The organism is Lysobacter sp. K5869 (genome assembly GCF_018847975.1).
Taxonomy (GTDB): Bacteria; Pseudomonadota; Gammaproteobacteria; order Xanthomonadales; family Xanthomonadaceae; genus Lysobacter.
Genome location: NZ_CP072597.1, coordinates 454173 through 511843 on the forward strand (window position 1 = coordinate 454173; position 57671 = coordinate 511843).

General features: G+C 64.7%; 47 protein-coding genes and 1 tRNA gene (1 of these 48 only partly in view). 23 read left to right on the forward strand and 25 right to left on the reverse strand.

The features are described from left to right. Positions 1-299 precede the first annotated feature (299 nt). Both J5226_RS01955 and J5226_RS01960 read right to left on the reverse strand, forming a co-directional pair. Entirely contained in the window at positions 300-938 is a 639-nt protein-coding gene (locus J5226_RS01955) for a DUF3106 domain-containing protein (RefSeq protein WP_215838187.1), read from the reverse strand. Further along, positions 935-1942 (reverse strand): hypothetical protein, encoded by a 1008-nt coding sequence (locus J5226_RS01960; RefSeq protein ID WP_215838188.1) that lies wholly within the window; start codon positions 1940-1942, stop codon positions 935-937. Before J5226_RS01960 ends, J5226_RS01955 begins: the two co-directional genes overlap by 4 nt. Before the next feature lie 454 nt (positions 1943-2396). Here J5226_RS01960 and J5226_RS01965 point away from each other — a divergent pair, with 454 nt between their 5' ends. Next, a complete protein-coding gene (locus J5226_RS01965) occupies positions 2397-4649 on the forward strand; it encodes a primosomal protein N' (RefSeq protein WP_215838189.1) in 2253 nt (750 codons plus the stop codon). 496 nt (positions 4650-5145) lie between these two features. On the opposite strand, the gene J5226_RS01970 is transcribed toward J5226_RS01965, so the two are convergent. Together J5226_RS01970 and J5226_RS01975 are read right to left on the reverse strand one after the other, a co-directional pair. Then, positions 5146-5574 carry a g-type lysozyme inhibitor gene (locus J5226_RS01970; protein WP_215838190.1) on the reverse strand — a complete coding sequence of 143 codons (429 nt, stop codon included), beginning with the start codon at positions 5572-5574 and terminating at the stop codon, positions 5146-5148. Positions 5575-5725: 151 nt separating this feature from the next. Further along, complete coding sequence (locus tag J5226_RS01975) at positions 5726-6523, reverse strand: NYN domain-containing protein (RefSeq protein WP_215838191.1); 798 nt, start codon at positions 6521-6523, stop codon at positions 5726-5728. A gap of 168 nt (positions 6524-6691) precedes the next feature. Here J5226_RS01975 and tal point away from each other — a divergent pair, with 168 nt between their 5' ends. Both tal and J5226_RS01985 read left to right on the forward strand, forming a co-directional pair. Then, on the forward strand, positions 6692-7645 hold the full coding sequence (tal, locus tag J5226_RS01980) for a transaldolase (protein ID WP_215838192.1): 954 nt from the start codon (positions 6692-6694) through the stop codon (positions 7643-7645). 10 nt (positions 7646-7655) lie between these two features. Beyond that, on the forward strand, positions 7656-8936 hold the full coding sequence (locus J5226_RS01985) for an NAD(P)/FAD-dependent oxidoreductase (protein ID WP_215838193.1): 1281 nt from the start codon (positions 7656-7658) through the stop codon (positions 8934-8936). 71 nt (positions 8937-9007) lie between these two features. Here J5226_RS01985 and J5226_RS01990 read toward each other — a convergent pair whose 3' ends face one another. The 3 genes from J5226_RS01990 to J5226_RS02000 all read right to left on the reverse strand — a co-directional run bounded on the left by J5226_RS01990 (position 9008) and on the right by J5226_RS02000 (position 10749). Then, positions 9008-9436, reverse strand: coding sequence for a hypothetical protein (locus J5226_RS01990; RefSeq protein WP_215838194.1), 429 nt, complete (start codon positions 9434-9436; stop codon positions 9008-9010). Between the two features lie 115 nt (positions 9437-9551). Beyond that, positions 9552-9983 carry a hypothetical protein gene (locus J5226_RS01995; RefSeq protein WP_215838195.1) on the reverse strand — a complete coding sequence of 144 codons (432 nt, stop codon included), beginning with the start codon at positions 9981-9983 and terminating at the stop codon, positions 9552-9554. A gap of 295 nt (positions 9984-10278) precedes the next feature. After that, positions 10279-10749 carry a DUF1203 domain-containing protein gene (locus J5226_RS02000; RefSeq protein WP_215838196.1) on the reverse strand — a complete coding sequence of 157 codons (471 nt, stop codon included), beginning with the start codon at positions 10747-10749 and terminating at the stop codon, positions 10279-10281. Between the two features lie 138 nt (positions 10750-10887). Between J5226_RS02000 and J5226_RS02005 the strand changes: the two genes are divergently transcribed. Next, positions 10888-12387: a hypothetical protein gene (locus J5226_RS02005; RefSeq protein ID WP_215838197.1), complete on the forward strand. Its 1500-nt coding sequence runs from the start codon at positions 10888-10890 to the stop codon at positions 12385-12387. Positions 12388-12454: 67 nt separating this feature from the next. Here J5226_RS02005 and rpoH read toward each other — a convergent pair whose 3' ends face one another. Further along, the gene (gene rpoH, locus J5226_RS02010; RefSeq protein WP_215838198.1) at positions 12455-13333 is read right to left on the reverse strand and encodes an RNA polymerase sigma factor RpoH; all 879 of its coding nucleotides are present in this window, start codon (positions 13331-13333) and stop codon (positions 12455-12457) included. A gap of 649 nt (positions 13334-13982) precedes the next feature. On the opposite strand from rpoH, the gene J5226_RS02015 reads away from it, so the two are divergent. The 3 genes from J5226_RS02015 to J5226_RS02025 are packed head-to-tail and all read left to right on the forward strand — an operon-like array spanning position 13983 to position 16002. Further along, complete coding sequence (locus J5226_RS02015; RefSeq protein WP_215838199.1) at positions 13983-14567, forward strand: ATP-binding protein; 585 nt, start codon at positions 13983-13985, stop codon at positions 14565-14567. Between the two features lie 27 nt (positions 14568-14594). After that, positions 14595-15425: a bis-aminopropyl spermidine synthase family protein gene (locus tag J5226_RS02020; RefSeq protein ID WP_215838200.1), complete on the forward strand. Its 831-nt coding sequence runs from the start codon at positions 14595-14597 to the stop codon at positions 15423-15425. 1 nt (position 15426) lies between these two features. Then, positions 15427-16002 carry a hypothetical protein gene (locus J5226_RS02025; RefSeq protein WP_215838201.1) on the forward strand — a complete coding sequence of 192 codons (576 nt, stop codon included), beginning with the start codon at positions 15427-15429 and terminating at the stop codon, positions 16000-16002. Between the two features lies 1 nt (position 16003). Here the strand turns inward: J5226_RS02025 and J5226_RS02030 are convergent, their stop codons facing one another. From J5226_RS02030 to J5226_RS02040, 3 genes are read right to left on the reverse strand one after another with little or no spacing between them, the layout of a single operon-like run. Further along, positions 16004-16651 carry a hypothetical protein gene (locus J5226_RS02030; protein WP_215838202.1) on the reverse strand — a complete coding sequence of 216 codons (648 nt, stop codon included), beginning with the start codon at positions 16649-16651 and terminating at the stop codon, positions 16004-16006. Further along, positions 16644-17648 carry an ImmA/IrrE family metallo-endopeptidase gene (locus J5226_RS02035; protein WP_215838203.1) on the reverse strand — a complete coding sequence of 335 codons (1005 nt, stop codon included), beginning with the start codon at positions 17646-17648 and terminating at the stop codon, positions 16644-16646. Before J5226_RS02035 ends, J5226_RS02030 begins: the two co-directional genes overlap by 8 nt. A 22-nt stretch (positions 17649-17670) precedes the next feature. Continuing rightward, positions 17671-18006, reverse strand: coding sequence for a hypothetical protein (locus tag J5226_RS02040; protein WP_215838204.1), 336 nt, complete (start codon positions 18004-18006; stop codon positions 17671-17673). Positions 18007-18156: 150 nt separating this feature from the next. Between J5226_RS02040 and J5226_RS02045 the strand changes: the two genes are divergently transcribed. Further along, the gene (locus tag J5226_RS02045) at positions 18157-18828 is read left to right on the forward strand and encodes a hypothetical protein (RefSeq protein WP_215838205.1); all 672 of its coding nucleotides are present in this window, start codon (positions 18157-18159) and stop codon (positions 18826-18828) included. Positions 18829-20041: 1213 nt separating this feature from the next. Here J5226_RS02045 and J5226_RS02055 read toward each other — a convergent pair. Both J5226_RS02055 and J5226_RS02060 read right to left on the reverse strand, forming a co-directional pair. After that, positions 20042-20605, reverse strand: a complete 564-nt coding sequence (locus tag J5226_RS02055; RefSeq protein ID WP_215838207.1) for an Imm57 family immunity protein — start codon at positions 20603-20605, stop codon at positions 20042-20044. 4 nt (positions 20606-20609) lie between these two features. Beyond that, positions 20610-25127 (reverse strand): RHS repeat-associated core domain-containing protein, encoded by a 4518-nt coding sequence (locus J5226_RS02060; RefSeq protein ID WP_215838208.1) that lies wholly within the window; start codon positions 25125-25127, stop codon positions 20610-20612. Positions 25128-26063: 936 nt separating this feature from the next. On the opposite strand from J5226_RS02060, the gene J5226_RS02065 reads away from it, so the two are divergent. Together J5226_RS02065 and J5226_RS02070 are read left to right on the forward strand one after the other, a co-directional pair. Next, a tRNA-Ile gene (locus J5226_RS02065) sits at positions 26064-26166 on the forward strand. Between the two features lie 210 nt (positions 26167-26376). Further along, a complete protein-coding gene (locus J5226_RS02070; protein WP_215838209.1) occupies positions 26377-26904 on the forward strand; it encodes a hypothetical protein in 528 nt (175 codons plus the stop codon). Between the two features lie 1029 nt (positions 26905-27933). On the opposite strand, the gene J5226_RS02080 is transcribed toward J5226_RS02070, so the two are convergent. The 5 genes from J5226_RS02080 to J5226_RS02100 form a co-directional block, all read right to left on the reverse strand. Continuing rightward, positions 27934-28884, reverse strand: coding sequence for a TniB family NTP-binding protein (locus tag J5226_RS02080; RefSeq protein ID WP_215838211.1), 951 nt, complete (start codon positions 28882-28884; stop codon positions 27934-27936). After that, a complete protein-coding gene (locus J5226_RS02085; RefSeq protein WP_215838212.1) occupies positions 28877-29428 on the reverse strand; it encodes a Mu transposase C-terminal domain-containing protein in 552 nt (183 codons plus the stop codon). The genes J5226_RS02080 and J5226_RS02085 overlap by 8 nt, the downstream gene beginning before the upstream one ends. Beyond that, positions 29418-30704, reverse strand: a complete 1287-nt coding sequence (locus J5226_RS02090) for a DDE-type integrase/transposase/recombinase (RefSeq protein WP_215838213.1) — start codon at positions 30702-30704, stop codon at positions 29418-29420. Before J5226_RS02090 ends, J5226_RS02085 begins: the two co-directional genes overlap by 11 nt. Next, positions 30694-31203: a hypothetical protein gene (locus J5226_RS02095; RefSeq protein ID WP_215838214.1), complete on the reverse strand. Its 510-nt coding sequence runs from the start codon at positions 31201-31203 to the stop codon at positions 30694-30696. Before J5226_RS02095 ends, J5226_RS02090 begins: the two co-directional genes overlap by 11 nt. 229 nt (positions 31204-31432) lie before the next feature. Next, positions 31433-31729 carry a hypothetical protein gene (locus J5226_RS02100; RefSeq protein ID WP_255322968.1) on the reverse strand — a complete coding sequence of 99 codons (297 nt, stop codon included), beginning with the start codon at positions 31727-31729 and terminating at the stop codon, positions 31433-31435. Positions 31730-31827: 98 nt separating this feature from the next. Here J5226_RS02100 and J5226_RS02105 point away from each other — a divergent pair, with 98 nt between their 5' ends. Further along, positions 31828-32814 carry a hypothetical protein gene (locus J5226_RS02105; RefSeq protein WP_215838215.1) on the forward strand — a complete coding sequence of 329 codons (987 nt, stop codon included), beginning with the start codon at positions 31828-31830 and terminating at the stop codon, positions 32812-32814. A gap of 90 nt (positions 32815-32904) precedes the next feature. Here the strand turns inward: J5226_RS02105 and J5226_RS02110 are convergent, their stop codons facing one another. Then, positions 32905-33729 carry a hypothetical protein gene (locus tag J5226_RS02110; RefSeq protein WP_215838216.1) on the reverse strand — a complete coding sequence of 275 codons (825 nt, stop codon included), beginning with the start codon at positions 33727-33729 and terminating at the stop codon, positions 32905-32907. 193 nt (positions 33730-33922) lie between these two features. On the opposite strand from J5226_RS02110, the gene J5226_RS02115 reads away from it, so the two are divergent. From J5226_RS02115 to J5226_RS02125, 3 genes are all read left to right on the forward strand, one after another. After that, a complete protein-coding gene (locus J5226_RS02115) occupies positions 33923-34672 on the forward strand; it encodes a hypothetical protein (protein ID WP_215838217.1) in 750 nt (249 codons plus the stop codon). 105 nt (positions 34673-34777) lie between these two features. Continuing rightward, entirely contained in the window at positions 34778-39427 is a 4650-nt protein-coding gene (locus J5226_RS02120) for a hypothetical protein (RefSeq protein ID WP_215838218.1), read from the forward strand. 7 nt (positions 39428-39434) lie between these two features. Beyond that, positions 39435-40250: a hypothetical protein gene (locus J5226_RS02125; RefSeq protein WP_215838219.1), complete on the forward strand. Its 816-nt coding sequence runs from the start codon at positions 39435-39437 to the stop codon at positions 40248-40250. A gap of 88 nt (positions 40251-40338) precedes the next feature. Here the strand turns inward: J5226_RS02125 and J5226_RS02130 are convergent, their stop codons facing one another. Further along, positions 40339-41151, reverse strand: coding sequence for a hypothetical protein (locus J5226_RS02130; RefSeq protein WP_215838220.1), 813 nt, complete (start codon positions 41149-41151; stop codon positions 40339-40341). Between the two features lie 746 nt (positions 41152-41897). On the opposite strand from J5226_RS02130, the gene J5226_RS02135 reads away from it, so the two are divergent. Both J5226_RS02135 and J5226_RS02140 read left to right on the forward strand, forming a co-directional pair. Further along, positions 41898-45026, forward strand: a complete 3129-nt coding sequence (locus J5226_RS02135; protein WP_215838221.1) for a TonB-dependent receptor — start codon at positions 41898-41900, stop codon at positions 45024-45026. A 145-nt stretch (positions 45027-45171) separates the two neighbouring features. Then, positions 45172-45642: a hypothetical protein gene (locus J5226_RS02140; RefSeq protein WP_215838222.1), complete on the forward strand. Its 471-nt coding sequence runs from the start codon at positions 45172-45174 to the stop codon at positions 45640-45642. 114 nt (positions 45643-45756) lie between these two features. Here J5226_RS02140 and J5226_RS02145 read toward each other — a convergent pair whose 3' ends face one another. Further along, on the reverse strand, positions 45757-47232 hold the full coding sequence (locus J5226_RS02145) for a PLP-dependent aminotransferase family protein (protein ID WP_215838223.1): 1476 nt from the start codon (positions 47230-47232) through the stop codon (positions 45757-45759). A gap of 91 nt (positions 47233-47323) precedes the next feature. On the opposite strand from J5226_RS02145, the gene J5226_RS02150 reads away from it, so the two are divergent. The 3 genes from J5226_RS02150 to J5226_RS02160 all read left to right on the forward strand — a co-directional run bounded on the left by J5226_RS02150 (position 47324) and on the right by J5226_RS02160 (position 49492). Continuing rightward, positions 47324-48019, forward strand: coding sequence for a glutathione binding-like protein (locus tag J5226_RS02150; protein WP_215838224.1), 696 nt, complete (start codon positions 47324-47326; stop codon positions 48017-48019). A 160-nt stretch (positions 48020-48179) separates the two neighbouring features. Beyond that, positions 48180-48986 carry an MBL fold metallo-hydrolase gene (locus J5226_RS02155; RefSeq protein WP_215838225.1) on the forward strand — a complete coding sequence of 269 codons (807 nt, stop codon included), beginning with the start codon at positions 48180-48182 and terminating at the stop codon, positions 48984-48986. A gap of 32 nt (positions 48987-49018) precedes the next feature. Further along, on the forward strand, positions 49019-49492 hold the full coding sequence (locus J5226_RS02160; protein WP_215838226.1) for a cupin domain-containing protein: 474 nt from the start codon (positions 49019-49021) through the stop codon (positions 49490-49492). A 15-nt stretch (positions 49493-49507) separates the two neighbouring features. Here the strand turns inward: J5226_RS02160 and J5226_RS02165 are convergent, their stop codons facing one another. From J5226_RS02165 to J5226_RS02175, 3 genes are all read right to left on the reverse strand, one after another. Continuing rightward, the gene (locus tag J5226_RS02165; RefSeq protein WP_215838227.1) at positions 49508-49858 is read right to left on the reverse strand and encodes a metalloregulator ArsR/SmtB family transcription factor; all 351 of its coding nucleotides are present in this window, start codon (positions 49856-49858) and stop codon (positions 49508-49510) included. Further along, positions 49848-50303 carry an SRPBCC family protein gene (locus J5226_RS02170; RefSeq protein WP_215838228.1) on the reverse strand — a complete coding sequence of 152 codons (456 nt, stop codon included), beginning with the start codon at positions 50301-50303 and terminating at the stop codon, positions 49848-49850. Before J5226_RS02170 ends, J5226_RS02165 begins: the two co-directional genes overlap by 11 nt. A gap of 83 nt (positions 50304-50386) precedes the next feature. Continuing rightward, on the reverse strand, positions 50387-50863 hold the full coding sequence (locus J5226_RS02175; protein WP_215838229.1) for a hypothetical protein: 477 nt from the start codon (positions 50861-50863) through the stop codon (positions 50387-50389). Between the two features lie 225 nt (positions 50864-51088). On the opposite strand from J5226_RS02175, the gene J5226_RS02180 reads away from it, so the two are divergent. From J5226_RS02180 to J5226_RS02190, 3 genes are all read left to right on the forward strand, one after another. Next, complete coding sequence (locus J5226_RS02180; protein WP_207522811.1) at positions 51089-51787, forward strand: response regulator; 699 nt, start codon at positions 51089-51091, stop codon at positions 51785-51787. Beyond that, entirely contained in the window at positions 51788-53149 is a 1362-nt protein-coding gene (locus tag J5226_RS02185) for an ATP-binding protein (protein ID WP_215838230.1), read from the forward strand. A 117-nt stretch (positions 53150-53266) separates the two neighbouring features. Next, entirely contained in the window at positions 53267-53701 is a 435-nt protein-coding gene (locus J5226_RS02190) for a hypothetical protein (RefSeq protein ID WP_215838231.1), read from the forward strand. 31 nt (positions 53702-53732) lie between these two features. Here the strand turns inward: J5226_RS02190 and J5226_RS02195 are convergent, their stop codons facing one another. Then, a complete protein-coding gene (locus J5226_RS02195) occupies positions 53733-54398 on the reverse strand; it encodes a hypothetical protein (RefSeq protein ID WP_215838232.1) in 666 nt (221 codons plus the stop codon). Positions 54399-55251: 853 nt separating this feature from the next. Here J5226_RS02195 and J5226_RS02200 point away from each other — a divergent pair. Beyond that, on the forward strand, positions 55252-57671 hold the 5' portion of the coding sequence (locus J5226_RS02200; protein WP_215838233.1) for a non-ribosomal peptide synthetase. The gene runs 1603 nt beyond the window's last position; only the first 2420 of its 4023 coding nucleotides appear in the window; the start codon lies at positions 55252-55254; its stop codon lies off the right edge, out of view.

Sequence of the window (57671 nt, forward strand, 5' to 3'; positions counted from 1 at the left end):
GGCGCGGTCGCGGCTCGCGCCGCTCCTACAGGGTCTCCGGCCGGTTTCGTTTCAGACTGTAGGAGCTGCGCAAGCTGCGACTGCGAAACCGCAACCACGGCGAAACTTGCGCAGCAATCGCATTGGCGCGGTCGCGGCTCGCGCCGCTCCTACAGGGTCTCCGGCTGATTTCGTTTCAGACTGTAGGAGCTGCGCAAGCTGCGACTGCGAAACCGCAGCTGCGACGAAACCTTCGCAGCAATCGCAATGGCACGGTCGCGGCTTACGCCGCTCCTACACGAAGCCCGCGTCGCTTCCGCTCACCGCGCCAGCGCGTCGTGCAACCACGTCCCGCGCTGCGCCGCCGGCGTCGCCAGCAAGTCCGCGCGCAAGCGCTCGCGTTCCTGCGGCGGGGTGCGCTGCACCAGCACCGCCAGTTGCTTGCGCTGTTCGGCGCTGAGTCCGCGCAGCGCGGCCAGCATCGCCGGGTGTTGCGCTTGCGGCAGTTGCGCCAGCAGTGGCTGCAGCGCCGGGTAATCGGCGCCCAGGCCCGGGCCGAGCAGCCAACCGCGGCGTTCGCTGCGGTCGAGCGCGTCGAACTGCGCGCGCAGCGCGTGTTGCTGTTCCGCCGGCAGCGCGGCGTAGCGCGCGGCGGCGGCTTGGGTTTGCGCGCGCTCTTCGGAGCTCAAGGCCTGCCACGCGAGGTAGCGCTCGCGCCGCGCGCCGCGTTCGGCGGCGCTGAGTTGATTCCATTGCGCGGCGCGCTGGGCGAAGTCGTGGCGTTCGGCCTCGCTCCAGCCGTCCCAGCGCTGGCCGTTGGCGCGGATGCGCGCCTGCACCGGCGCCGGCAGCGTGTCCAAGCCGCGCTCCAGTTCCGGCGGCAACGCGCGCGCCGGCGTCCACGCCGCCAGCGCGACGGCGAACGCGGCGCCAATCCATACGCACGTCGCCCGGCTCATTCGCCCTCCTGCGCATCGGTTTCCAGACCCGGGCTCTCGTTGCCCGGCGCGGTCGCGGCGGGCGTCGTTTCGGGCGGCGGCGGCGCGGCGACCGCCGGAATCGTGCCGGCGTCGCGGGCGGCCAACCAGCTGCGGAAGTCGACGTCGGCCGCGGCCGCCTCGCCCTGCGGGTCGGCGATCAGATCGAAATCGCCGTCGGCGATCAGCCCGGCCTCGCGGCCGTAACGCTCGGCCGGGCCGCCGCCCTCGGGCAACGGCGCCACGGTCACGCCCTCGGGGCCTTCGCCGAGCAAGGCCGACGGCCACCAGAAGGTCGCCGCGAACGCCAGCGCGCACAGCGCCAGCAGGCTCCACAGCAGCGGCATCAGCCAGCGCGGGTGCGGACGCGGCGTCGCGCCGCCGCGCGCGGACGCGGACGCGGCGGGCGCGGCGCCCTGCAGCGCCTTTTCGCGCGCCTCGGCCAGCCGTTGCAGACGCTCCGGCGGCAAGGTCTTGATCCGGCGATGGACCTGTTCGCGCAGCTGCTGCCACGCCTGCGGGTCGGCGCGGCCGTCCGGGTGGCGCGGCAGCGCCCGCTGCAGGGCCAGCCGGTAGGTGGCCGGGGCCACGTGCAGCACCGCCGAGGCCTCGGTTTCGCCGAGGCCGGCGGCCAGCCGCAGCAGCAGCGCCGCGCGCGGGCCGCTGCCGAGCTCGCCGAGCCGGTCGGTCGCGTCCAGCGGGATCGCCACCGGGGTGCGCCGGCGCAGGCCGGGCTGGGTCAGCAGCAGCGACCAGAACCGCGCCGGCCACTCGTTGAGCGAGGTCTCCGCGGCGATCGCGCGGAACCCGGCCATGGCCGCGACCAGCGCGGCGTCGCCGGCGGCGGCGTCGCCGGCCTGCAATTCGGCCAGGACCGCGCCGCGCCGTTCGACCCCGCGCAGGAACGCCGACAAGGCGGCCGGGGCGGAGGAGGAAGCGTTGGGTCGGGGCGCGGACGAACCCGGGGCGGGGGATGTGGAACTCATCGGGACGACTTCACCATACGGCCCATCATAGCGAGGCCGGAGCGCCGCCGGACCGGCGCGAAACCGCTTGACAAACCGCCAAACCGCGTTTGCGCGAGGCGGAACGCGGTCTGGCCGAAAATCCGGTTGTGCACAGCAGTAATGGAACCGTCATGTGTCGCTCTTTCACGGAACAAAAACACCTCATTACAGCGATGTTTCACGGCTAAGCGCATGATTCCAAAGAAAATAGGGCGATTGGCGATTTTTTCACCAACCTAACCCGAGCGCTTGATTCAACGCCCTCGCGCAGCGCTGCCGACACACCATGCACAGATTTATCCACAACCCGTGTGGATAAGGGGAATTTTCCTTAATCGGCGGCCACTTGCGCGGGCTTTGTCGGGCCGGCCGCAGCTATGGTCCGCAACTGCCCGCCTGCCGCCGCGGCCGCCGGGCTCGCTAGACTGATGCGATGCCCGAGGCTTCGTTTTTCCCGCCCCCGACCGTCTGGCGCATCGCCCTGCCGGTGCCGCTGCCGCGCCTGTTCGACTACCTGCCGCCGGCCGACGACGACGGCGGCGACCCGGTCGGCGCGCGGGTGCGGGTGCCGTTCGGGCGGCGCGAGCTGGTCGGCTGGGTCGCCGAGGTCGGCGAACCCGAGCCCGGCACCGACCCGGCGGCGCTCAAGCAGGTGCTGGCCCGGCTCGACCCGCAGCCGCTGCTCCAGGGCGAGCTGCTGGAGTCGCTGCGCTGGCTGGCCCGCTACACCCACGCCCCGCTCGGCGAGGTGCTCGCCACCGCCCTGCCCGGCCCGCTGCGCCACGGCGAGCCGCTGCCCGACACCCACGCCTGGGCCTGGCGCCTGACCGAGGCCGGCGCCACCGCCCGCCCCGGCCTGCGCGCCGGCAAGCCGCGGCGGTTGGCCGACCTGCTCGACGAACACGGCGAACTCGACGAGGACCGCCTCGACGACCTGCTGGACGACTGGCGCAGCGCCGCGCGCGCCCTGGCCAAGCGCGGCCACGCCGAGCGTCTGGCCGTGCCCGCGGTCGCCCACGCTCCCGCGCCGCAGCCCGGTCCGCCGCTCAACGACGAACAACAGGCCGCGGTCGACGCGATCCTGGCCGCGCCCGGCTTCACCGCCTTCCTGCTCGACGGCGTCACCGGCAGCGGCAAGACCGAGGTCTACCTGCGCGCGATCGCCGACTGCCTGGCGCGCGGCAAGCAGGCGCTGGTGCTGGTGCCCGAAATCGGCCTGACCCCGCAGACCCTGGCGCGCTTCCGCGCCCGCCTCGGCGTGCCGGTGCACGCGCTGCACTCGGGGCTGGCCGACGGCGAGCGCGCGCGCACCTGGGCCGCGTTCGCGCGCGGCGAGGCGCGGGTCGCGGTCGGCACGCGCTCGGCGGTGTTCCTGCCGATGCTCGAACCCGGTTTGATCGTGATCGACGAGGAACACGACGGCAGCTTCAAGCAGCTCGACGGCATCCGTTACCACGCCCGCGACTTCGCCCTGGTCCGGGCCAAGGCGCTGGACGTGCCGGTGCTGCTCGGCAGCGCCACGCCGTCGCTGGAATCGCTGCGCAACGCCCAGGCCGGCCGCTACGGCCACCTGCGCCTGCTGCGCCGCGCCGGCCAGGCGCAGCCGCCGCGGGTGCGCGTGCTCGACGTGCGCAAGCGGCCGCTGCAGGCCGGGCTGTCGCCGGAACTGCTCGAACGCCTGCACGGCGAACTGCGCGCCGGCGGCCAGGCGCTGGTGTTCAAGAACCGCCGCGGCTACGCCCCGGTGCTGCTGTGCCACGACTGCGGCTGGACCGCGCACTGCCCGCGCTGCAGCACCCCGCTCAAAGCCACACCGATGACCGTGCACGGCGGCGGCCGGCGCCTGCAATGCCACCACTGCGGCACCCGTCGCCCCGCGCCCGACGCCTGCCCCGATTGCGGCGGTCTGGCGCTGCAATCGCAAGGCGCCGGCACCGAGCGCATCGAGGAATCGCTGGCCGCGCGCTTCGAGGATTTCCCGGTGCTGCGCATCGACCGCGGCACCACGCAAAAACGCGACGCGCTGGAAACGCTGCTGGCCGAATTCGGCACCGCGCCGGGCGTCCTGGTCGGCACGCAGATGCTCGCCAAGGGCCACGACCTCGCCAACCTGACCTTGGTCGCGGTGGTCGGCATCGACGAAGGCTTGTTCAGCGCCGACTTCCGCGCGCGGGAAAAACTCGCGCAGCTGCTGATCCAGGTCGCCGGCCGCGCCGGCCGCGCGCACAAACCGGGCGAGGTGGTGCTGCAAACCCATCACCCCGAACACGAACTGCTGACCACGCTGCTGTCCGGCGGCTACCACGCCTTCGCCGAAGTCGAACTGGCCCAGCGCGAAGCCGCCGGCTTCCCGCCGTTCGCGCACATGGCGCTGATCCGCGCCGAGGCGCAGCAAGTCGAAGCCGCCAACGCCTTCCTGGCGATGGCGCGACGCGAGTTGCAGCACGCCGCCGCGCAGCGCGCGCGCCACGACGGCATCGAGCGCAGCGCGCTGGAGATCAACGGCCCGGTGCCCGCGCCGATGCCGCGCCGCGCCGGCTACCTGCGCGCGCAGCTGATCCTGTCGGCGCCGGAACGCCGCGTGTTGCACGCCGCGCTCGACGCCGCGCTGCCGGCGATCTACGCCGCGCCGGAAGCGCGCAAGGTGCGTTGGTCGTTGGATGTGGATCCGGCGGATTTGTACTGAGCGCGACGGAACTTTCGCCGTAGCCGAATGGCGCGGTCGCGGCTCGCGCCGCTCCTACAGCGGCTGCGGATGGTTCGTATCCGACTGTAGGAGCTGCGTAAGCTGCGACCGCGCATCTCGCAAGCCGGCGCACGCACGAAGTCGAAACAACGCGGCCACGCGCGCGATCCAGATTCGCCGCCGTTCCATTGGCGCGGTCGCGGCTCGCGCCGCTCCTACAGGGGCTCCGGCCGGTTTCGTATCCGACTGTAGGAGCTGCGTAAGCTGCGACCACGCGTCTCGCAAGCCGGCGCACGCACGAAGTCGAAACAGCGCGGCCACGCGCGCGATCCAGATTCGCCGCCGTTCCATTGGCGCGGTCGCGGCTTACGCCGCTCCTACAAGGGGCTCCGGCCGGTTTCGTTTCAGACTGTAGCAGCTGCGCAAGCTGCGACCGCGAAACCGCAACCACGATGAAACGTTCGTCCCGCCCGCATCGCCGTGCCGCGATCGCGCCTCAGCGAACCTCGATCTTCAACGAAAACTTCGCCACGCTCCCGCGCCGCGCGGCCGCGCGCGGCTGATAAACCTGGATGCGGTACTCGCCGTCGGCCGGCAGCGTCGCGCTGCCGGTCGCGCTGCCCTGGCCGTAGACGGTCTCCACCGCCAAGGCCTCGGCCTGCGGGCCGGACGCGCCACCGCCGCGCGGCGGGTACACGTTGACAGCGGCGTTGGAGCTGCCCGTCAGCGTCGTGCGCAAGCTCTGGCCGGCGCGGGCGACGACGAGATACTCCACGCTGTCGTAGCCCTTGATCGCGCCGTTCACCGTGGCGCCGGTCGCGCCCTTGGCGAACTGCACGGGCACCGACTTCACCGCATCGGCCGCGAACGCGGCGGACGAACACAACGACAAGGCAACGGCCAACGCAGCGGCGCGAACGAGCATCGCGGACTCCAGCGGAAACGAGGAAAGGGCGACCAGACTAGCGCATCGCGGCGGCGCCGCTGCGCGACTCGTCGACGCGGTCATGCGCCGCATGCATCGCATGCGCAATCGGCCTGCCGTGGCCGTATCACGCGCATGCCATCGGTGCGCATCACTTGGTTCCGGTCTTGCTCTTGACCTTCGGTTTGGCCGGGCCGTCCTGGCCCGGTTTGCCTTTGGGCTTATCGCGAATCCATACCACTTTGTTGTCGCGGCGCGTCTCGAACAACCCCAATGCCTCGAGCAGGTCGCTGAGCTTGCGATAACCGTAATTGCGCGAATCGAACGAAGCCTGATTGGCGATCTGATGCCCGACCGCGCCCAGGTGCGACCACCCGTCGTCGCCGCTGGCCGCCTCCACCGCGCGCCGCAACATGCGCACCAGTCGCGTGTCGCTGCGCAAATCCTGAGCGCTGCGCGGCGCGACCGTCGCCACCGTCTCGTCCGCCTGCACCTCGGCCGCCGGCTGGCCCAGGCCTTCGACGTAGGTGAACTTCGAGCAGGCGTTGACGAACGGCTCGGGCGTCTTCTTTTCGCCGAAGCCGTAGACCTTGACGCCGTCGGTCAGCAGCCGCATCACCAGCGGGGTGAAGTCGGCGTCGCTGGAGACGATGGCGAAGGCGTCGAGGTTGCGCGCGTACAGCAGGTCCATCGCGTCGATCACCATCGCCATGTCCGAGGCGTTCTTGCCCTTGGAGTAGGCGAATTGCTGGATCGGGCGGATCGCGTACTCGTGCAGCACCGCCTCCCAGCTTTTCAGATTCGGGCTTTTCCAGTTGCCGTAGGCGCGGCGCACGTTGGCCGCGCCGTAGCGGGCGACCTCGGCCAGGATCACCTCGATCTTGGCCGCCGGCGCGTTGTCGGCGTCGATCAGCAGGGCGATGCGCTTTTCTTCCGTGGCCACGGCCATGTTCCGGACTCCCGGGCCGCGGCGCGGCCGACCGCGCCAGCCTAGCGCAACGCGCGCCGGAAGGTCGCGCGGCGCGCGGCCGACAGTCAGAAGATAGCGCCGGCTTCATGACGGGCTAACCGCGATGGGCGAAAATGGCGGGGATACCAACGACCGATACGATCCCCCATGAGCAACCGACTCGAACAACTGCGCCAACTCTCCTCCGTGGTCGCCGACACCGGCGACATCGAGGCCATCGCCCGCTTCCACCCGCTCGACGCCACCACCAACCCCTCGCTGCTGCTCAAGGCCGCCGGCCTGCCGGCCTACGCGCCGCTGATCGACGCGGCCGTCGCCCAGGCCCAGGGCGAGAACGCGCAAGCGCGCGTCGCCGACGCCGGCCTGCGCCTGGCCGTGGCCATCGGCGGCGAAATCCTCAAGCTGATCCCCGGCCGCGTCTCCACCGAGGTCGACGCGCGCCTGAGCTTCGACACCCCGGCCACCCTGGCCCAGGCGCGGCGCATCGTCGAGCTCTACGACGCCGCCGGCATCGGCCGCGACCGCCTGCTGATCAAGATCGCCTCGACCTGGGAAGGCATCCGCGCCGCCGAGCAGCTCGAACGCGAAGGCATCCACTGCAACCTGACCCTGCTGTTCTCCTTCGCCCAGGCCGTGGCCTGCGCCGAGGCCGGCGTGTACCTGATCTCGCCCTTCGTCGGCCGCATCCTCGACTGGCACCTCGCCAACGGCATGGCCAAGCCGGCCACGCCGCAGGACGATCCGGGCGTGCAGTCGGTCGCCCGCATCTGGAACTACTACAAGCGCCACGGCTACGCGACCGTGGTGATGGGCGCGAGCTTCCGCAACGTCGGCCAGGTGCTGGCGCTGGCCGGTTGCGACCGCCTGACCATCTCGCCGGAACTGCTGGGCGAACTGGCCGACAGCGACGGCGAGGTGCCGCGCGCGCTCCACGACGACGGCCAGCGCGCCGCGCCGGGCGAGCGCCTGAGCGAGGCCGCGTTCCGCTGGCAGCACAACGAGGACGCGATGGCGACCGACAAGCTCGCCGACGGCATCCGCCGCTTCGCCGCCGACCAGCGCAAGCTCGAAGAGCTGCTCGCCCAGCGCTTGAACGGATGAGGAGACCGCCATGTCCGATACCCGCAAGCACGTCGTCATCGTCGGCGGCGGGTTCGGCGGACTGTGGGCGACCCGCGCACTGGCCTCGGCGCCGGTGCGCATCACCCTGATCGACCGCCGCAACCACCATCTGTTCCAACCGCTGCTGTATCAGGTCGCCACCGCCGGCCTGTCTTCGCCGGACATCGCCGCGCCGCTGCGGCACATCCTGCGCAATCAGGCCAACGTCGAGGTGCGCCTGGGCGAAGTCGTCGGCATCGACGCCGACGCGCGCCACGTCGCGCTCGCCGACGGCGAACGCATCGGTTACGACTTCTTGCTGCTCGCCAGCGGCGCCACCCACGCCTATTTCGGCCACGACGAGTGGGCCGAGCACGCGCCGGGGCTGAAGACGCTCGACGACGCGCTGCACATCCGCCGCCGCGTGCTGCTCGCGTTCGAGCGCGCCGAAGCCGCGCAGACCGAGGAAGAACGCGAGGCGTGGCTGCACTTCGCCGTGGTCGGCGGCGGACCGACCGGCGTGGAGATGGCCGGCACGCTCGCCGAAATCGCGCGCAAGACCTTGCGCCGCGAGTTCCGCCGCATCGACCCGGCCAAGGCGCGCGTGCGCCTGATCGAGGCCGGGCCGCGGGTGTTGTCGAGCTTTCCCGAATCGCTGTCGGAAAAAGCCCGCGCGCAGTTGCAGCGGCTCGGCGTGGAAGTCGCCACCGGCACACCGGTGGGTTCGATCGACGCCAACGGCTACCGCCTGGGCGCCGAGTTCGTTCCGGCGCGTACGGTGCTGTGGGCCGCGGGCGTCGCGGCCTCGCCGTTGGGCGCGTTGCTCGACGCCCCGCGCGACCGCGCCGGCCGCGTGCAGGTGCTGCCCGACCTCAGCGTGCCCGGCCACCCGGAGATCTTCGTCGCCGGCGATCTGGCCAGCCTGCAGCAAGACGACGGCAAGCCGGTGCCCGGCGTCGCCCCGGCGGCCAAGCAGATGGGCGGCCACGTCGCCCAAAGCATCCGCGCGCGCGTGCTCGGCCAACCGGCGCCGGCGCCGTTCCGCTACGTCGATTTCGGCAACCTCGCCACCATCGGCCGGCGCGCGGCGGTGGTGGACTTGCGCGGGCTGCACTTCTCCGGCGTGCTGGCGTGGACGTTCTGGCTGGCCGCGCACGTGTTCTTCCTGATCGGCTTCCGCAACCGCCTGATCGTGATGCTCAACTGGTCGTGGGCGTACTACACGTACCAGCGCCATGCCCGCATCATCCTGGGCGGCGCGGGCGATAAAGAAACCGACGACGAAGACTGAGCCGCGGCGCGGCAGAACCGAAAAAAAGGGCGCCCGAGGGCGCCCTTTCCGTTTCGCGGCTCCGCGTTCGCTCAGGTGTACCCGTCGTAGTAGTACGCCGTCGCCTGCACCTGACGGCTCGCACCGGTGTCCAGGTCGGTCACGGTGGCTTGCAGGATCGCCACGCCGTCGCCGGACAGATCCGTCGAAATCGGCACCGCGCACGCGTTTTGGTTCGCGCACGAAGCGACGATCGCGTTGTTTTCCAGATTGCGCCAGACGAAACCGTAGTTGCCGGCCGGCAAGCCGGTCACGCTGAACACCGCCACGGTCGGGTTGTGCGCGCCGTTGGGCACCCACAGCGAGCTGCAGGTGTCGGGTGTGGCGATGTCGTAGCGGAAGGTGTCGACGTAACACTCCATGCCGGCGCCGGCGACGTTGCCGGCGTGCGCCGGCGCGGCGTGGCCCATGGCCAGCGCGAGCGCGACCGCGCTCAGGCCGATTGCTGCGTTGATGCGCATGAAACTCTCCTTGTCGAGTGCGTGCTTCGATGAGCGTGCGGCGCGCCGCGGCGCGCGCCGGGAACGAACGGCGGCGCGCGGCGACGGACGCCGCCGACGCGCGCCGCGGCCGCGATCAGTTGTAGCCGTCCCAGAAATACGCGGTGGCGTTGAGCGTGCGCTGCGCGCCGGTGGCCAGATCGGTCACCACCACGCGCAGCCGCGCTTCGCCGTCGCCGCGGGTTTCGGTGGCGATCGGCACGCCGCACCAGCCCGGCGAATTGCCGCAGCCGGCCGGGGCCTGCCCGGTTTCCAGATCGGTCCAGACGTAGCTGTAGTTGCCCGCCGGCAATCCGGTCACGTTGAAGTACGCGGCCGACGGATTCGACGCGGTGCCCGGCGTCCACACGCTCTGGCACCAGCCGGCCTGCGGCACGTCGTACGCGATGGTCTCCACATAGCATTCCAGTTGCGCGCCGCTCAGGTCGCCCGCGCGCGCCGGCGCGAGCGCCGTCAGCGACAGCGCGGCGGCGAATCCGGCCGCGATCAGCATCTTGCCAACTTCCATGACCCCCTCCTTATGTTGTGAGCCGGCCGCTGCGGCCGGCGCCGCAGTCTCGGCACGGCGCGAACGCGCCGGCAAGGGCGGAACGGCGGCGATGCGACGCCGCTTGCAGTTCTCAGCCGCCGGCGCGGCGCGACGGCGGCGAAGTTGCGAGCGCGAGCAACCGCTAGTGGCCGCGCCGGCCCTGCGGTCCGATCCACGCGCGGCCTTCGCGGCCGTCCGTGGAGGCGGCCGCTCGATCGCTCGCATCGGGTACTCGCAAAACGCGGACGCGACGGCTCACCCATAAGTTTTTTTTTCAATCGCGCTCGATCCTGCACAGGAAGCAGCCGTAGCGCGCGTTGTGGGCGTGGATCTGGGCCACGCGCGGATCCTCGAACAGTTCCTGCACCGCCGCCTCGGCGTCGCGGCCTTCCAGCGCGCGCGCCTGCAGCATCCAACCGTTGGCGTCGTACGCGCGCAGCGACAGGTGGCGGGTAGCGAGCATCGACGGCAAGCGGTTGCGCAGCGCCGGCGCGCGCGCGGCGCCTTCGCGCACGAAGATCGGACCGCTGGCGCGGTAGGGGCCGTCGCAGTCGTGATGCTGGAAAGTCAGCAGCAACAGCTGTTCGCCCGGCGAAGCATCTTGCAGCGACACCCGGCAGGGATAGCCGGTGGGCGAGTCGGCCACGACCCGGCGCATGCCGTGGGCGCGCAGCGCCTCGTCGTCGAGCGCGAACAGCGGGGCGAAGGTTTCGGCAGCGAGGCCGTCGATTCGGTAAGCGTGCATGGCGCGGATTCCTTGAGTGGGTGGCGCCACGTTAGTCCCGCCGCACAGGCGCCGATATCCGCGTCTTGCGCGGCGCGCGCATTGGTTTAGGCTGGCGCGCGATGCGGCCCTGCGGTCGCGCGAGGTCGGGGGGACCGTATGAGCGACAACCGCGTCATCGACACCGAAACACCGCGGCGGCGGCGCCTGCCGCTCGGCTTGCTGCTGATCCTGGCCGCGACCGCGTGCTCGGGCAAGGAGCCGGCCAAACCCGCCGCCCATCCCGAGTTCGACGCCTCCGCGCCGGCGGCCGCGCGCGCGAAGACGGCGCTGCCTTCCGACGAATTCCTCGCTCAAGTGAGCGCGGAAAGCGAGGCCGCCGAGGCGTTCGGCGAACGCCATCGCCCGCTGCAATTCTCCGGCCGCGTCGACCAAGCCGTCGCCGAATTGGTCGCCTACGCCGAACAAGGCGGCGCCGCGCGCCGTTTCGCCATCGGCAACATGCTGTGGTCGCTGGCGCCGGAAGCCTCGCTGAGCCTGCACCGCGCCGCCGACGAAGCGCAGCCGGATCAGCCGGAAATCCTGTACGAACTGGCCCTGCACTACACCCGCAAGGACGACTGCGCCGCGGCGCTGCCGCTGTGGCGACGCCTGCGCCCTACCCGCGTCGGCATTCCCGCGCAGGCCGCCTATCTCGCCGCGTACTGCCATCTGGCCAGCGGCGATTTGCGCGGCGCGGTCGCGATCGTGCAGTCCTCCGACATCGACGAGCACCACGTCGGCGCCGAGAAAATGTCCTACGAAGTGTTCGGCGGCCCCGCCGAGCTGATCGGGTTCGATCGGGACTACCGCAAGGCCGCCGGCGGCGACCGCGGCGCGCTGGAAAGCCTGCTGGCGCGTTCGTTCGACTGGAACACCGATTGGTGGAACGCCGCGCCGGAGCCGGCGGCGCAGGACGCGGCGATCGCGCTGGCGCGTACGCAGTGGAGCGCGCAGACGCGCGAACGCCAGGAATGGGATTGCCTGTGGCCGAAGCTGCGCGATCGCGAGCAGCCGTTCGGCCAGCAGGATCTCGACCGCTGCCGCGTGCTCGTCGGCGGCCATCCCTATCCGGCCAGTTCGACGCTGGGCTTGGTCGCATTGGCGCGGCTCGTGTCCCGCGCCGAGCAGCCGCCGGACTTCGCCGCGCTGCTCGCCCGCCACGGCGGCACCTTGCGCGAACGCGCCACCGGCAAACGCGACGATCCGCAGGCGCTGCGCGTGTTGGCCTACCTGCAGCAAAGCGCCGGCGACGCGGCCGGGCTGGCGCAGACCGACGAACTGGGCTGGAAACGCTACCGCGACGAACGCTTCGCGCTCAGCCGCGTGCAGCACGCCGAGCCCGGTCCGGGCGTCGCGCCCGACCCGGCGTATCGCGCCATGCTCGCGCAGGCCGCGCAGGATTTTCCGCACGCGCCGCTGTATCCGATGCTGGAGGCGGTCTATCGCGCCGGCGGCGGCGACCCGCCGGCCGCCGACGTCGCGCGCGTGCTGCAAGCCGAAACCCGCACGCTGGACTTGAGCGTGCGCAACGGCGACCTGCGCTCGCATTCCCAGCTCAAAGCGCTGTACCGGCGGCTGGCGAAGGCGCTGGAAAAGGAAAGCGCCGCCGGCCGCTGAGCGCGGCGCGCAAAAGAAAACGGCCCGGGTCGCCCCGGGCCGTTTCGTTTTGGTAGCGCTTCGCGGCTTAAGCCGCGAACAGGCCGCGCATCTTCTTCAGCGCGTTGGCTTCGATCTGGCGGATGCGCTCGGCGCTGACGCCGTACTCGTCGGCCAGTTCCTGCAGCGTGACCTTGCTGTCGGCGTCGAGCCAACGGCGCTTGATGATGTCGCGCGAACGCGCATCCAAGCCGGCCATGCCCTCGCGCAGCAGCGCGAGCTGGTTGTCTTCCTCGTCCTCACGCTCGTAGCTCTGCGAGGGGTCTTCCTCGGCGGCGCGCAGGTAGGCGGCCGGCGACGGCGGCGCGTGGTCGTCGTCTTCGTCGCTGGGCGCGTCGAAACCGATGTCGCGGCCGGACAGGCGCGATTCCATTTCCAGCACTTCGCGTTCGGAGACGTTGAGGTCCTGAGCGACCTGACGCACTTCCTCGGCGTTCATCCAGCCCAGGCGGGTCTTGGACTTGCGCAGGTTGAAGAACAGCTTGCGCTGCGCCTTGGTCGTGGCGACCTTGACGATGCGCCAGTTCTTGAGGATGAACTCGTGCATCTCGGCGCGGATCCAGTGCACCGCGAAGGAGACCAGGCGCACGCCCTGTTCGGGGTCGAAGCGCTTGACCGCCTTCATCAGGCCGATGTTGCCTTCCTGGATGAGGTCGCCGATCTGCAGGCCGTAGCCGTTGTAGCCGCGGGCCACGTGGACCACGAAGCGCAGATGGGAATGGATGAGTTCGCGGGCCGCGTCGAGGTCTTCCTCGTCGCGGAACCGGCGGGCCAACGCCTGCTCGTCTTCGACGGTCAGCACCGGGATTTGGTGCACCGCGCCGATATATGCATCCAGCGAACCGAGCGCGCTGGGCACAGGCAGGTTGTTGGTGATAAGAGCGGAGGATTGGGCGATAGAGGTCATGGCAGCGATCTTAGCAGTCGGCCTATAGGACTGCTAAAGGCGGGGGAAGTTCCGCAGTGTTGCGCAATTGGAACGGCGGGGAGGCCTGCGGATGGCGCGCGTTCAGGCGCCGGGGAGTGTGTGCGGGGGCCCGTAAGCGGGAGGTCGAGATGTCGAGTTGCAGTAACGGTGGCAGCAACTGCAATAACGATGTCAGCGGCTGCTAACTATGTCAGCACGCTCCTGACCGCCAAAGAAATACGATAAATATCAATTACTTAGAAATTCACCTTAGGTTTTGATTGCCCAAAAGGAGGGCAGCAGCGGCCATTTGATCTCCAGCGGCGCGCAGCTATGTAACCGCCGGAGGATGATCCATAAAAATCAAATACTTACACAAATAGCGCACCTTAACGGGAGCCGGGGGAGCACCCTACTCCGAACTTGATCGCCGACGAGGGCGGGCCAGTACCCGGTAGAAATCTGCTTTCAGGCCCCAAACGCCGCTGAGCCATTACCAACCAGCTTAGGGCAGGCCATCGGCGCCCGGCACCGACCTGAATCGGCGTCCTTCCACGTTGGCTCCTAAAACTAGTAGGCTGAAAACGGAATTCTCTGCTGCACTGGCAAAGTTGCGGGTCCTGAGAAGGAAATTCAGGGGAATGGAATCATGGGGAAAGTGATTTATGTAACCGGAGCACCTGCGACCGGTAAGTCGACCTTGTGCCGCACTCTAAGTGCCGATCCAGCTATCCACTCGTTCTGCTACAGCGAACGATTACGAGACCACGTCAATCGTCAGGCGGGCATCGCTCTGGATGAGGCCGACATTCGTAGGCAATCAGCCCAGGTTGTTACATCGAAACACGTCGATGAAGTCGACGACTTGTTACAGGCCGAAGCCGAATCCTGCCGCAAGTCCGGCGGAAACCTGCTGATCGACAGCCATCCTGTGACCAAAGAGAACTACGGATTCCGCGTCACGCCCTTCAAGCTTCAGCGATTGCTTGATCTCAAGATTGACTACTTCATCTGCCTGTACGCAGATCCCAAAGTGATGGCGCAACGCATAGAGCTTGACGCCCAGGGACGCCCCCTCCCAAGCGATTTCGAATTGGCCGTACACGTCAACTTACAGGCGTCAGTGGTGGCTACTTATTCAGTCCTCTCTGGCCGGCCATGCCACCTTGTGGATAGCAGCGTCGATCGCATGCAACTGGTGCAACGGGTAAGAGCTCTCGCCGGTCTGATCTAGAGATCCACGCATCGCAGGAGCCACACTATGGCACGTGAGATCAACCTGAAAGACGCGATCAATGCTGTATCCGACGTGGTTCAGAACCGTCCACGCCCGCTGCGCGAATTCGACCAGATCTACATGAAGACTGGCGACATGGTCATGCAGAGCGAACTGGTAGCTCGTTGGGCAAAGGACAAGCGACTTGCGTTTATCGGCGATGGCGATGCAATCAGTGTCTGCGTGGCATTGCTAAAAGCCAGGGAAATATTTGATGAAGGTCCATCTCACATCACCGTATTCGACTTCGACGAGCGAATCTGCGGCGCGATCACTCGCATAGCTGACCACGAGCAGATGACCAACTTAGAATCACGCTTGTACAACTGCGCCGATGCGTTCCCAGAAGACATGATCGGGCAGTTCGACTGCTTTTATACTAATCCACCATGGGGCGCGAGCAACGCAGGAGAGAGCGTTAAGGTCTTCATGGAACGAGGATTTGAAGCGACCGGCAACAGCGGCGAGGGCCTGGTCGTTATCGCGGACGATCATGAGCTTGAATGGCCACAGCATGTACTGGCTCAGGTCCAGAAATTCGCACTCGAAAGGGACCAGTTTGTTCAGAAGATGCATTCGAAGATGCATCTTTACCATTTGGACGACAACCCAAACCTGCGCTCATGCAATCTATTCTTTAAAGCTCTCCCGATGGAACGACCGTCCGTCGTGAGCAAGGGACTCGAGAAGGAGCGACTGGACAACTTCTATGGACAGGGCCAGCCGCTGACCATTAGATACGTGCGCGAACGAAAACGCGTGGACTATGGCAAGGCGCATGACGAGGAATACGCCATCGAACCCATGGAGGTATGAGATGAGCTCGATTATTCAACCCGGAGCACACGTGCTCTTCATGAAGGTCGGCATTCATGCGAAAGAGCCGTTGGAGAGCATCATCGAGAGAAAACTCAAGGAGATTGATGACACGGGCATGGCCTTTTGGGGCTACGGCGGGAATACATGTCACCCCACCAATATGGTTCAGCCGTTCGCCAAGCACGCCGTGGACAACGCTGCACCGATTCATCTGGTCATGCAAAAGATGGCGTCGAACCACTGGGCCGAAGGCAGAGCAGAGGAGTATTCGATTGACGGCCAGAAATGGGTCCCGGTGCCCGACATGATCGAAGTCCGCGGTTCGCGTTTCGCGCTCGTGATCAAGGATCTGAAGGAGGCCGATCTTTCCCTATCTTTGGCTCGTTCCAAAGTGGCTTGGGGCCCAAGCTTGGGCAAAGCTGGGAACACGTATATTTCCGGGCGCGTAGACAAGGCTTGCCTGCAACTTGGACAGGATGTGGACGTGCCGCTGGCTCCAGATGAGTACTCCACGCCAATCGGTCTAGTCGCCACGCTAAGAGAGCCTTACGCGGTTTTTCTCCGTAATAAGTAAACTAGGCAGCCAGCAAGTCCCCGGAAGCTGCACGCAGCTCTTCGATATGGCTGTCCAAACCCGCAAGCCATGACGCCTCACCGACTTCCGGTGAAGCACAACTGAAGCAGATGCGCATCGCGAGGTCCACTTCGCGTTCCGCGCATATGGCCGCCCTAACTTCGACCGCCCCCTGGGAGTTCACCAAATGGCGCACCGCTTGTTCGAAGCATATAAAGCGTGCGGACAAGTTTTGCGCGCTAATTCCTGCGGGCGAAACGATAGAAGCCAAAGCCATAATGGCTTTTCGATCCCCCGTTAAAACATGGTGGAGATCGCGGGTCACCAGCATAGAGACAAGCTGACATTCACCCACGTGCATCGGTATCGCCAGTTGCTGCGCCTGAAACTCTAGCTGCGCAGCCAGCGCCGCCTCCTGTTCCGTCGGCTCAAGGATCTCAAGCAGCGCAAGCGCCGCTTCAAGCTCTTCTTTCGCGGCGCTAAAGCGACTGGGCGGTCTCTTCTGGAGCGCCTTGCGTAGGACGTACTTCGCCGACCCCAGAATTCCGCATTGGTGTGGCGCATTGGGTATCGAAGCTAGCAGCTCGTTGAGGAAGCCATACGAGACCCCCTTAAGGATTATGTCGTTGTCGACCGCCGCGTTAGCCATGCGCGCCTCCCATCACAGCACGCAAGAAGCTCTGCGATTCATCCTGCAGCTCCCTCCAGACCAACTGCCTAGTGGCGAGCTGATTGACCACACGCCAGACGTCGATCGCCCGATCATAGATATGGGTGAGGGAAGACATAGCTGTTGGCCAAGCGCCGGTCGAATGACCGAAGGCCATAGCAACGGTACCCGGCTCGATATGCTCTATTGAACCGACGCGCATCGCTTCTCTTGCAAGTTGCCGCGCTCCTCGCCCCTCCCCCTGGACAACTAACTCAGGCCTGGGTCGCCCAGTCAACAATTCCAGCGCGAATGCGTCAGCTTCCACTTCCTCAGCATCTTTTTCAGCCACCGCATCCTGTAGCAGTTCCATATCCACTATGGCCGTACCTGCAGCGAGGTGCCCGAGCAGGATGTGACCAAGCTCATGAGCGAGATAAAAGGCTACAGGGGCGGGGTACACCGCATCTCGCGCCAGCATGATCGCGTAACGATCACCGACGCGGATGCTCATCGCACTCATGCGTTTGGCGCTCAGCGGATAGACACGTAGATGGATGACGGGTATGCCGAATGCCCAAGCAAACGATAACAGTTCTCGAAGTCCGACGTGTGGACCGTTAGCAAGCAGGGCGGCCCGCAACTCTGCTGCCGACATCGCTTGCAGACCCTGATTCGGCGGCACCGCCTCTAGAAGCATTCGTGATAATGCGGTGCCGAAAGAAGCGATCGCTGATCGTTCTCCCTTTCCGTTCCCTGTAAACCCCTTGAATCGAGCGGTATCCTCCCAGATGAATCGCGGTTCATCCTCGCCATTTAAGAGCGATCGCGGATCCAACCCAAGCTTACGCGCTAGCGAAAAGCGTAGCTCGGCGTTGGCAGAGGCGGAGGATTCGGCGTCCTTGCTCCACCATTCCGGCCAAGCCGCGGCCACGGCATCAGGACTGAGGCCAGTCCGTCGAATCAACCGTGCTTTGAATTCGGCTGCACTTTCCACCGTCGCGACTCCTCCCTCGTCCCTATAGCTTGGGCGCCACCTTGTACTGTCCTACAGAACGAATCAGCTCCAGGAGCAAACGCCCTTGTTCTTCAGAGCCGTCCCATGCCTGCTGAACGGCCTTCTTCAGATCTTCAGCAGATAGAGTCAGGATCGAGCCGCCCTCAGAAATGCCAAAAAAGTTGCAAAGGGCGACGGCGTTCCTACTGCGATTCTTGACGCCTTCTATTCGCATACGGCGCACTGCGTAATACTGGACCCCAGCTCGTTCGGCCAACTCTCGATGCGACAGCGGGCTGCTATTTAGCGCCGCCTGGAGTTGGTCAGCAAGCAGCCAAGTTCTTTGCATATTTTGCATATTTACACTATACTTCGCCCTGATCAAACTCGCCAGAGCGCCATGGGACACACCTTCCCCTCTCCCAATGTGAGCGCCGCTGTCGCGGCCGCCCCTGGAATCCCGCCTATTTTTTGCTGGACGAAAATGGGGGCTGAGGCAGGTCAAGCATTGGCCGACATCATCCGCCGCAAGGACTTGGAACGTGAATGCGGAGAGGGAGTGTTCGGATGGGGAATTGGCAATTCCGTTGGCCCTGCCATCAAACATGCAAAATTCGCTGAGCAAGTCCCCACCCTGGAGGCTCTGTTCACCCCCATGAAGGCGACTCCGAAGCTGATCGATTCGGCGCCTGTGTCGATCATGATGTGGCTTGGGTACTTCGGCGACGATGGCCATATCGAGGCACTGCCCGAGCACATGCTAATCACCAGCCGCGGGCACTCAGGGGCTGGCGAGGAGAAGCGTGGCCACTACGCGCTGATCTGCCGCTCGTCGGAGCCACTGACCGGGCAGCCGAGCCACCAGGCTATCGATCATCGGGCGGTGCGCAATTTGGTGAGCTCCAACCCGGTAGGCGCCTCGCAAGTCACCTCGGTCGTACGCTACCGCTCGTCAGATTCGCGCGATGCAGCCTACCCGGTTCTGTTCCGCGCGGAGCTGATCGATCAAGCATTCGTTCGGCTAGCAATTCCCGTCGTCCTAACTGGCAAGTTCCTTGATCTGTATCGAACGGTATGCGCATCTCGTAAACCACGAGAATGGAAAACCGGCATTAGGGCACTAAAGGCTGCTACAGAGTCTCGGTGGCCACGCACTGAGCAGAAACCGCTATTCGTCTGACACTCCCAGGAAGGCGTGGCATGCTGGTTTACAGCATCCACTACATTCGCCAATCCATCTGTGACGTTGACGAGGGCTTTCACTGTGACGTTCTCGTGGACTCGCTTGGCAAACGTACCAACCTTCATCTTCTCTCAAACAGTCGGTGCCGTTATCGCGATCATTGTGATCCGTTGGGTTTTGGCAGAGCCGGCATCCCCGCAGACTAAGTGACGCTGCCTTAGCAATCCTGCTGATTGACGTACATCAACCTTTAGCGCTAGCGGCGATAATGATCGCCGCTAGCGGCAACGTGATGTCGATACGAGTAGACCCACGACTCACTCGCCCTAGCGGCGTGTTTTATGCACCGTGCATAATGCGACCAAGATGTGCAAAGTTCGTTTCAACAAGCTGCGGCCAAGTGTCTACAAAAAATCCTTACGTCTCGGCAGCGAGGATGATGGTCCAGTTGCCTCGTCAACATGCGGCTTAGCTCGATCGCCGCACGATTCGACGGTATGTTCTATACAGCGCTCATAAAAGAGAAGCGATGCGGCATCACGCGCGTTTAGCCGGCAGTCCGCGATGCCAGCTCTTCGTCGATGAGGACCTGAAGTCGCGGATCGGTGAGATCGGGCTGCCCAACAACCACTGCTCCGTTTAGCGAAACCGGCCTTTGAGGCATGGACCGCAGGCGATTCCCGACATTGGCGCCACCAAGAACGTCAGCGAAGTAGCGATCGTATGCCGCACTGATCGCGTCCAGGGCGACCTGCTGGTCAAGCGGGCGGTGAGGTTCTGACATAAGCCCACTATAGCTGCTTTGGCCCACCTGGAGCGCCGTCGTGATCTCTTCTTGACCTGCCTAAATCAGCTGCTGGAACCACTAACGCGGCCACGATGATGATCACGACCTCCCGAATGCGATGCGCCAACGTGAACCATGCTGACTCGTCAACATGTGGCGTCGCTCAATGTTCGCGCGGTCCGGCGACATGTTTTATGCAACGTGCAAAGTAAGATGTTGCGGCGTCCAGCTTTCTCCGATCCCTGCGAACAGGATGTGCGAACCTCGGACTACTAAACGACTGACGACTCTCTACAAAAACCGGCGCGATTCACGCCCATAAGCAGCGTTACAAGAAAGGGCCTCATACTTGAGGCCCTTTCTTATTGACGGAGCGTAACTTCAAGGCGGCTTACCTTGGAGCTCATGTCTTCATGTGGCTCATCAGAAGTCCTCGTTAGCGCATTTCGATCTGCTATTAATCATCTCAATCAGCTCACCCTTCTTCTCGGAGATGGTTTTGACATCCGAACAAACTTCGCCCGAAGGGATATCTAGCCCGCTGTTCGTCTTGAATTTTCCTAAGTCATCAACGCAACGACGAAGCAATCGCTCAGGATTGAGGTTGATAAGGTACGGGGCCACTGCCTTTCCCTTCTCCGAGATATGGCAAGTGAAATCCTCAGAAATTTCGCCGTCGAGCTGATAACGAACGAGTTGAGCAAGGGCTTCGAGCGAGGCCTTGGAGTTCCTGGCAGCCAACAATGCGAGCCCAAGCGATGCCTTGTTTGGTCCAGAGCAGGTAGCCGCGCTCTTTGAGCATCGATACATGGTGCTTGGGCTGACCGAAAGCGCAAGCGTCTCCAACACGGCCTGATCCGCCATTTTTATCTCGCGCACCTCCCTCGGCGCTGCAGGGCTTCCGCCTGGCCCTTGCTTATCGCCCTTGGCCGCCACAGCGAAGGGCATGGCCAGGAAAAATGCACACATCAAGGTTAAATTTTTCATGCGCTCATCGCCTCTGCATCATTAAGAGCAACACTATGAGTGGCCTCATATCGGGACCGCTGGGTGCAGGCTGAGGCTGCTCGACAGGCCCCACTTGAAGCGTCGAGTTAGGCTCAGCATCGATCAAAGCATTCAACAATCTAATGTCCGCGGCCGCCCCCGTGACACACCCCTCAGAACAGAAAGGGGCGTTCTTCGATGGCCCGAATGCATTGATGCAGCTGTGAGAGCGTATCAGTGTTCTCCCGTGTGTGTCCGTCCCTTCACAAGGAGCCAACGCGCGCCCGTTGGGTTTTGAGGTGTACTCAGTGGTCCAGCGCCAGCAGCCACTTGGGATCGGACCGCGCCTGCGAATGGTCTCGCAAGCGGGGTTGTTTTTGCAGTTCGTCCCCCCGCCGTTATTGCCAGACGCGACGGGAATATCGACAGCGGCGTTGCCGGGGTTGTCAGGCGTGCATTGCAAGCGGCCTTCGCCGCGAGCGAAAATCAATGTGCAGTTCGCCAGTCCGAGAGGATCCATGAACTCCAAAGGGGCGGCACTTGCGTAACCGTACGTACTGATACCGCCAGCCAACCCGATCGGGTCGCTTTGAATGTAACGCCCGGTAACGGCGTCATAGTCCCGATAATAGTTGTAGCTCAGTCCTGTTGCCGCATCGTACCGCTGCCCCGGGAAGCGCATATCGAATACGAACTCGGTGCCGTCCAGGTCGGGATCCTGATTCGGCGGGCTGCTGCCGAAGGCTTCGCTCTTGGCGCTCCAATTCCATACGGCAACGTTACGGACTGGGTCGATGAGCGCGCGGGGCGTGCCAAGATGGTCGGTCTGCACATACACCAGGGATTGCGTTGCGCCAGTGCCGACGAGTAGACCGGCGGGAGCGTTATCCAGCCAAACGACCTGCTGCTTGGCCGCGCCGGTGGCATCGTAATCGCCGATCCAGTTGCCGGTTTCGTCGTACAAGGTGTAGGTATCGACCGCTCCGGCTGCATTTGAGACAGAAACTCGTTCGCCGCGAGCGTTGTAGCGATAACTGGCTTTAACGATGCCGTTCTGCTTCGCTTCGCTCAGCCGGCCGTTGGCGTCATAGGCGAACTCACGCGCGACTCCGCCGATGCTAGCCGTATTGCCCACAGCATCGTAGCTTCGGGCAACGTTCGCGACCTTGTCGAGCCGACGGGTGCCTGAGACGTATTCGTAGACCTGCTGGCCTCCGCCATCGGTCAAGCTCAAGCGATTACCGGTCTTGTCGTAGGTGTACGTTTCTATCGGGCTGATTCCGTACAGAGTCTTCGTCAGCCGTCCCAGTTCGTCGTGGTCGTACTTCGCCAGGCTGGTGCTCAGCAGGCCGTTCTTGAGCTCCTGGATCTCGCCGACCTCATTGAAGATATACCCCAGGGATAGCCCACCGCTGGCACTGTCGAGAATCGTCTTGGGCCGATAATCGAGATCGTAGTCCCGCGAGATGTAGCGACCGTTGCCGTACGTCCAGCCGAGCGAAGGGCCGAACGGCTGGTAGATGACGTTGCCCAGAAGCTGAGTACGGACACCGCCTGCCGGGGTGACCCGGATGTCGGCGATGCGGCCAAACGCACCGCGGAAATATTCCGCCACCGCACCATCGGGATAGGTAACAACGCTGACCCGGCCCGCGCGGTCGTACGCGTAGCGCAGAGTGAAAGACTGCCCCCCCACGCGCTGTACCTTACGTACGACTTGGCCGAAACGGTCGTAGCAATACTGCAGCTCTGTACCGTTCGCGCGCATCGCCGTGACCCGGCCGAGTGCGAAAGTTTCGCCGGCGGCGCAGGCCGTGTTGACCGTATCGTAATCGTACTCTACGTCGGCTGGTCCACTGGTGGCGTAGAAGACCGCTTTTGGCCGGTTCAACGCATCGTAGGTATAACGGTGTGCGACGGCGTCGTTGCCGTCTTTCTTCGTCGCCATGAAGCCGGCGGCGTTGTACGTGTAGTCGGTGATTCCGGTGTCGGGGCTGGTGAGCCGAATACGATCGCCGAAGCCGTTATACGTGTAGACGGTGGTCAGGTTGTTGGGATCGACGACCTGGGTCACTTGGTCAAGCGCGTTGTACTTGAGCGTGGTCCTGACGTCCTCGATTGGGTCATTGGGCCGGAGCGTCACTTTCTGCAGGCTCTCGCTTAGCCGATCAAACGAGTCGTAGCTATGCAAGGCCTTACGACCCAAGGCATCGGTGACTTCCTTGGCATTGCCGCTTTTGTCGTACAGATAACTGGTGGGATTCTGGGCGGAGTCCTTTACCACCTCCAACTGGCCTAATGCGTTGAAGACCTGCGACATCGTCTGGGTCAAAAGACCGCTGCCGGAACGGACTTCCTGCTTCTTGATGTGGCCTGCGTTGTCTAAGGTGTAATCGATGTATTCGCCGGCGCTGGAAATACCATTCAGGCGAAGCGCCGTGTCGTAGTCGAACGTCACCATTTCGCTCGGCGTGGTCACGGTATGAACCAACCCACCGAGGAAATAGTCTACGGTGGTGATGCGATCATCCAGTTCGGTGCTGTCATCGGAACCACGCAGCTTGGTCTTGGTGCGCCATCCGCGCGGGCTGTAGGTGGAATCGATCACCACGCCGTTGGGGTCCAGCACTGAAATCGCGTGTCCGTCGGGGTCGTAACCTAGCACCTGCGTGACATGCCCCAGCGCATCGGTGGCTTTGCGCAAGTCGCCTTTGCGATAGGTGCACAGCTCAGGGGTGGCGACGCAAGTGGAATCGTCGCTGCCGTAATACTCGAAGGTGGTGACGTCGGCGATGTCCGTGCGCGGGCCGTCCACCGACTTGAGCAGGCCGAGGATCGGGCAGGTACTGTTCGCGGCAGCGATGTCGCCCGCTTCGCAGTAGGAATAGCTCGTGGTCCGTGCCTCGTTGGTCTCGGTGTCGCGCACGGATACGCTGATCGGCTGCAGACGCGCATTGCGCGCGATACGGGTCTCGCGATTTCCGACTCTGGACACGAGCGGCCGGTTGCTGGCCACATCGGTGGTCGCTGTGCTGATCCTTTGGTCAGCCGTACCAACTGCTTCGGTCATGGTTAGCGTGCGAGACAAGGCGCCAGTAATAGTGTCGTTCGCCTCGGAGTAGACGTAGTCCGTCCTGATGCCGCGCAAGTCAGTCACACTGGACAGCCGGCGACGGAAGTCGACGCTATCCGAGAAATAGCTGCGCTGGATCGTGCCGCGGTTGTCCTCGACGCCACCAGCCTTTCGAGGCTTGTCGGTACTGCCAGCGCCGTCCAAGCCATAGGTCGTTACATGCCCCAATGCATCGGTGATGGAAGCACCGCCAGTGCTTGAGTAAACCACGGTCGTCGAATCGACTCCGCCGGCATGAACGCTGCTGACCCCTCGGCCTTGATCGTCGTATCCATACGTGCTGAAGCGGCGATCGAAATCGTCGCTGATACCGGTAAGGTGGGTTGGAAAGCGGATATCCTCGTAATGATATGTGCGCTTGCCGCCAGCCACATATACAGCGGTCTGCACTTGCCCATTCGAGTTGTATGTGTATTCGGCCTTGACCTGTCCGCCGACCGACAGCGAGTGCACCGGCGCGACCGCGCTCTGCCCGTCGTAGGTCAAGACCAGGCTGCGGCCGGTCGAATGCCGGATCGTCGCCAACCGCTTCACCACGTCGTACTCGTAGGTCAACGCGAGGCCGTCGTCGCCGCGGTCCTCGGTCAGCATTCCATCGGCGTTGAAGGTCAAGGTGCGATCGCCACGATGCAATAGCCAATTCGAACCGGAGGCGATGATGCGATCGCCGCTACCGTCGACGGCTTCGTAGTAGCCCTCGAACTTGTGAAACGGAAGGTTTGAACCGTTCGCTTGAATCAGGCCGATATTCGATGGCGGCGAGTCGGTGGACAACGCCAAGCGGGTATCGTGGGAATGCGACCAGCCCTCACCGAAGCCGCTAGTGGCGGCCGAACCGGCGGAGTGGTAGTAACGGGTGAAGGAGATCCAGCCGAGGTCAAGGTCGGTTTCGGCTTGATACTTGTCGCCGGTAGAGAAGTCGATCGGGTTGCCGACGAGCGAGCATTTGTCGCAGTAGAGCGGATTGGCATCTACCCTCAGGAGCCATTGGCTGGTCGGTACGCATACGTTGCCATCGACCCAGGTCATGTGCTCGGCAGAGCAGCGCGGCCGTGCACGGGTAAAGGTGTCGGTGTCGTTGTAAACCTGGCACTGGCCCGAAGACTTGCGTATCGAGCTAAGTCGGTAACGGACAAGTTCAGCCGACGCGACGCCATCGGACCAGGTGTACCAAGTACCCCAAGTCCCGTCCTGGGCAACAGTGGTACTGGGTGTGCATCCGTCCGCGATGCTCTTCTGATCTAGTTTGGCCTTGACGGCGTCGATCAGAGCCTGCTGATTGGGGAGGCCGTATGTACCGGTATATATGGCGGAGAATACGTTCCAGTCCCTGACCTGGCCGATCTCATTGGGGATGCCGTAGGTCAACTCGACGCCGGTCTCGGTCATCTCACGTCCGAGCAGCGCGGTCGCGTACTGGTTGAGCCCCCCCAGATTCTGTGCAGCTCTCAGCGCTTGGCCCTTGGTTGGGGAGACGCCCTCATAGAACCACTGGCTCCCTACCTTCTGGTAATACTTCCAGTCTCGGCCGCTGGGTTCGCTCTGTGCCCAAGCGGATCCGAGCGACAGCCACACGAGCGCGGCGAGCCCGGCGGCGAATAGAAATCCCCGACGACGCCGTCGAGCCGCTGTTGGGCTTTGGTCGGAACTTGGCCTTTGCGCTGAGAGGCGCCCTGATCTTGCATTCACGAGACAACTCCTTTTGGCACGGTGCAACAGCACAGGCAGGACGCCTGTGCCTAGGGAGGCGGTTCGGAAGACGCACGCGCTCAGCCGTCTCGAGATAGGCGGCCGTTAAAAAAAGATGGGTCGATGTGCACGGTAGGACGCTTCCATGTCAGTGCGAGACAAGGCCACAGGATCCATGTGACAGTCAGAGAGACGTTGCTCCAGCGAATTTTGACTGACAAACACCATGAACGTGAGACCGCTCGTCGGATTTCAGACGGTGCTTCAGGCAGCTCGCTCAGCGCACCCGCAAACCTTTTTGATTTGTCTTACCCCCCGCAGCAACGGCCAGCTCGACAGCGATGATGATTGCGCAAGCAGAACTCAAGACACGCCAACGCAGTTCCAGTTGACTTGTCATCGTGTGACATGGATCGGTGACCGCCCACCCGACGGCACATTTTATGCAGCGTGCATAAAAGAAGGATGTGTCGGCACCGAGCTTTCGTTTGTGTTTTCGCCTTAGGGCTTGGCTGTTCGACAGAAAGCCTAATCGCGCGCTTGATCGCTTGCCTGCTCCTCGTTAACGTAGACGCCCATGAGCCACCACTACTGCCTCAATCCTCGAATACCGGCGTGATCGCAACGATCGATCACGCCCCTGTGGCTCATGTTGGTCAGAGCGCCGGCCTTATACCCCGGTGAGAGCACGCGCCAGATAAGCGCGTCGACGTCGGTTCGATTCCGACCAGGGGCACCATCGTCCGCGAACCACACCAGTTGACGTTACGCTCGCGGCGAGCACGCCCCGCCGTAACGCCATGGATAGGTAGCGCGATCGAGCTATCGCAAGGGCGTCCCTCAAACGCTCGAGTTCGCTGCACCTGTTCGGTCTCGTCGGCAAAGCACACGGGGGCATCTCTTGATCGTGAAGCCACAACACCGCTTAGTGAAAGTCCAGGGAACTGCGATGAAGCACACCGACTTTGCCATCGGGACCGAGTTTGAAACCTGCACAGGCCAGCGTTGGCGCTGCACCGACGTCGGCCAGCGTTCGATTGTGGCGATCGAGCTGCGACCAGAACTGCACCCGGCCTGGTCCTGGGGTCCACCCTATCCGGTACCGGAAGTGACCTTCGACGAACTGGACATCGCGGCCGTGCTCCAAAGCCAGGAAGATGCCATCCAGGAGACGCAAGCAGAAACCCAGCGCTCCCTGCATCCGGGCTACCCCCATCCGGCAGCCCACACGATGATGAAGGCGCGGTGTTCTGACGATACACGCAGCTATCCGCGGCCTCGACTGCTCCGTATCGATCGCGTCGACGACGCCGGCGAAATCTACCATCCCTACGCCGTGGAACTCACCAACGAGGGCTGGCGCGTCCTTCTCTATGCGCCGTTCACTGAAGCATTCAGCGTCCTAGCGGAAACGGACTTTTTCCGCATGCGTCCGGCCTCATCATGGGACTTCGAGGCACGCAAGCATATGGACTAACAGGCCCGTCGACGCCGCATCGTACTGCAGATCCAGGCGGCTTAGTTTCCACCGCGGTCCCGTCGAAGTCGCTCCCGCCACCAAGTCCATGACCTAGCTTTGGCATCTGCCCCCACCAAGGATCGCCAGCGCCGTGATCTCCCTGCGGCGCCAACGCCTGAGCGGCGAACACGAAGTAGCTTCGACGCCATCCCAAGTCCCATGCGCGGCGCAGCGCACTGTTGAGGCACGAACCTCGGACGCGCTCCGGGTACTCGACATATGGGTCGAACCAAGCACTGTAAGTTTCGTCGATCGTGGCCGGACGGGCACGGCTGACCATCTGTTGCCGCCAGAACTTCATCGTCGAGATGATCATCTCGTGCCCCAACCCCCGCAGTCTTACGGATGGGTTGTCATCGGGCAGGATGAGCAACTCGTCTTCTGATTGCTTCTCCATGAGGCGCTGGAACGCGTCCAAGCAATTCAATGCGGCTGAAACTCGAGAGTCGGCCCCCGGGGCGCGAACATCCAGAAGCTCATTGAGCTTTCGCTGATGCTGCTGAAAGAACAAAGGCGCTGAGCCTGCCTCGCCCGATTGCTGGATCCATGCTCGAGGCAACCGACGCATCCCCCCGGAACTGACGTCCAGCCAATTGAACAAGGGGACTCGATGCTTCCAACAGCTCGTCACCAGCACTGGCACCCAATCAAGGCGAAAGTAAGGCGTCCTCCCCAGCGCCAGATCTTCCTCGAAGCAGCGAACACAATAGGAGGTGCGATGAGATGATCCGAGGACCCAGTGATGAAAGCCTCGGTGGCTGTCCACAGGTGAGCGCCAGTTCGGCACAGCGTCGCCTATGCACGATTGGATGAGCGGATGGGGGCGGAGGTCTAAATCGTAAGTCCGATCCGAAGATCCAGCGGGTCGACCAAGGTCCGCCAATAACGCCATCAGCGGCGTACCATAGAACTGCGCCGCCCGCCCTATAACCGAGGATAAGCTTTCGCCCTCGTAAGGCGGGTCCACCCGTAACGTAAGCCCGCCCATCACGGCTTCCCCTGCGGACGAATCGCACAACGTGCCGGGCGCATGACTGCGGTTTCCAGCCGCGACATCGTTATGAACCGCTCCCCTTCGCACAAGGCTTCCAGCGCCGCGTTCTGGAGCCGGGTGACGATCCTGCCCAAGGTCCCACCGCCCACCTTGGCCATATGCTTGACGACCTCTTCTCGACCCAAGTGAGACGGCTCGGAGAACGGGAGACAGCGCTCATAGGTCGCCAGAAAGTTGGCAAGGGTGCTATCGGCTTTCCAGCGGGGCAAGACGTATTCAGTAAAGCGGGCCTCTAAGTGCGGGTCGCTAGCCAAGCCCTGAAAAGCCTTGTCGGTGCCAAAGCCCAGCACATGCATCTGCAACTCGTTCATCAGAAATTTGATGCCCTCCAGCGCCCGCTGCTGCTCGCGCTCGTTACCGAGCATGATGTCCTGCACTTCATCCAGCACCAAGAGGCGGCACCCCACACTGCGCAGCAGCCGGCTGACCAGCGTTTCCCGGTCGCTCACCCTGTGGGATATCCGGGCCGGGCTTCCCAGGCTTTCAAGGATGCGGCCATAGACGGTACGTGCATCTCGAGCGCCCGACATACTGATCTCCACCACGAACGGGCGATCAAGGTTGCTGCGGTCGTTGTACTGACGATTGATGATATGGGCGAGCGTCGTCTTTCCGTTGCCGCGTTCGGAGCTCACAACGATTCCACGCGCTCGGGTTTGCCTGGGCTCGTAGATCAACCACTCGGCCTGGCCTTTCACAGAATCGAACGCGGGGTAGCGAACGAGTCGGTCCTGCAGCACGTGCTGGATACGCGCCTCCAAGGGCGCCTCTAAGAGGGCCTGAGTTGCCTGCTCCAAGCGGCCAGAAACCGAGATGCTCGGGTTGCGGTTTCCGTTCGGTTGCGAATCGTCATCGCAAAAAGTGGTTTCGTCGAAATTATTCATAAGTATCGATCTCGTAAATGCGAATAGAGGTGATGTCACCCGCCGGTTCGAGTTCGGATTCGGTGACGATGTGAACTGCGGTGTCCGCAGGCAGCGAGCGCTCTGGCGTAGGGGCCGACACGCCACGGAATTGGTCCCCTGCGGCCTCTGTGGCGCGCCTGCGGCGGACGCGCCTGGAGGCCTTGAGCTCCGCAACGCGCTCGTCGTTTCGGCGCATGCTGGCGTGCCTTCTGGCGACTCGCTCCGGGTCTTTTCCGAGACTGTCTTCGTAGCGGCGTCGGGACTGCCACTCGGCCAGCGAGATGGCCGCGATGCCCGGGGTTGTCACCGAACACCGGACCAGCATGCCGCCCGGTGTGCGTACGTAGACGAACGTGATGTCCCTTGGGTCGTAGGTGACCATGACCTTCTTGCGCTGCCCAACCCAAGATGACAAAACGTCCGACCAGTACTGCAGGTTGTTAATTTCCACGCCGGTTCGAGTGAGTACCCGGTAGTCGCCCGGTAGAAAGGCCGCCAGAAATTCCAATGGATCACGCTGCACGCTCGGCCTCCATGACGCGTTTCCACGCGGCTTCCGGAGGGATACGGAGCATGCGATGAGGCAACAGGTGGTAGCGACCCAGTAGTTGCTCCACAAACCACGAGCGCACTTGGCTCAGGGTTAATGCGGCATGTTTGACGCTGTCGTAGTCGCGACGCGCCTTGACCGAATTCTTGGTCGTTCCCGGGAGCAGATGGCACTGCCCTACCATCGTCCCAATCAGGCGTTCAATGCTTCCACCGTAGTGCGGACTACCCACTGGGCGATACGTCAGCAAGATCCCGTACTGTTCGCAGCCACGCCGAAACGCCGCCGAAACGAAGTCCTTTCCGTTGTCGACGACGATCTCCTTCGGAACGCCATGCATGATCCAGTCCAACGGAACGCCGAACTCGGCTGCCGGCGACTTAGGCAGAACGCAGTGGGTCAAGCACAACGCGACCGACAGGATTGAAGGCGCCTCGAAGCCAATGTGAATTCCGAGGACGCAGCGGGTGCAGACGTCGATTGCGACTGTCAGCCACGGCCGGCCAACGTAGTCGCAGTAGGGGTCGTCCGATCGGATCATGACATCCAGTGGTGTGTGATCGATCTCGACGCGTTCCAGAGGCCTGCTGACCTCGACGTGCCCCGGCATCGGTTCGTACTGATAACGAGCCGCTTTCGCGCCGATCCGCTTACGTTGCGAATCACGGTTCTGGTAATCGTCGAGTCTTGAGGAAACCGTTCTGAACGCTGGGGGCCTGAGCCCCTGTCGCGCGCACTCGGCCACAGTACGTTCATGCAGCGCTGTCCTGGTCCAACGCTCAGGCTGAAGGAAATATGCTTCGATCATCTCGGTGATCACGCGCTCGACTTCCGCGGGCAGTACCTTGGCCCCTGCTTTTCGACCAGTGACCTGGATAACCAAGCCGCTGGTTGTCTCGTGTTGTCGGAAATCGCGAATCAAACGCCAAAGTTGCCGTTCAGACAGATCCAGCTTCGAAGCTGCCGCTTTCACATCACCGCGTGTCGGCGCTCCGTCAGCTACTAGAGTGCGGATTGCGCCCGCTCGGCCCGCGGCCTTTTGCCAGTCCTCACTGGAGATACGCGAGAGTGTTGAACCTGCCAGGATGTCTTTGGCCGGGGCAATTGCGATCACTTCGTTGCGGCCGACGGTGGCTACCCCAAGCTCACCTAAGTCGATGAGCACGGTGTCGTGACCGGGCATCTCAAGTACTGAGGCGTAGAGCGCCTTGTAGAGAACCTGCTGCCCGACCTTGAGCTCAGAAGCCATAGAGGCGCTCCTCAGTCTCATCGGGGAGGAGGTCCCAGTCGGTGACCAGTGCCACGGCATGGCCTGTGGCTTGGCGCACTACATTGAACTGGCGCCGGAGCGTGCCCTCCGCTTCGATCGCCCGGCGCTGGGGCTTGACCTCGACAAAGGTCAGCGCCTCGAACCCCAGCGCTTTCAACGCTAGCGGCACCTCGGATAGTTGCACGAGAAGATCGGGGGTATAGCGATGAGCACGGCCGTCGTGGCGGTAAAAAATCGTCACCGGCTGAGACTTGATCAATACCGTTTGTGGGTATCGCGCCAACACCGAAATGACGCGGCACTCCAAACGGGATTCGAATGCGACCGCCGGATGCCCTTCCCGAACGGGGTACCAGCCACGCATGTGCGTGCTCCGAGATAGGGGAATGCGCCGGTAGTCGGGAACGACACCTTCGATCTCATAAAGGTCATCGTTGGGCACGGCGAGTCGGCCGCGCAGGTCGGATATGCAGCACATGGAGATTCCTCAATCCAGGGGTTTGAATGGATTGAGGCCCGAGCGCAGCAAGACTTGGCCGAACACCACACTCGCCTCCCTTGACGCGAGGGGACGGGCATGGGAGGCTAAAGGCGTCGAGACAGGCAAGTTCGACGGCTGCACCGAAAGACGAGATACAAAGGACCCAAGCGTTGGCGCGCTTGGGTTTTCTCGTTTCTGGGGCCTCAGCAGGGTAATGCGAGCGTGGTTAGCTCATGGATCCTCCTTTGACTTGCGAATGCGCGTCGACCTGCGCCAGCCAGCGGGCCACATCGCCCGCATGAGCGAATCGCCCCCGCCGACCGGCAATTTTGAAGACCGGAAACCCCACGACCTGTCTACGAACCGCGAGGCGTAATGCCTCCGAGTTGGGGTACCCCGCGACCCGCACCAGGTCTGCCCCCCGGATCAATGGTCCGTAGCGACCCAGCAGCAGTTGCTCGTAATGGAAGACCAGCTCGCCCAGAGCCGGGCCCTCCGTGCTCGCATGTTCTTGATCGACCATGCAGAAACCGTACAAGCCAGGTCCTGACTTGCATACGGTGAAACGGCTATCGTTGAAGTACCGCAGTCGGTACTTTGCCGCCCCTCTAAATACCGCCAATGTCGCCAGCCTCTGAGACCCGCCCCAGCCCGGCCCAGGCGCAGTACCGCCTGTCCCTGCTCCGTGGGGCGGCGTGTTATGCGGAGTTCGCCCTGCTGGCCAAGACGTGGACGACCACGGGCATTGAGGCCAGCCTTGACGGCAAGGGGGTCGGCACCCAACGGGGCGCCACCAGCGGAGAGGGAACGCGGAAGTACGCGCGCTACTTGGTAGGCGCCATTCCGAGCGAAAAGACAATCAATGCCATCTCGAAAAAGCACGGGAATACAGCACTGCGGTTCTGGGCAGCTCATCCCATCGGGCAATTACTCACCGACGGCGACTTGAGCGCGGACACTGTGTTGCGCTTGCTGGAAATGCTGCCTGCTGGAATAGCGCGAAGTCGCGTCTGGGACGAGTCTCCCGAAGCGCTTGCACGAAGTTCGTTTCGACGCGAAGTGCCTGACGACATCGACACCATCAACGCCTTGGCAGATCTGCGAACAACAGATGCGTTCCTCGCTCTGCTTGGGCGCCACCGACTTCGTCGCCTGATGGGTCAGACGGAACTCGACGATGTCTATGAGTTCGCTCTTATGGATTGCTTTGCCGCGGTAGTAGGCAACTCTCCGCACCTATGTCTTACGAAGCACGTTCTAGTCCCAGTATTTGCAGACTATCTCGAATGGCCTTTTGGCGAAGTAGCCACGCAACGCTCTATCGCGGGACTCGACGATGGAAGTCGTGCAGAGTACTGGGATGATGTCGCGCGGAAAATTGATAGAGCACGCATGGAAGCGGAGCTCCGTGGCATTTCTATGCCACCGAAAAAATACATCGAAGACTTCAAGCACGTACGCCCGCGACGTCACCACACCAGGTCCGTTGCTAGTTGCAACACAGATCCGCCCCTTCGCCCCACCAAGGCTCAAAAACGGACCCGTGATTCGTCAAGAACATCACGCCCGACATCGACGAAGGACTTTGATACCGGATCGGCAGACTGAAACGGTGCAATCCACGACATCACTGTCGCACCGGCCTGATGGAAGCGCCTCCGAGAACGCGACACCAGAAACCAAGACTGCGTAGCAGCTTCAATGAGCGCTTTGAACCGGGCGTTTTTCGGGAGGAGGGAGTTCCTCGGCTTGAGCCACCAACGGGCAAGCTTTCCGCAAAAACTTCGGGCCATCGTTGGTCAGCCGACCGACGATGACTAGATCATCGTTGATACGCATGACGCGATCGTTCTCTACCGCCGAGCAGCCCGGATCTCGATGCATGTCGAGGCTATAGGCTGCACGTGCTGCTAAGGGACGCGTCACAGCACCGTAGGAACTTGATGCAGCCCATGATGCTAAGAGAAGAAGAAATAGGTAGCCCAGCATCCTGGCGAAAAACATCCAGGCGCCGCCGTCCGCCTTTTGTGTAACGAGCTTAGTCCCGGCGACGGAGAGAAGCAGCGGCAGCGCGGCGATGCCGCAGACCATTACTGCCAGACCCAGGATCGGCATAAACGACAGAGGCGTCAGGAATGCGATCGTAGTCTTGAAGTGAGACGGATCCTGGCCGGTTGCCTCGGAAACCGTCCACGCGCTACCACCCGCCGCAGTGGCCGCCGCCATCACTCCCAAGATGCTGGAGACAACCTTTATCAAGTGTGGATTGAGTCGGCGGACGCCCCAGAGATAGGCGTCCACGACAAAACCAATGGCGCAGCACGCCATGCCCGTCATGAACACAACGTCCGAGATCACGTCTATGCCATGGACGGCCATCACCACGACACCGGCCACGGCCAACGCCCAGCCAGCGCAGTACAGACGGGCCGGCCCCGCCATGCTGTCCCACCAAGCCCGCAATCTCGGAAACCTGGGAGGTGGGTCCAAAGGATTCTCTTCGATCGGGGGAGCCATTTGCATGGGCTACGTCCTGTCGGTGGAAATGAAGGCTATGCGCATGCTGGAGATCTGTCGTCTCAGCCAGTGAGATTCCCGCAAGGGTGCTTCCAACCGGATGCCTGACTAAAAGGAGCTCAGACCGGCGGCACACCCGGTGGCCTCTATGCTCCGGCACCAGGGCCCTATACTCGAGACAGCCCAATAATCAGCCGCCATGTCTAACGCCCCCCTGCCCTCCATCAATGTTGAGCACGCGTTCGCCGATTTTATTCGCGCCTTTGGCGGAGAGGTACTAGAGGACACGCTCGGCACGGGAGTCAGCTTCAAGAACGCAGACTACCTGTTCCGGGAAATCGGCGTCATTGGAGAGTTGAAACGGCTTGTTTCCGACACAACCGACGATGCAGGACTCCAGCGAAAGATCCAAGAGAAGTTTGATCGATGGATGGAGGATGGGACCATAGGGCTCGTGTACGGAACAAACCGAATCAACTCGCGGCAACTTCCTGAGCATTGCCAGCATGAACTCATCGACATATTTCGCCCAGCAATCCAGCGCCGAATAGTCGAAGCCAATAAGCAGATCCGCAGCACCGCAGGGGAACTTGGAATTGCAAACGCAAAAGGGCTATTGCTCATCGCCAACGACGGCAATTTCGGCCTAGAAGCTGATGCAGCCCGCTACTTGATTGGCAAAGCCATAGGGAATTCGTGCAGCTCTATACACTCGATCATCTACTTCACGGTAAACATGCGGGCCTCCAGTCCCATGACGGACAAGGACGCACTGGTGTGGATGAACCTCAATCGTCGCTCAATACTCGCCCCTGTCGATCCAGACTTCGTAAAGCGGCTCTTCGACGGCTGGCGTAAGTACCTTGAGAACATGCTGAGTGTCACGATCGACCACATCGAGGCTGACCGCACCGATCTAGACACCATACGGCTAATCCGCCCCAACTAAAGTCGTGAGGGGCTGGGAGAAACTTGATACTGATTCACGGACACGGGAACCCCGCCCGGCCCCAGTTCAACCATCTCCGTGGGGCGGCGACAGACAGGTGCGACTTTGAGCGATTCCTTCATTGAACTGGACCGGACCTTCCATCTGAGCGTCGCGACCGGCGCAAAGAGCGACGACGTCGACTTGACGCAACCGTTCGGTCGGCGTGGCCAGATGACGTGGGCTGACTTACTCGCCCGCCCGCGCGTCGTGATCCTGTCTGGTGGCGGCTCGGGCAAGACCTTTGAAATTCGACATCGCGCCAAGCTCCTGCATGCCGAAGGCCGGATGGCCTTTTTCCTGCGCATCGAAAACGTACTCGCCGACTTTGCCGGCGCGTTCGACAAGGCCGCTGGGAACCATGAGCAGTTCCTGCAGTGGGTCAAGTCTGGCGATGAGGGCTGGATATTTCTGGACTCGGTCGACGAGGCCCGACTGAAGAGCCCGAAGGAGTTCGAGCGGGCGATCAATTATGTTGGCCGCGCACTCGAGCCCGTCTTGCAGCGGGCGCACATCGTCATCACTGGACGGGAAGCCGCGTGGCGCGCACGCACGGATCGCGAGCTGATTCGCGAACACTTGCCCTACGAATCATCGACACCCGCGGTCACGCAAGCCCAAGGCGAGGAGCCGCCAGCGCCGCAGGGCGACGACGAAGCGTTTGATGGCGTCGAAGGCAAGGACGTCGAGCTCGACACAGCGGATGACGATTACGATGCAGAGCGCGACGGCGTGACCGAAGAGACGATGGAAGGAGAGGAAGCCGAAGCGTCGGAAGTGGAGTCGAACTCAGTCCTTATCGTCGGTTTCGACACGTTGAATGACAAGCAGGTCGAGACCTTCGTGCGCGCCAAGAAGGTCGTTGACGTGCCCGGCTTCATGAAGGCGGTCGAACGCAAACAAGCGCAATCCGAAACCGCCCGGCCACTCGACCTGGAAGGCTTGGTCGACTACTGGAATGCGAACGGAAAGATCGGCGGCCAGTTTGAACTCACGGAGGCCACCATCGCCCGCCGCTTGGCCGAAGTCGACCAGGACCGCGCGGAAGCGACCACGCTGACCCGTGATCAACTGCGCCAGGCAGCACGCACTCTCGCCGTGGCAAACATGCTGATGCAGGCGCCGGAGATTCGCCTGCAGGATGCCCCCGCCGAGCTGCGCGGCGTCGAGCCGGGTGACCTCCTCGATTGGTCGGAAAAAGATATTCGCACGCTGCTGATGCGGCCGCTGTTCGTGGCTGGTCAGTTCGGCGCCGTTCGCCTGTACGTTCAGAAAGCCCGCGAGTTCCTGACCGCGGAGTGGCTGCACAGCCGCCTCGTCGACCATGCCTCCCGCGCCCGAATCGAAGCACTTCTTTTTCGAGTTCAATATGGCCAAGAGGTTGTCGTGCCGGCAATGCGTGGCGTCTTGCCGTGGCTCGCCTTGCACGACCCCGACGTGTTGGCACGGATTCGCCGCGTGGCGCCCGAGGTCATGTTTGAAGGCGGCGATCCGAGTCGACTGCCACTCGACATGCGCCGCGACTTGCTCAGCAAGGCGTGCGCCCAACTGGCGAGCAACCCCGGGCACAGTTCCCTGAACGATTTCCAGGCCGTTCAGCGATTCGCGGAGCCGGGTCTAGCTGACCATATCAAGGCGCTGCTGGCCACCCATCGCGACAACGATGATGTCGTCTATTTCCTGATGCGCATGGTCTGGCAGGGTGAGATTGCTGGGGTTCTCGACGAAGCCAAGCAGATCGCCAGCAGCGCGACCGATTTCAACGTGCGTCTGATTGCCCTGCGCGCGATCGCGGTGCTGGGCACAGACGTCGATCGAGTGTCGGTCCGATCGGCCTTGTTGAGCGGCACCACGCCACCCGACCGTGAGTGGGTCGCCGAGGCCATCGAGACGCTGCCTCACGATGCCGCCGGCGTCACTTGGTTGCTGCGGGCCTGCGTCGGCGCAAAACCCAGGCAGCGCCACAGCATCGATCCGCTGCCTGATGCCGTAGAGGCTTTCGTCGCCAACATGCCGTCCGAGTTGCTTCCGCAACTCGTCGAGGGTCTCCAGACGCTGATGGCTCCAGCTGAGAGCCCTGACGACGACGGAGGCCGAGGGCGCCTGCCGTACAACTGGTTGATGGGCGCGGCCATCGCCGCATTGGACCGGCTCGTGCAGGCTAGGGATCCCGCCACATTGCAAGCGCCGGCGATGGCCTTGCTACTGCGGATTCCGGCCGCGGTACGGTTGGGCGACAACGACGACCGCGAAGACAGTGTGCGCCTGGCGGAACACGTGAGCGCCTGGGCACCGCTAAATCGCGCCTTGTTCTGGGCGGACGTGGAAGGCACTCGAGCACGCCGGCTGAAGAAATCAGGTGAAGCGCTGGTCGACATCTGGGGGGTCGGTATCTTCGGGCACTACTGGAGCCTGACCACCGACGACTTTGACTTCATCGAAAAGGAAATCGGCGACCGCCCCCTGCTGGAAGATCGCCAGGTCGCCTTGTCCGTAGCGTTCATCTTGTATCGGGACAACGGGCGCCTGCCCCGCTGGCGCCAGCGCTTGCGCCGTCGCGCCAAGGGCGTGCCTGAACTCGAGGCCGCGCTGGCCGTCCTGTTCGGCCCGCAATCCGGGGAGATTAAGAAGTGGCGGCGGCAAGAGGCGCGGCGGAAGGAGCGTTCTGCGCGCAAAGCCGCTCAGATCGAAGCGAATCGGGAAGAGTGGCGCGATTATCTGAAGGCGAACGTGGACACTTTGCGGACTCCCCTTCCAGATGGCAGAGTTCGTAATAGTCAGTACTACCTATCTACGCGGATGCGCGAGTTCGATAAGAGCTCGTCACGCTGGACTGATGGTAAGTGGCGATCGCTGATTCCCGAGTTCGGCAACGACGTGGCCACAGCGTTTCGCGACGGCGCGATCGCTTTTTGGCGAACCAACACGCCGAAATTGCTTTCAAATGGCGCCGAGGCCAACAGAACGCCGGAGACGACCGTCTTTGGCTTGACAGGTCTACTGCTCGAATCGCGCGAGTCGCGCGACTGGGCGACGCACTTGACGCCGGACGAGGCTGATCTGGCCACGCGCTATGCGACACAAGAACTCAACGGCTTCCCACCGTGGCTACCGCGGCTGTTCGCGACCCACCCGGAACCAGTGCTGCAAGTCGTGCTGGGCGAAATTGATTACGAACTTGGCGCGGCGGTCGCGATCGACAGCCCCAGTCACTACGTGCTGAGTGACGTCAGCGGCGTCGGTAGTTGGTTGTGGCCTCACCTCGCGCCGGAGCTGCTTAAGCGCCTGAACTCGCCACCGCTGAGCGCAGCGCACTTGCGCCAGATCCTAACCATTCTGGCTGGCTCGGATTTGGCCGGTGCGGAAATCGGCGCACTCGCGAGCAAGCACGCCGCGAGCAGTGTAGGTGAACTCGCCGCCGCGTGGTTTGCGGCCTGGATCGGCGTGGAGCCCGAGCAGGCACTACCAGCGCTGGCGGCGCATCTGGTTGCGCTCCCGGACAAGGCACAACAGCTCGAGTTTGCAATGCATTGCCTAACCGCGCTCACCGGTGGGCATCGTAAGCGTCGCGTGGCACGCGAGGCCTACCGTACCGTGCCCCATCTGACGACGCTGTTCCTGCTGATGCACCAGTACATTCTCGAAGACGAGGACCTACGGCGAGCGGGCCAAGGTGTCTACAGCCCAATCCTGCGTGACGACGCCCAAGAGGCGCGTGACGCGCTACTCGTACCGTTGCGCGACACGCCGGGCCAGGACGCGTACTTCGCGCTTCGGCGAATCGCTAGCCAGCATCCCTCCAAGCGCGGTCGCGACTGGGCTGCGCGACTGGCGCAGGCACGAGCCGCCGCCGATGCAGACCGCCCCGGCTGGCCGGTCAGTCAGGTACGGGAGTTCCAGAAGAGTTTGGAGCGCACGCCGCTCACTCCCCTGGAGTTGTACGATCTGGCCGTCGATCGCCTACTTGATTTCAAGCACTTTCTCGAGCATGGCGAGACCAGCATCGCAGAAGTACTGCTCGCGCCCGAGGAAACAGCGGTCAGAAACGTCGTCGCTGATTGGTGCAGAACCCGGGGCTTGGGGTACTACCAGATCGCGCAGGAAGAAGAGTTCGCGGATAAGAAGCGCACCGATGTCCGCTTTCTTGGAATGACCTTCGATAACCCGGTGCCCGTCGAATTGAAGTTGGCCAACCTTTGGTCCGGGGCGCAGTTAGCCGAGCGGCTCGAGAACCAGCTGTGCAACGACTACCTTCGAGATCAACGGTCCAGCCGCGGCATCTTTCTCCTGATGAACCAAGGCGGTCGCGTCTACTGGGACCTTCCCGACGGCAGCCGCGTCAGGTCGGTGGAGGCGCTCGCCGAAGGACTGCTAGCGCATTGGACAAAAGTCGCGGAGAACTTTCCGCACGTCGATGCGATACGCGTCATCGGGATTGATCTCACCATGCGGTCCAAGCCGCAGGGACGCACCGCGATCAAGAAGCCAGCCCAAAAGGCTAGCAAGACGACTGCGAAGAAGGCCAGCAAGAAGGCCGCAAAGAAGACCACGAAGAAGGCGACAGGCAAATTAGTAGCGAAACCCGAGAAACAAAAGACCGCCGCGAAAGCGGCGAAGCCGGCAAAGAAGGCGATTGCCATAGCTCAGGCTGCGCGCCGGCTGGCGTTCGACGAGTATCCCCTTCCCGACACGCCGACAGGGCCAACAGAGGAATGAGTCGATCATGCCCGATGAACCGCGGCTGGTTCAGCCAATTGAGATATCCACCCAGAAGCAACTAAGGCTGCACGGCAGCCCGACATTTTGTTACTTGTGCGGCCGTCAGTTGGCGGACGCTGACGTGGATCGCGATCACTGCCCGCCCAAGGGCTTTTTCTCCGCGACTGACCGGACCAACTTCCCCATCATCCTGCCCACGCATCGCGCATGCAACAACGGCTGGAAGGAAGCGGACGAGATTGTCGGAATCGTCGCCGATGCGCTGCATGATCGGCAGAAGAGCTTCAATCTCGATCTCACGAGCAAGCTTGAGGCCTACTCGATTCCGTTCAACAACAAGGAGGCCGCCGCCGTCACTAACCTACCGCTCGTTGCAATGACCAAGCGCATCTATCGCGGCATGCATGCACTACTCTATCGACAACACTTGCATTGGAAAACTCTCGATGCGACGCATGTTCCGTTGCCAGCAGCGGATTTAGAAACGGGACGTCCTATCCAGGCCTTGGATCAGTTCTTCGCTTTCGGTGCCACCATCCGACGAGCACTCCTTACCGGTTCCGCGGACACGATAACGGCATACAACGGAAAATTCCGATACGTGTGTGTGTGGTCGCACTTAAGCAACGGCGATCCGTGCTGCATCTTTGCCTTCGACATTTATGCGTTTCACTATCTTGCCCCCAAGATCGACAATTTTCCTCGCGTCTTCGCTGGCCTTTACAAACCGCAAGCCGCCCCACCCACCGGCGCCTGGGAATCCGCGATCAAGTTCGATATCTCGCGGGAAGAAATGCTCGATCCATGGCATCGCAGCTAGTGTGCGGACACCGATACAAATGAAAGATTCCTATGCCGCGGACTGAGCCATTACCAGCCGCGAGCAACTTGGGAGAGCGGGCCAGTAATCAATCCGACAAGGACTTTTCCCTGTCGCGATGGCGCAGGTTCTTCACGTAGACAGCATCGACCAGCTCATCCCCGTGCAGGCTCAGCAGGACGTTGGCGATGGTTGCGATGGCTTCACATGAAAGAGTGAATTTGCGCGGAAGGCGACCATAGTAGTCGCCACGATTCTCTTCTATATGCTCCAGCATGCCGCGAATGAAATCCGCTTTGGAGGCACGTTTGCTCCGCGTTGCCGCTTCGGTAACTGGATCAGAGGGAGCGATCCGAGCATCGGCAGCATCCTTGCTCAAGACACGGATACAGTCGGCTGGCGAGGGCCAATACTTCAAATCAAATTGCATCCGCAACGCCGCCAACGGCCCCTTCAAGAAAGACTGAAATCGACCGTTGCATTCACTCGCCTGCTCGATAATTTCGCAGATGTCATACAACGTTTCGCTACTGAACCCTGAGCGGTTGTGGAGGCCCGATCGCTGGTCCAACAAGACGGCAAGGGCTTCCGCATGCTTCTGAATCTTGAGATTGACCTCTTGCAATACCGCCCGGTCAGATCGCTCCTTAGCAATATTGTCAGGGTGCATATATGCCCCTGACCAAAGCAAGCAATTCAGAAAGATCTTGTAAGCCACTCCATCCCGGCACAGCTGGGGATAGATCTCCTCGTAAACCGCCTCCATTTCACCCCCACGACCCAGCAGGTGAGTCGCAACCCGAGACTCACTGAACGCAATCCCTGCCGCATTGTTTGATTTGATCTCCCCGCGAAGATGGTCCTCGCAAAACTGTCTGGCCTTGCTAGTCGGTGTGCTCATACCGTTCCGGATATCAGAGAAGTGCGGACAGGCTAAAAAGGCGCTCGCGAGAAGTCGGTATCTGAAGCGACGAAATTTTAGGCTGGTTCAGATCTCCGATCTCGGACCGACACTGTGGTCGCCGGGTGTCGCAGGAGAGGCCGCCTATTGGCCCAAGATTAAGAGGCACCGCACAGGCCAACACCCCACGCCGAAAGCCTCGGAGCAGAGTGCCTCAGGCATTTATCCTTGTCAGTGCGCGCTATATCGGCCCTTAGCCGCGTCAGCAGCTGACCGATGTGCCGCTAAAAGAGAAAAGAAACGCCCCAAGAAATGCGCGCAAATCAACATGCTGCCCGACGAAGCAGGCTGCTGACGCCATTTGCTGCTCTCGACACGAGAGGAGATGACCGCGGCACCGAAGCATTATAAATCAGGCGCTTGGGCCGCTCCGCGCGGCCCGGCGCGGCGATGCCGGCGGTTCAGCCGTCCGACCCCGCCCCGCCGCCGGGGATTCGCGGCCTATCCTCGACAGGACGGCCCGGCATGGCCTGGCCGGATCGCCGCCGTTCCCCACCTGAATAGGCTCGTCCAACGACGTTTCCGCCTCGGTTGACACCGTTCGGCTGAAATATCGATCCATCGCGCGATTGTCGTCACGTTTTAATAACGAATATCGCTACCTCCGCTCTTGCGGACGGTTTGCCGAATTAGGCGTACTGAGCAGGCGCCGGCCGTACGCGCCGGCCCGACCCGGGGACCCACCAATGCTCAGCTCGACCACCCGCCGCTCGCTGCGGCGCCGCCCGCTTTTGACCGCTCTGGCCGTGGCGCTCGCCGCGCCCGCCTTCGCGCCCGCCGCCCTGGCCCAGGAGGCCGCGGCGCCCGCGCCCGCCGCCGCGCCGGCCCCGGCCGAGCGCAGCGCGACCGAACTGGAAGGCATCAAGGTCACCGCCTCGCGCATTCCGCGCAGCGGCTTCGACACCTTGGAGCCGGCCGGCGTGGTCTCCGGCGAATCGGTGCGCGAGCGCGGCATGACCAACGTCGCCGACGCGCTCAACCAGACCGTCGGCTTCGGCGTCGGCCAGACCCCGGAAGGCGGCCAGGGCAGCTTCGCCGGCGGCGTCAACTTCGTGAACCGCTTCGGCCTGGGCAGCAACCGCACCCTGACCCTGCTCAACGGCCGGCGCATGGTGACCTCGCGCGCGCTGACCAACTTCGGCTTCTCCGCCGGTTCGCAGGTCGACCTCAACGCGATTCCGGTGCAGATGATCGACCGGGTCGAGAACGTCGCCATCGGCGGCGCGCCGACCTACGGCTCCGACGCGATCGCCGGCGTGGTCAACGTGATCCTCAAGGACCGCTTCCAGGGCGTGGAAGCCAACTTCAACTACGGCATCAGCGACCACGGCGACAACGAGCGCCTGGGCTACAGCGTGCTGGCCGGCGCCGATTTCGCCGATGGCCGCGGCAACATCATGGTCGGCGCGTCCTACGACGACAGCCAGGGCCTGGTGCGCTCGGACCGCACCGACTTCGCCCGCGCCTACGCGTTCCCGGCCAACCCGAACGCCGCGCAGATGCGCACCAACCAGCCGGGCCGCAACCCGGCCACCGACGGTCGCGTGCACGGCAACATTCCTTTCGACACCGGCCCGGAAGACGGCATCCCCGGCACCGTGCTGATCCGCGACGCGCGCACCTTCACCACCACCTTCGGCGGTCTGGTGCTGCCGGTCAGCGGCGCGGTCACCCTGCCCGGCGGCGCGCTGCGCGGCTTCGGCCCGAACCAGCGCACTTACCTGCAATTCGCGCCGAACGGCAATCTGGTGCCGTACGACCCGGGCGTGAACTTCGGCACCAGCACCGCGTCCGGCGGCCAGGGTTTGAACACCGCCGACATCACCGCGCTGCTGACCAGCCTCAAGCGCCAGACCGTCAACGTGATCGGCCACTACGACGTCGCCGACAACGTGCGGCTGTTCGCCGAAGGCCTGCACTACCGCGCCGACGCCGATCCGCCGGTGGATATCGCCTCCACCGGCAACACCACCGCCGGCACCCGCCTCAACAGCGCGCTGATCGTGCAGTCGACCCATCCGCTGCTCAACGCGCAGGCGCGTCAGCAACTGCAGGCGCTGGGCATCGGCAGCTTCCGACTGGCCCGCACCTCGGCCGATCTCGGCCTGACCCCGGACCGCACCCAGAGCACCATCGACCGCATCGTGGTCGGCGCGCGCGGCGACTTCGAGCTGTGGTCGCGTCCGTTCGATTGGGAAATCTCGGCCAACTACGGCCGGATGAAGGCCTACACCTCGTCGGTGTCGCTGAACCAGCAGAACTTCATCAACGCCATCAACGTCAGCAACGTCGGCGGCCGCCTGGTCTGCGATCCGAACGCGCGCAACGCGGTCTACGCCGCCAGCGCCGGCGCCAACTCCAACCCCATCGCCGATCCCAACTGCGTACCGCTGGATCTGTTCGGCCAGGGCCGTCCCTCGGCCGAGGCGATCGACTACATCACCGGCATCCAGCGCACCGACTTCGAGCAGAAGCAGAAGGTGTTCAGCGCCTTCGTCAGCGGCCCGGTGGCCGAGCTGTGGAGCGGCCCGCTCAACATCGCGCTGGGCTACGAGTACCGCGCCGAGGAAGGCGGCTTCACCCCGAACGACTTCACCCGCCGCGGCCTCGGTCGCTCGGTCGCGATCCCCGCGCTCAACGGCAAGTTCCACACCAACGAGTACTACGCCGAAGCGATGCTGCCGCTGGTCTCGCCCGATTCCAACATCCCGGGCCTGCACCGCCTCGACATCACCGGCAAGTTCCGCCGCGTCGACAACAGCGTCAACGGCGGCTTCAACGCCTACACCTACGGCCTGCAGTGGGAGCCGCTGCCGGGCCTGCAGATCCGCGGCAACAAGACCCGCTCGCTGCGCGCGCCGGTGATCACCGAACTGTTCCTGCCGCAGGTGGAGCTGTTCCAGAGCACCTCCGATCCCTGCGACCGCCGCAACGTCACCGGCGGCCCGGATCCGGCCGCGCGCGCGCGCAACTGCGCGGCGTTCTACCAGCAGTACGGCCTGAACCCGGTCGACTTCCAGCAGAACAGCTCGACCGCGCGCGGCGCGCGCCAGGGCGAACCGAACCTGCGCAACGAAGCGGCCGATTCGTGGACCGCCGGCTTCGTCTGGCAGCCCGAGTTCGTCAAGGGCCTGCGTCTGGCGGTGGACTACAACGAGGTCAAGCTCAAGGACCAGATCTTCGCCCAGAGCATCAACGACGTGCTGTCGGCCTGCTACGACAACGCCGAGTTCAACCCGGCCAACGTCAACAACGCCAACTACTACTGCCAGCAGGTCAAGCGCAACGCCGACGGCCAGTTCGACATCGTCGCTGTGCGCTACCGCAACGGCGACTTCATCCACTTCCAGGGCATCACCGGCGAGTTGGCCTACCGTTGGGACGCCGGCGATTGGGGCCGCTTCGACTTCAGCGCCAACGCGCTGTGGGTCAAGCGCTTCGAAAGCTCGACCACCGGCGTCAGCGTCGACGACGACGCCGGCGAGACCGGCATGGCCAAGCGCCAGTACCAGTTCGCGGTGGACTATCAGAAGGACAAGCTCGGCCTGAACCTCAACGCGCGTTATCTGAGCGCGTCGGTGTTCGACAACGAGAACACCGTGGAGACCGCCGACGTGCTGCGCGCGCCGTCGTACTGGCTGCTCGGCGCCGGCGCCAACTACCGCTTCGGCGACAACGTGCGGGTCAACTTCGCCGTGCAGAACCTGCTCGACAAGGACCCGCCGCTGGGCACCACGCCGGGCGAGTTGGGCATCGGCACGTACGACATCCTCGGCCGTCGATACAGCCTGAGCGTGACCTACCGCTTCGACTGAGGCGGCTTCGACCGCGGCGAGCCCGCTCAGCACGGGCTCGCCGCAAACGCCGGCTTCGACCGAAGCCGGCACCGGCCCGGGGCGCGACGCGTCCGGGCCGGCACGGTGCTAGGCTCGGCGCGAACGTTGCCGACGCCCCCGCCCGATGATCCAACGCCGACTCCAACACGACCGCAGCGGTTGCGGCCTCGCCTGCGTGGCGATGCTCGCCGGGATCGGCTATGCCCAGGCGCGCACCCTGGCGCGGGCCTTGGGCATCGGGCCGCGGCCGTATCGCTATCGCGCCGGCGGCGGGCTGCGCACGGCGCGCGCCGGCTGGCTGACCGATGCGCGGCAGTTGCGGCGGATGCTGGCGGTGTTGCGGATCCGCAGCGAGGGCGAGCGCTCCGTAGCGGATTGGAGCGAGTGCGACGGCGACGGGCTGGTCGCGATCAATGCGCGCGAAGACGGCACTTGGCATTGGGTGGTGTATCTGCACGATGCGGATTCGCCGCGCGTGCTCGATCCGAATCCGCGGGTGCGGCGCGGCGAACGGCGCGATTTCGGGCGAATGCGGCCGGCGCGGTTCGTGGCGGTGGACACCCGGTCTTTGCGCGAACTCGATAGCGCCCTGTAGGAGCGGCGTGAGCCGCGACCGCGACAAAGCAGCTACGACGAAACTGACGCCGCAATCCGCAACCCCGCGGTCGCGGCTGACGCCGCTCCTACAGGGAAATGCGCGGCATCGCGGTCACTCGGCGCCCATCCGCGCCAACGAGCGCGCGAACGCCCGCGTCGCCGGCCGGATCTCCTCCACGTCGATGACGCCATACCCGAACGTGATCGCCGGCGCCGACGCATGCATCGCGTACTCGGAAATCGGCTGCGCGCCGGGCATGTGCCGCGGCAGCCGCGCCAGGATCGCCGGCGCCAGCGCCGGGTCGCGGATGCGCGCGGCCAGATGCATGCCCGCTTCCGACGGGATCGGCTGCAGCCACGGCGCCAGTTCGGCATCGAGCCCGGCCAACAGCGCCTCGCGCCGCGGCGCGTAGACCGCGCGCATGCGCCGCACGTGGCGGGCCAGATGGCCGTCGCGGATGAAGGCGGCGAGCACCGACTGGGTGATGGTGTCGCTGTGCGAATCGGCGCAGTGCTTGACCGTGACCAGCGCGTCGCGGGCCCAGCGCGGGACCACGATGAAGCCCTTGCGCAGCGACGGGAACAGACTCTTGGAGAAGGTGCCGATGTAGAACACCAGACCGTCGCGGTCGAGCGTCTGCAAGGCGTCGAGCGGGCGGCCGCCGAAGCGGAACTCGCCGTCGTAGTCGTCCTCGATCACCAGCGCGTTGCGCCGGCGGGCGAAGTCGAGCAGCGCGCGGCGGCGGCGCAGCGACAGCGCCACGCCGGTCGGCGACTGGTGCGAGGGCGTGACGCTGACCACGCGCACGTCGTCGGGCAGTTGCTCCACGCACAGGCCTTCCTCGTCCACCGGCATCGGCACCAGCCGGGCGCCGGCGGCGGCGAAGGCGGCGCGCACCGGCGGATAACCGGGCTCTTCCACCGCGACCCGGGTTTCGCCCGGCGTCACCAACAGCCGCGCCAACAGATCGAAGGCCTGCTGCGCGCCGGAGGTCACCACCACTTCTTCCTCGGTGCAGGCCACCGCGCGGGCGAAGGCGACGTGCTGGGCGATGGCGTGGCGCAGTTCGGCGATGCCTTGCGACGGCGGATAGCTGAAACGGGTCTTCGACCACGCGCGCAGCGATTGCGCCGACAGCCGCCGCCAGATGTCGTGGGGGAAATGGCGATGGTCGGGAATGCCGAGGCGGAAGCAGCGCTCGGGCAGTTCGCGCGGCGCGTCCGGGCGCAGGAACGGCGTGCGCCACAGCGGATTCAAGCGCGTGTCTTCCAATCCGGCTTGCAGGTGCTGCGGCCCGCGCCGGTCGCGGCGCGCGGCGACGTCGGCGACCACCGCCTTGGCGCCCTGGCGCGGGCTGACGTAGCCCTCGGCGATCAGCAGGTCGTAGGCGGCGACCACGGTGTTGCGGGCGATGCCGAGCCCCGCGGCGACCTGCCGCGTCGCCGGCAGCGCCGCGCCCGCGGCCAGGCGCCCGTCGAGGATGGCCGCGCGCAGCTGTTGGTGCAGTTCGTGGGTCAGATTGCCTGTGCCGCGCGCGGGCAGGCTCAGCCCGAACTCGAACACGCTCCCCTCGGAAACTGGTTCCATGCGATCCACCCGTTCTGGCCCACTCGGGGCGCCAGGGTACTCCTAAGCTGGCGTCATGAGAGCGGCGCCCGCCGCTACGGAATCCGCCGACGTGATCGACCTCTACTACGCCGCCACCCCCAACGGCCAGAAGCTGCGCCTGTTCCTGGAAGAGACCGGGCTCGCGCACCGGATCGTGCCGGTCAAGCTGTCTGCGGGCGAGCAGTTCGCGCCCGAGTTCCTGGCGATTTCGCCGAACAACAAGATCCCGGCCATCGTCGACCACGCCCCCGCCGACGGCGGCGCGCCGGTGCCGGTGTTCGAGTCCGGGGCGATCTTGCTGTATCTGGCGCGCAAGACCGGCCTGCTGTGGCCGCGCGAGGAACGCGCGCAACTGGAAGCCACGCAGTGGCTGTTCTGGCAGATGGCCGGCCTCGGCCCGATGGCCGGGCAAGCCGGGCACTTCCGCGCGCACGCGCCCGAAGCGGTGCCGTACGCGATCGAGCGCTACACGCGCGAAGCCGCGCGCTTGTACGGCGTGCTCGACCGGCGCCTGCAAGGACGCGAGTTCATCGCCGGCGACGAGTTCTCCATCGCCGATATCGCTTGCTATCCGTGGGTGCTGCCGCACGCCGGGCTCGGCCACGACCTGGCGGGCACGCCGGACTTGCAGCGCTGGTTCGAACGCATCGGCGCGCGGCCGGCGACGCAGCGCGCCTATGCCGGGGTCGACGATCCGTACGCGAAGCCGGCGAATTTCACCGAAGCCGAACGGCGCGCGCTGTTCGGGCAGGGCGCGCAGGGCTGAGCGAGGCCGCGCGCCGAAGTCCGGGATTCCCGCGTTCGCGGGGACGACGGCTCAAAACGTCTGTGGCGAATCCGGCTTGCCGTCATTCCCGCGAACGCGGGAACCCAGGGCTGCACCGCGACCGACCCCGCACGCATCACGCCACCCCACGAGGCCCGCCATGCCGTTCCCGATCTGCGAAACCTGCGGCACCCAGTTCGCCGAATCCGCCGCGCCGCCGGCGCATTGCCCGATCTGCGAGGACGAGCGCCAGTACGTCGGCTGGAACGGCCAGCGCTGGACCACGCTGGAATCGCTGGCGCAGCGCCACCGCCTGCGCATCGACGAGGACGCCGGCGTGCTCAGCCTGAGCATGACCCCCGCCTTCGCCATCGACCAACGCGCGATGTTCCTGCCCACCGGTGCCGGCAACGTCCTGTGGGAAACCCTGGCGCTGGTGACCGACGAGGCCGTGCAGGCCTTGCGCGAGCTCGGCGGCATCCACCTGATCGCGATCTCGCACCCGCACTTCTACGCCTCGATGGTCGAATGGAGCCGCGCGTTCGGCGACGTGCCGATCTATCTGCACGAAGCCGACCGCGAGTGGGTGCAGCGGTCCTCGCCGGCGATCCGTTACTGGAGCGGCGACGAACTCGCGCTGTCCGACGACGTCCGCCTGATCCGCTGCGGCGGCCACTTCGCCGGCAGCACCGCGCTGCATTGGCGCCGCGGCGGCGAGCGCGGCGACGCGCTGTTCCCGGGCGATGCGCTGCAAGTGGTGTCCGACCGCCGCCACACCACCTTCATGTACAGCTACCCGAACTACATCCCGATGAAGCCCGCCGACGTGCGCGCGATGCGCGAACGCATCGCCGGCTACGACTTCGAGGACGTCTACGGCTACAGCCTGGGACGCAACATCCTCGGCGGCGGCCGCGCCGCGGTGGACGCTTCGTTCCAGCGCTTTTTCGACGCGATCGCCGGCTGAGCCGGCGCGCCCCCACTTCGCGAGACACCGTCATGGCTTCCGGCTTCGACACCCTGCACGACTACCTGCCCGCGCGCATCGGCGCCAGCGCGCAACTGCCGTGGATTCCCGCCGACACGCCCGGCAAATACTCCAAGCCGCTGCGCTTCTTCGCCGACGACCGCGGCTTCGTCGAACTGCTGCGCATGGACCCGGGCTTGACCATGCCGCTGCACCGCCACACCGGCGAGATCCACGCCTACAACCTCAGCGGCACCCGCCAGTTGTGCACGGGCGAGCTGATCGGCCCGGGCGACTACGTCTACGAGCCGCCGGGCAACGTGGATTGGTGGAAGATCGTCGGCGACGAACCGATGATCGCGCTGATCGTGGTGATGGGCGCGGTCGAATTCCTCGGCCCCGGCGGCACCGTGCGGCTGCGCGCGACCGCGCAGAGCCAGCGCGCGGCCTACGAACGGTATTGCCGCGAGCAGCGGCGGCCGGTGCTGGATCTGACCGACCGTTGAGCGCGGCGCCGCGGCTCAGTCTTCGACGAAGGCCTTGAGCCGCAGCAACGCTTGATCCCACTGCTCGCCGATGCGCTGCAGCGACTGCCGCGCCTGCTCGAGTTCGGCCGGCTCGAACTGCCACAGCCGCTCGCGCCCGAGCTTGAGGTCGCGCACCAAGCCCGCGCCGGCCAACACTTGCAGATGCTTGGTCACCGCCTGCCGGCTGATGTCGGTGCCGGCGGTGAGCTGGGCGATCGACAGCGCGCCGCCGGCGCACAGCGCCACCACCAGCCGCAGCCGGGTTTCGTCGCCCAAGGCGTCGAACACCCGCGCCGAGCGCCGCAGCGCCGAGGCCTTGAGCGCGGCGCCGGGCTTAGCCGACATAACGCGCGATGTTGTCCATCTGCTGGTCCCAGCCGCCGGAGTTCATGCGGAAGGCTTCCTCGCGGCGCTCGGCCGGCACCCGGTCGAAGCCCGACTCCACCACCTTGAGCAAGGTGCCGCCGTCGGCGTCTTCGAGGGTGAATTCCACCAGCGTGGGTTCTTCGTGCGAGTAGTCGCGGTCCGGATCGACCGCATAGGGATGCCAATGGAACGAGAACAGGCGCTCGGGTTCCATCGTCCGCACGACCACGTTCATCAGCAGATGCTCGTAGCCGGGATAGGTGATGTGGCCTTGCGCGCGCTCGCCGGGGGCGAAGCGCTGGCCTTGCAATTTGACCCCGAACCACTCGCCGAAGGACTCGGCGTCGGCCAGCGCGCGCCACACTTTGGCGCGCGGCGCCTTGAGCAGGATCTGACGTTCGATGCGATCGGTCGATGCGTTCATGGGCAACCTCCTGGGTGCATGTCAGCCTGCGCCGATAAAATGCAACCGTCAAGTTGCCTGTTCAGAACGCGAGCGGGCAGCGCTCAGAGCGCCGCATAGCCCAGCCATGCCGATGCGACGACCGCCGCGACGGCGACCGAGTACCGCTCCACCGCCGCGTCGCTCCAGCGCCAGCGGTAGACCAGCGCGAACGCGAACAGGGCCAGCGGCACCAACACGACCTCGATGCCGATCATTCCGCAGCGCACCATGCGACCGTCGGCGTCGCATAGGAAGCGGTTCGGATTCCAGGCCCGCGCGGCCGAAGCGATGGCGCCGTACAGCGGCGGCGTCAGCGCGAAGCAGAACAGCGCCGTCCACGCCGCCGCGGCCAACGCCCGCGCCGCGCCCACGCGCGGCCAACGCTGAGCCAACAGACCGATTGCGCACAACAGCGTCGCGGCCAGCGGCAGCACCCACGCACCGGGGCCGGCTTGCGTCCAAGCCAGCCACGCCAACCCCGCCAACCACGCGACGGCCGCGGTTACCGCTGTTTTGCCGCGGCCGGCCGCGCGGGTCATCGCGCCCAAGCCCGCGTGGCGCGCGCGCGCGTCCGCCGCTGCAACCGCGCTCGCCTTCGCCGCATCGACATCGTCACGGTTCGATTCCGCCTCTCCCCCAACCGGTGGCCATGTTCACACACGAAAACCCGCCTGACGCTAGCCTCAACGGCAGATGTGTTTATTTGTATCGCCTCCACGGCCCACACCGCCCGGCGCTACCATGCCGGCTCGCATGAGGTGGCCATGAATAAGGTCCTGCTGATAGAGGACGACGCCCGTCTGGCCGGGCTGATCTCCGAGTACCTGCAACGCTACGACTTCCAAACCTCGGTGGTGCTGCGCGGCGACCTTGCATTGGCCGCGATCGAGAACGATCCGCCCGACGTGATCGTGCTCGACCTGATGCTGCCCGGCATGGACGGCTTCGATGTGTGCCGCCAGATCCGCAAGCAATCCAGCCTGCCGATCGTGATGCTGACCGCGCGCGCGGACCTGTTCGACCAGGTCACCGGCCTGGAGGTCGGCGCCGACGATTACGTGCTCAAGCCGGTCGAACCGCGCCTGCTGTTAGCGCGGCTGCGCGCGGTGCTGCGCCGCAGCCAGGCGCAGCCGCAGGCGGCCGGCCCGTCGGTGCTGAGCTACGGCGGCCTGCAGATCGACCTCACCGCGCGCCAGGTGCGTTGGAAGGGCGAAGAGATCGACCTGAAGACCGCCGACTACAACCTGTTCGTGATCCTGGCCCAGGCCGCCGGCCGCGTGCTCAGCCGCGACGAGCTGCTGCGGCGCTGGCGCGGCATCGGCTTCGACGGCGTCGACCGCACGGTCGACGTCAGCATCTCGCGCCTGCGCCGGCACTTCGCCGACGACGCGCACGAGCCGCGCAAGATCAAGACCGTGTGGGGACGAGGCTATCTGTTCAGTCCGATCGCCTGGGAGGACTGAATGCTGTCGATGCTGGTCCGGCTGTACCTCACCGTGGCCGGGCTGCTGCTGTGCTCGATCCTGGTGGTGCAGCAGGTGTTCCCCTACCTGTTCCCGGACCAGTACTCCGCCTCGGTGCGGCACGAGTTCGTCGGCGAGCTGACCTTGCTGCGCGAACGCTTGGGCGAGGCCACCGGCGCCGAGCTGGAGCGGCGCCTGAGCGAACTCAACCGGCGCACGCCCGAGCGCTACAGCCGGGTCGACGCGCAGGAACTCGCCGCGCTGCCGCCGTCCACGCGTTCGGAGCTGGCGCGGCTGGGCAGCGCCAGCGATCACGTCGGCAACGAGCGCCATCATCTGTTCCTGCGCCTGCCCGGCGGCGAGACCGTGCAGATCGTCTACACCGAGAACGATTTTCCGATCCGCTACGTCGCCTACCTCACCGTGTTCGCGATGGTGCTGCTGGGCCTGATGATCTGGCTGCAGCCGCATTGGCGCGACCTCGAACGCCTGCGCGTGACCGCCGCGCAGTTCGGCGACGGCGACCTCGGCGCGCGCGCGCGGCTGCGCGGCGGCTCGTCGATCCGCCAGCTGTGCGCGTACTTCAACAACATGGCCGATCAGATCGGCCGGCTGATCCAATCCCAGCGCGACATGGTCAACGCCGCCTCGCACGAGCTGCGCACGCCGATCACGCGGCTGGAGTTCGGATTGGCCAACCTCGCCGACACCCTCGACGACCGGGTCGCGCGCGCGCGCGTGCACGCGCTGCGCTGCGACGTGGAGGAACTCGATCTGCTGGTCGGCGAACTGCTGACGCTCGGCATGCTCGAACGCAACGGCCCGCGGCCGAGCCTGGAACCGGTGCAATTGGCCGGCTTCCTGCGCGCGTCCACCGGCGTATCGGCCGACGAACTGCGCAGCCGCGCGACCCAGATCGAGTGGGCGATCTCGCCGGAACTCGACGAAGTCTCGGTGGAGCCGCGCACCCTGCGCCGCGCGTTCTCCAACCTGATGCGCAACGCGGTGCGCTACGCCGACAACACCATCCGCGTCGCCGCCGAGCCGGCCGGCGAGGATTGGCTGCTGATCGTCGAGGACGACGGCGTCGGCATTCCGCCGGAAGACCGCCGCCGCGTGTTCGAGCCGTTCTACCGCCTCGACCGCAGCCGCGACCGCGCCACCGGCGGCTACGGCCTGGGCCTGAGCATCGTGCGCCAGGTGATCGACCGCCACGGCGGTTCGATCCACGTCGAGCCGTCGGCGCTGGGCGGCGCGCGCTTCGTCGCCCGGCTGCCGCGCCAGCCGCGGCTATGGCCCGAACGCGGCGCCGAACTCGATTCCGACGCCGACGCGCCTGAACCGCCCTTCCATTTGCAGTGACCCCTTTTTCCGCCGCACCGCGTTGGCAACTGCGCGGGCGGCGCTATTTCGGTTTACAAGCACGCTCGTTCACATTGAGACCGGCTCCAGGATAGGAACCCTTCGATGCATACGGATATGAACGCTCTGCCCGACGACCTCGAGTCGCGGGTGATCGATTTGGCCAATCAGGCCATCGCCCATCAAACCGCCGGCGAATACCGGCAAGCCGCCAAGCATTGGGCGCGCGCCATCGATCTGGCCGACGCCGGACTCGACGGCGACGAAATCCGCCATTGGCTCAGCAGCGGCGCGGCCGAGGCGCTGTACCGCCTCGGCGACTACCCCGGCTGCATCCTCGCCGCGCGCGCGGCCCGCGAGTGGAGCCGGCAACAGCACGCGCCGTTGGCCGCCTTGTTGCTCGGTCAGGCGCTGCTGCGGCTGGGCCGGCGCGACGCAGCGCTGGAGGCCTTGCGCGAAGCGCGCTCCATCGGCGGCGAGGCGGTGTGGGACGCCATCGACCTCGACCTGCGCGCGGCGGTGGCGCGGTTGCTGCGCTCCTGCGCTGCTTGAGCACGGCGTCGCATTGAGCGGCGGCGCGGTTTCAGAACCGCGTCCACCACTGCACGTTGCGTTCGAAATGGCCGATCAAGGTCTGCACCAAGCGGTGCCGGGCCTCGGCCGGGCGCGTCTGCGCGTCGCCGCAGGCGATCACCCGGTCGACCGCGCCGTGCATGGCGCTGAAGAAGATCACCGCGGTCATGCGCGGATCCGGCGCGGCCCACACCCGCGCGGCGATCCCGCCTTCCAGCAACTCGACCAATTGATCGATCACCGGGTTGTCCTGGAACGCCTGGCGGTCGTAGCCGTTGTCGCGCGCGGCGTCGTGGAACAAGGCGTCGTGTAGCGCCACCTGCTCGAGGTAGGCGCTCACCGCCGTCTCCACCCAGGCGCGCAGGCGGGCGCCCCAATCGCCTTCGCGGCAGCGGTCCATCGCTTGCCGCACGCGCGCGACGAAGCCGTCGGCGAAGCGGTGTTCCAGCGCCTCGCGCAAGCGCCGGTCGGTGCCGAAGCGGGCGCGCAGGGTGTCTTCGTCGATCGCCGCGGCGGCGGCGATGCGCGCCAGCCGCAGCGCGCCGGTGCCGTAGGCGGCGACCAGACGCGCGGCGGCGTCCAGCGCCGGATCCGGCGGCAAGGCCAGGAACGCGGAGGCCGCGGCGGCTTCGCGCGCGCCGGCGGCGTCCGCCACCACGGGTCGCGGGACGGTCATGGGGAACGCCTAAAGATGAGAACCATTCTCATCATAGCCTATCGCCGGGATCCGCGCCGCCCCTCGCAGCTGTCGTCAACCTGTCGCAATCGCGCCCGCTCCGATCGCCTTTCGGCCGTCGCTCACCGATTTTCTCGCCTGGACAATTTTTCACCAATCCTCACCCGCGCTTGCGACCGCGATCGACATCCGCATGCGAACTCGAACGTCGCGCGCGAGCAAAACCGTTAGCGCGGAGCGGAAACGAATCCGACACGATCACACCTTGCGCGTGATTGAACGCGAGTCTGAGAGCGCGCGCGAAACGGCCTGTTTTCCAGGGAAATTACGTGATCCGAAAAACTCGCTTCGCGCACGGAAAGCGCGCTTGTCGGTGTATAAAAACCTTCACATATCCGTCTTGTGATAAGCCTCTCACCGCAGTCTTCGTAAATCCTCGACTTGTGATATGCCTCTCACCCACCTTGATGGACATGACTTGAGCGCTCGGGGATATTGATTCCGAAGGCGCCGCCCGGCGCATCCGCGCAGCGTCGCCTTCCGATGCGTTCGCGTCCGGCAACAGCGGCCGACGCGCGCATCGCAGATTCCTCCCCCTTTTGCTGCATCGATAAGAACTAAGGCCCACCGTCCGCCGCTCGCGCCGGATGGATACGGATAGAGGCCCTGCCCAGGCGCGTTGCGCCGCGGCGTGCTTGTACTTATTTGGATTCGCGACATACACGGAGAGGGGGCCACTCGTAAGAAACGAGTCGGCCGCAGGCTCGCGCGCATTCGTTACGGCGCGCCGACGGACCACGCGTCCGCCGGCCGGCGGCGTCGCGCGCTCCGGCGCCGGCTCAAAGGAAGCGCCATGAACGAACTCCATGCACCCGGCCTGCCGCTCACCACCGCTCAGCGCGGTTTGTGGGTGGGGCAGAAGCTCGCCTCGGCCGAAGCGACGTTGAACATCGCTGAAGCGGTGGAGATCCACGGCCCGGTCGAGCCGGCGCTGTTCCAGCGCGCCCTGCGCCAATTCGCCGAGGAAGCCGAGGCGGTGCGCGCGCGCATCGTCGAGCACAACGGCTTGCCGTATCAGATCGTGCGCGAGCGCTACGAGTTCGACACGCCCTATATCGATTTCAGCGCCGAGCCCGACCCGCGCGCCGCCGCCGAGCGCTGGATGGAGGCGGAGATCAACCGCCCCGTCGATCTCGCCCATGATCCGCTGTGGGTCGGCGCGATCTTCAAGTTCGCCGACGATCTGTATTGCTGGTACCAGCGCGCCCACCACACCGTCTACGACGGCTACAGCGGCGGCATGGCGGCCAAACGGCTCAACGAGCTGTATTGCGCGTACCGCGACGGCGTCGAGCCCGAACCTTGCGGCTACGGCACGCTGGCCTCGCTGGTGGAGGCCGAATCTTCTTATCGCGACTCCGACCGCTATCGCCGCGACCGCGAATACTGGCTCGAACAACTCGCCGACTTGCCCGAAGCGGTGACCCTGGCGCGCCGCCGCGTGCGCAACAACGGCGGCCTGCGCCGTTCCAGCGGCCGGGTCAGCGAAGCCGGGCGCGAACGTCTGGCCGAGATCGCGCGCGACAACGGCGTGAGCCTGCCGCAGGTGTTGATCGCGCTGATCGCCGCGTACTACCACCGCGCCAGCGGGGCGCAGGACCTGGTGTTCGGCATGCCGGTCACCGGCCGTTCCAGCCATGCGCTGCGCAGCACGCCGGGCATGGTCGCCAACGTGGTCGCGATCCGTCTGCAGATGCGCGCGGACATGAGCATGAGCGAGCTGTTCCAGCAGACCTCGCGCACGGTCAAGTCGGCGCTGCGCCATCAGCAGTACCGCTTCGAGGAACTGCGCCGCGATCTGGGGCTGGTCAATCCCGATCAGCACATGGCCTGGCTCGGCATCAACATCGAGCCTTACGACTACAACAACTTCCTCGGCCATCGCGGCAGCGCGCGCAATCTGCACAACGGCACCGCCGAAGATCTGACCGTGTTCGTGTTCGACCGGCTCGACGGCCAGGGGCTGAGCTTCGATTTCGACGCGAACCCGACCCTGTACCCGGCCGCCGACCTCGACGAGCACAAGCGCCGGCTGATGCGCCTGATCGATCAGGTGCTGGAACGTCCCGACATCGCGCTGGGCGCGATCGACGTGCTCGGCGACGAGGAACGCGCGCGCCTGCTGACGCAGTGGAACGCCACCGACGCCGAGCTGGAGGACAGCACCGCGCTGGCCCAGTTCCAGCGTCAGGCCGCGCGCACGCCCGACGCGGTCGCGGTGATCGCCGGCGCGACCCGCCTGAGCTATCGCGAACTCGACGAATCCAGCACGCGCTTGGCCCAGCGCTTGATCGCGCGCGGCGTGCGTGCCGGCGACACCGTCGCCATCGCCCTGCCGCGCGACGAAGTGCTGCCGGCCGCGTTGCTGGCGGTGTGGAAGGCCGGCGCGGCCTATCTGCCGCTGGATCCGGAAGCGCCGATGCAGCGCATCGCGCTGACCCTGGACGACGCCGCGCCGAGCCTGCTGCTGACCGCGCCGGCCTTCGCCGACGCCTTCGCCGGGCGCGGCCTGCCGCTGCTGTTCGCGCATGCCCAGGACGAGCGTTACGGCGCCGACGCCGCACCGGCGCTGCCGCAGGTCGGCGGCGATCATCTGGCTTACGTGATCTACACCTCCGGCTCGACCGGCGTGCCCAAGGGCGTGGAAATCGTCCAGCGCGGTTTCTGGAATTTCCTCCGCGCGATGCAGCGCGAGCTGCGGCCGCACGCGGACCAGCGCTATCTCGCCCAGACCACGGTCACTTTCGACATCGCCGGCCTGGAGCTGTTCCTGCCGCTCACCGTCGGCGCCGCGGCGGTGCTGACCACGGCCGAAGTCGCGCGCAATCCGCTGGCGCTGGCGCGCCTGATCGAAGAGCAGCGCATCGACGTGATGCAGGCCACGCCGTCGCTATGGCGCATGCTGCTGGCCAACGCCGACGCGCACCTGCAGCGCGTGCACGCGCTGATCGGCGGCGAAGCGCTGCAGCCGGAACTGGCGCAGCAGTTGGTGCGGCAGGCCGCGCGGGTGACCAATCTCTACGGCCCGACCGAAACCACGGTGTGGTCCACGGCGATGGAGATCACCGCCGAGGAACTCGCCGCCGGCAACGGCGCCTCGCCGCCGATCGGCCGGCCGCTGCTCAATACCCAGGTCTACGTGCTCGACGCCGCCGGCCAGCCGATGCCGGCCGGCAGCACCGGCGAGCTCTACATCGGCGGCCACGGCATCGC

Coding starts and splice junctions, on each gene's coding strand:
- J5226_RS01955 (WP_215838187.1), bottom strand. CDS start 938: ATGAGCCGGGCGACGTGCGTATGGATTGGCGCCGCGTTCGCCGTCGCG.
- J5226_RS01960 (WP_215838188.1), bottom strand. CDS start 1,942: ATGAGTTCCACATCCCCCGCCCCGGGTTCGTCCGCGCCCCGACCCAAC.
- J5226_RS01965 (WP_215838189.1), top strand. CDS start 2,397: ATGCCCGAGGCTTCGTTTTTCCCGCCCCCGACCGTCTGGCGCATCGCC.
- J5226_RS01970 (WP_215838190.1), bottom strand. CDS start 5,574: ATGCTCGTTCGCGCCGCTGCGTTGGCCGTTGCCTTGTCGTTGTGTTCG.
- J5226_RS01975 (WP_215838191.1), bottom strand. CDS start 6,523: ATGGCCGTGGCCACGGAAGAAAAGCGCATCGCCCTGCTGATCGACGCC.
- tal (WP_215838192.1), top strand. CDS start 6,692: ATGAGCAACCGACTCGAACAACTGCGCCAACTCTCCTCCGTGGTCGCC.
- J5226_RS01985 (WP_215838193.1), top strand. CDS start 7,656: ATGTCCGATACCCGCAAGCACGTCGTCATCGTCGGCGGCGGGTTCGGC.
- J5226_RS01990 (WP_215838194.1), bottom strand. CDS start 9,436: ATGCGCATCAACGCAGCAATCGGCCTGAGCGCGGTCGCGCTCGCGCTG.
- J5226_RS01995 (WP_215838195.1), bottom strand. CDS start 9,983: ATGGAAGTTGGCAAGATGCTGATCGCGGCCGGATTCGCCGCCGCGCTG.
- J5226_RS02000 (WP_215838196.1), bottom strand. CDS start 10,749: ATGCACGCTTACCGAATCGACGGCCTCGCTGCCGAAACCTTCGCCCCG.
- J5226_RS02005 (WP_215838197.1), top strand. CDS start 10,888: ATGAGCGACAACCGCGTCATCGACACCGAAACACCGCGGCGGCGGCGC.
- rpoH (WP_215838198.1), bottom strand. CDS start 13,333: ATGACCTCTATCGCCCAATCCTCCGCTCTTATCACCAACAACCTGCCT.
- J5226_RS02015 (WP_215838199.1), top strand. CDS start 13,983: ATGGGGAAAGTGATTTATGTAACCGGAGCACCTGCGACCGGTAAGTCG.
- J5226_RS02020 (WP_215838200.1), top strand. CDS start 14,595: ATGGCACGTGAGATCAACCTGAAAGACGCGATCAATGCTGTATCCGAC.
- J5226_RS02025 (WP_215838201.1), top strand. CDS start 15,427: ATGAGCTCGATTATTCAACCCGGAGCACACGTGCTCTTCATGAAGGTC.
- J5226_RS02030 (WP_215838202.1), bottom strand. CDS start 16,651: ATGGCTAACGCGGCGGTCGACAACGACATAATCCTTAAGGGGGTCTCG.
- J5226_RS02040 (WP_215838204.1), bottom strand. CDS start 18,006: ATGCAAAATATGCAAAGAACTTGGCTGCTTGCTGACCAACTCCAGGCG.
- J5226_RS02055 (WP_215838207.1), bottom strand. CDS start 20,605: ATGAAAAATTTAACCTTGATGTGTGCATTTTTCCTGGCCATGCCCTTC.
- J5226_RS02060 (WP_215838208.1), bottom strand. CDS start 25,127: ATGACCGAGACCGGCGTCGAGTTGACCTACGGCATCCCCAATGAGATC.
- J5226_RS02070 (WP_215838209.1), top strand. CDS start 26,377: ATGAAGCACACCGACTTTGCCATCGGGACCGAGTTTGAAACCTGCACA.
- J5226_RS02080 (WP_215838211.1), bottom strand. CDS start 28,884: ATGAATAATTTCGACGAAACCACTTTTTGCGATGACGATTCGCAACCG.
- J5226_RS02090 (WP_215838213.1), bottom strand. CDS start 30,704: ATGGCTTCTGAGCTCAAGGTCGGGCAGCAGGTTCTCTACAAGGCGCTC.
- J5226_RS02095 (WP_215838214.1), bottom strand. CDS start 31,203: ATGTGCTGCATATCCGACCTGCGCGGCCGACTCGCCGTGCCCAACGAT.
- J5226_RS02100 (WP_255322968.1), bottom strand. CDS start 31,729: ATGGTCGATCAAGAACATGCGAGCACGGAGGGCCCGGCTCTGGGCGAG.
- J5226_RS02105 (WP_215838215.1), top strand. CDS start 31,828: ATGTCGCCAGCCTCTGAGACCCGCCCCAGCCCGGCCCAGGCGCAGTAC.
- J5226_RS02110 (WP_215838216.1), bottom strand. CDS start 33,729: ATGCAAATGGCTCCCCCGATCGAAGAGAATCCTTTGGACCCACCTCCC.
- J5226_RS02115 (WP_215838217.1), top strand. CDS start 33,923: ATGTCTAACGCCCCCCTGCCCTCCATCAATGTTGAGCACGCGTTCGCC.
- J5226_RS02125 (WP_215838219.1), top strand. CDS start 39,435: ATGCCCGATGAACCGCGGCTGGTTCAGCCAATTGAGATATCCACCCAG.
- J5226_RS02130 (WP_215838220.1), bottom strand. CDS start 41,151: ATGAGCACACCGACTAGCAAGGCCAGACAGTTTTGCGAGGACCATCTT.
- J5226_RS02135 (WP_215838221.1), top strand. CDS start 41,898: ATGCTCAGCTCGACCACCCGCCGCTCGCTGCGGCGCCGCCCGCTTTTG.
- J5226_RS02140 (WP_215838222.1), top strand. CDS start 45,172: ATGATCCAACGCCGACTCCAACACGACCGCAGCGGTTGCGGCCTCGCC.
- J5226_RS02145 (WP_215838223.1), bottom strand. CDS start 47,232: ATGGAACCAGTTTCCGAGGGGAGCGTGTTCGAGTTCGGGCTGAGCCTG.
- J5226_RS02155 (WP_215838225.1), top strand. CDS start 48,180: ATGCCGTTCCCGATCTGCGAAACCTGCGGCACCCAGTTCGCCGAATCC.
- J5226_RS02160 (WP_215838226.1), top strand. CDS start 49,019: ATGGCTTCCGGCTTCGACACCCTGCACGACTACCTGCCCGCGCGCATC.
- J5226_RS02165 (WP_215838227.1), bottom strand. CDS start 49,858: ATGTCGGCTAAGCCCGGCGCCGCGCTCAAGGCCTCGGCGCTGCGGCGC.
- J5226_RS02170 (WP_215838228.1), bottom strand. CDS start 50,303: ATGAACGCATCGACCGATCGCATCGAACGTCAGATCCTGCTCAAGGCG.
- J5226_RS02175 (WP_215838229.1), bottom strand. CDS start 50,863: ATGACCCGCGCGGCCGGCCGCGGCAAAACAGCGGTAACCGCGGCCGTC.
- J5226_RS02180 (WP_207522811.1), top strand. CDS start 51,089: ATGAATAAGGTCCTGCTGATAGAGGACGACGCCCGTCTGGCCGGGCTG.
- J5226_RS02185 (WP_215838230.1), top strand. CDS start 51,788: ATGCTGTCGATGCTGGTCCGGCTGTACCTCACCGTGGCCGGGCTGCTG.
- J5226_RS02190 (WP_215838231.1), top strand. CDS start 53,267: ATGAACGCTCTGCCCGACGACCTCGAGTCGCGGGTGATCGATTTGGCC.
- J5226_RS02195 (WP_215838232.1), bottom strand. CDS start 54,398: ATGACCGTCCCGCGACCCGTGGTGGCGGACGCCGCCGGCGCGCGCGAA.